Genomic DNA, 56945 nt, shown 5'->3' on the forward strand with positions numbered 1-56945 from the left:
GCTCGAGGAAAGCGCAGGGCACTTCGCCCCATTTCGGGTCGGGCTTGGCGACAACAGCGGCGAACAGCACGGCCGGGTGCTTGTAGAGGATATCCTCGACCTCGACCGAGGAGACGTTCTCGCCGCCGGAGATGATGATGTCCTTCGAGCGGTCCTTGATGATGACGTAGCCGTGCTCGTCGAGCACGCCGAGATCGCCGGTGTGAAACCAGCCGCCGGCGAAGGCTTCCTGCGTCGCCTTCTCGTTCTTCAGGTAGCCCTTCATCACGATGTTACCGCGAAACATGACCTCGCCGATGGTCTCGCCGTCGTGCGGCACCTCGCGCATGGTCTCGGGATCGAGCACCGTGACGTCTTCCTGTAGCGGGTAGGCCACGCCCTGACGCCGCTTCAACTGCGCGCGGGCATCGGCCGACAGTTCGTCCCAGCCCGGCTGCTCGGCGCAGACCGAGGCGGGGCCGTAGACTTCGGTCAGCCCATAGACATGGGTCAGCTTGATGCCGATGCGCTCGGCGCCCTCGAGCACGGCAACCGGCGGCGCTGCGCCCGCGATCAGGCCGACGACGGGCTTCGCCTTGCCGCCCTTCGGTGCATCGGGCGCGTTGATCAGCGTGTTGTAGACGATCGGCGCGCCGCACATGTGGGTGACGCCGTGCTGCGGGATCAATTCGAAGATCTTGGCGGGGTCGACCTTGCGCAGGCAGACGTTGACGCCGGCGGTCGCCGCGATGGTCCAAGGGAAGCACCAACCGTTGCAGTGAAACATCGGCAGCGTCCAGAGATAGACCGGATGCTGGCCGAGATTGCCGGCGAGGATGTTGCTGACGGCGTTGAGGTAGGCGCCGCGGTGATGGGTAACGACGCCCTTCGGATTGCCCGTCGTGCCGGACGTGTAGCTCAGCGCGATCGCATCCCATTCGTCGGCCGGCGGCCGCTCGGCGAATGCCGGATCGCCGGAGGCGACCGCCGCCTCATACTCGATCTCGCCGATCCGCTTGCCGCCGGCGAAGGCGGCATCGTCAACGTCGATCACGAACGGCTTTGCGCCCTTCATCAGGGTCAGGGCTTCCGCGATCACGCCGGAGAATTCGGGATCGACCAGGATGATCCTGGCACCGCCATGATCGAGCTGGAACGCAATCGATTCCGCATCGAGGCGGATATTGAGCGCGTTCAGCACCGCGCCGGCCATCGGCACCGCGAAATGCAACTCGTTCATCGCCGGGATGTTCGGCAGCATCGCCGCGACCGTGTCGCCATGGCCGATGCCATGACCGACTAGATAGGACGCAAAGCGCTTGCAGCGATCGAAGGTCTGTTTCCAGGTGAAGCTGCGGCCCTCATAGACCGCGCTGATGTGGTCGGGATAGACCGCGGCCGAGCGCGCCAGGAAGCTCAGCGGCGTCAGCGGCACGTAGTTGGCGGGCGTCTTGTCGAGCCCGATCGAGTACTGGTTTTGAGCTGCACTCATGGCTCTATCCCATCCGCAAGCTGCCTTAAAGGAAACCGATCGATATCCAGGGGAAGATGGCGACAATGATCAGGCCGATCAACAGCGCCAGCATGTAACCCCAGATCGGCCGGATACCCTCGGCCGGATCGACGCGCCCGATGGCGCAGGCGGCATAATAGCCGACGCCGAACGGCGGCGCGAACAATCCGATGCCCATCGCCAGGATGATGATCATGGCGTAATGCACCTCGTGGACGCCGACCTGGCGCGCGATCGGAAACAGCAGCGGCCCGAACAGCACGATGGCCGGAATGCCTTCGAGCACGCTGCCGAGGATCACGAAGGCCAGGATCGAGACCGCGATGAAGGTTGCCGAACCACCGGGCAGCCCGGCCATCGACGCGGCCAGCGCGCGCGAGAAGCCGGACTGGGTCAGGCCCCAGGCCATGCCGGTCGCGGTACCGATGATGAAAAGGATGGCGCCCGACAGGCACGCCGTGTCGATCAGCATCGGCACCAGCCGCCGCCAGTTGAACTTGCGGTAGATCAACAGGCCGATGACGAAGGCGTAGACGATGCCGATGGTCGAGACTTCGGTGGCCGTGGCGATGCCTTCGACCACGGCGTAGCGGATCACGAAGGGCAGGGCCAATGCGGGCAGGGCGAACACCAGCGCCTTGCCGATCTCGCTGCCGGTGGCGCGCTGGACGTGGCTGAGGTCTTCGCCGCGGTAGCGCCACCACACCAGCCCCGACAGCGTGATCGCCAGCACGACGCCCGGCAACAGGCCGCCGGTGAACAGCGCCGAGATCGACACACCGGTGACCGAGCCGATCGTGATCAGCACGAGGCTCGGCGGAATGGTCTCGGTCTGGGCGCCGGTGGCGGCGAGCAGGGCGACCAGATCGCCCGGCTTGGCGCCGCGCTCCTTCATTTCCGGGAACAGCACGGGCGCAACGGCGGCCATGTCGGCGGCCTTCGATCCGGAGATGCCCGAGACCAGGTACATGGCGCCGACCAGCACGTAATGCAGGCCGCCGCGGACATGCCCGAGCAGGCTCGCCAGGAACGCCACCATCGCGCGCGCCATGCCGGTCATCTCGATCAGCAGCCCCAGGAACACGAACAGCGGAACCGACAGCAGGATCAGGTGGCTCATGCCCTCGTCCATCCGGCCGACCAGCACCATCAGCGGCGTCCGCGTCGTCAGCGCCAGATAGCCGAAGATCGCCATGCCGAAGGCAAAGCCGATCGGCACGCCTGCGAACACGCAGAAGCCGACTACGCCGACGAAGAAGATGATCAGATTGAGGTTGCCGAGCGGCCGCAGCATCGGCTGCGCCAGCCAGAATACGCCGATCAGCGCGACGACCGTCAGCGCCGCCAGCAGGAAGGTCTTGAAATCGCCGACCCGCGCCAGCCGCAGCAGCGCGAACAGCCCCATCAGGCAGATGCCGACCGGCAGCGCCGCCGCGCGCCAGGTGTTGGAAATCTGCAGCGCCGGCGTCGTGATGAAGCTCTCTTCGTAGGCGTATTCGTAGGCTGGCCGCACGATCAGGATCAGGAAGGCCAGCGCGGCGCAGGTCGCGACCACGTCGAGATAGGCCCACAGCCTCGGCCCGGCGCTTGCGACCAGTGCCGTCATCCGCATGTGCTCGCCGCGGCGGAACGCGACCGCCGATCCCAGCATCGCAAGCCACAGGAACAGGATCGACGCCAACTCGTCGGACCAGATCAGCGGCGCGTGCAGAACGTAACGCGACACCACGCCGGCGAACAGGATCACGACCTCGGCAACGACAAGGATCGCCGCCGGGACTTCGACCAGCCATCCGAGCGCAGCCTCGATGGAACCGAGAACGGAGCGGCGGCGAGGGGGCTGTGACGCCGCCTCGCCGGCCACGGCCGGCGTCATCTCGACATGAGCCATGGCAATCCTCCTGGCACGCCTCCCGCTTGATCGATCAGGACAGTTTGCCGACGGACTTCTCGAGCAGATCCCAGGCCTTCTCGCCGTACTTGCCCTTCCACTCGGCGTAGAAGCCGGCGGCGCGCAGCTTGTCGCGGAACGGCCCGACCTCGGGCTGGTTGAACACGAGGCCCTTGCCGGTGAGTTCCTGCTTCACGGTCGCGTTGAGCTTCTCGGTGTCCTCGCGCTCCTTGACCGCCGCCGCGTTGACGTTCCTGGCGACGATGGTCTTGATATCGTCCGGCAGCGCCGCCCAAGCCCGGCGGTTCATCAGGAACCAGAAGCCGTCCCACATGTGGTTGGTCATCGAGCAGTACTTCTGCACCTCGTACAGCTTCGCCGCCGAGATCAGCGCCAGCGGGTTTTCCTGGCCTTCGACGATCTTGGTCTGCAGCGCCGAATAGACCTCGCTGAAATTGATCGAGGCGGGCGATGCATCGAACGCCTTGAACATCGAGGTCCACAGCGGCGACACCGGCACGCGGATCTTGAAGCCCTTGAGATCGTCGGGGCCGTTGATCGGCTTGGTCGACGACGTGGTCTGGCGGAAGCCGTTGTCCCAGATCTTGTCCATGACCTCGAGGCCGGCCTTGTTGATCTCGCCGCGCACATAGGCGCCGAGTTCGCCATCCATGGCCTTCCAGACCGTGGGATAGTCCGGGAATGCGAAGCCGATGCCGTTGATCGAGGCCGCCGGCACCAGGGTCGCCAGGATCAGGCCGGACAGCGTGAAGAACTCGACGCCGCCGGAGCGCACCTGGCTCAGCATGTCCGTATCGGAACCGAGCTGGCTGTTCGGAAACACCTGCAGATCAAACCGGCCGTTGGTCTCGGTCTTGATCGCCGCAGCCATCTCCCGGGCGCGCGCCACGAACGGATGCGACTCCGGCAGGTTGTTGGCGAACTTGTACGAGAACTCGGCCGACTGGGCGCGCGCGACATACGGCGCGCCAATTCCGCCCAGAACGGCGGAAGCGGCGGAAACCTTCAGCAGCGTGCGTCGTGAAAAGCTCATTGGGTTTGCTCCCTCGAGAGGCTTGTTGTTGTTCTGAGATGCCATCCTATACGGACCTGATGCCGCGGGGTCACCAGCGATCTCTGCACAGCTGGCGCTTATTGCAGCGTCCGTACGCCACGGCAATATCGGCTTTCTGACGAGATGCGTGGGCGTGGATCGCTGTGCTGCCTGGACCAGCAGAAACAATGACCGGGACAAGCCCGGACCGAAGCCAAGCTGCGGGCCGGTGCGAAGAGTTCCCACTAAATATCTGATCTAATTGTAGATATAAATATTCCATAATATACCTTATGCGAATTACGGATATGGAAGCCGATCCGGTTTGGCGACCCAGCCGTGGCTTCCCCTATACGGTTCGCATTTCATCCGTCGCGTTCGGGCGCAGCCATCATCGGCTCTGCGATCTCTAAGGTCGCCCCCAGTATGTCCGGCTGACCATCCGCGACGCGCCGGTGTCCGTCATGGCCGCAGGTGAAGACGCTGCCGAAGATGGCGAAGGCGGCGCAATCGAAAGACCTGCGGAAGGTTTTCGCCAAGCATCTGCGCGAACAGCCGGATCGCGCTGACCGGATACGCGCGCGCCTTCGGTCCGGAAAGCGCGTCATATTTTCTTGTCCGCATCGTGCGTGATTGCGATCCCTGCGACGGACGGCCGCCTGCTCCAATGCGAGCGCATCCTCAGCCTGCCGTTGCCTAGGCCGGCAGCACGATCACTTTCGTTTTGAGCGGCGTTCGCGAATAGAGGTCGATCATGTCCTGACTGAGGAGGCCGGTGCAGCCGCTCGTAATGCCGTTCCCGATCGTTTCGGGGTCACTGGTGCTATAGATCGTGTAAAGCGTGTACGCCCCGTTTTGATAGAGGTAGAGCACGCGGGCACCGAGTGGATTATCGAGACCTCCCGGCATGCCGCGAGCATATTTGCCCGCCTCCGGCTGGCGCGCGATCATCTCCTTGGGTGGCGTCCAGGTAGGCCATTCGGCTTTGCGCCCGACATAAGCCTCCCCACTCCACCGGAATCCATCGCGGCCGACATTGGCGCCATAGCGCGTCGCGTTGCCCTCACCTTCGATGCGGTAAACATAGTACTTGCTGGGATCGATGATGATCGTACCGGGCGCCTCGTCGCTGTCGTAGCGCACTGTCTTGCGAAAATATTGCGGTTTGACCTTGCTAACATCGACCCCAGGGATCGGGAATTTCTCGTTGGGCACGGGCCCGTAGACTTTCTCAGCCTCGGCCAGGCTCATGTAGTCCGAGGCACAACCGGCCAGGCCCAGTGCGGCAAGACCGGCAGCGGAGCCGAATAGAAACGCCCGGCGGTTGAGACGCGGCGAACGAGGCCCAGACAGATCGCCCTTACCCATCGCGTCGGCAATACCACGGTCCATGATCATGATTTCGGGTTTTCCGTGCTTTTCCAAAGGCGCGACAACCCTATGTCGGGGAAAGACCCCGTTACGACACTCCTATGGAGGATTTCGCGCTTTTTTATGAAAGGAAACTTTCAAGAAAAAGCTAAGGAATTCCGTTCTGTGTGTCGGTCTTGTGCGGGGATTCACCACCCCCCGCTTTGCCTGATAGTCTGCCCCCGACTCCACGACACCAGTTCGAGACTTGGAGACCAATGGTCCGACGTACCGGCAGCGCCGATCTTCCGCTCCATGGTGGACGCGTGCCGCCGTGGCTGGCGGAGCGCATGGCGACGCTGGGCGCGATCATCACGCAGGCCGTGGTCCATCATTACGGCCGCGACGCGTTCCTGCAGCGGCTCTCGCATCCGTTCTGGTTCCAGTCGTTCGGCGCCGTGATGGGCATGGACTGGCATTCGTCGGGTATCACCACGAGCGTCATCGGCGCACTCAAGCGCGGGCTGGCGCCGGTACAGGACGAGCTCGGCATCTATGTGTGCGGCGGCCGCGGCAGGCATTCGCGGCGCACGCCGGACGAGCTTAAGGCGCTGGGCGAGCGGACCGGCTTCGACGGCGTTGCCCTCACCCGCGCCAGTCGTCTGGTCGCCAAGGTCGACAGCGCGGCGGTGCAGGACGGTTTCGAGCTCTATCTGCATGGCTTCTTCGTCACCGCGGACGGCAAATGGACCGTGGTCCAGCAAGGCATGAACGATCACAAGCGGCAGGCGCGACGCTATCACTGGCATTCCGAGGCGCTACGCAGCTTCGTCGACGAGCCGCACAGCGCGATCGACGGTCCGTCGCAGGGCGAGATCGTCAATCTCACCGACCACCGTGCCGACGCCTCGCGCCAGGCACAGCTCGATCTGCTTGCCGCGCTCGGTCCCGATGGCATCGCGCATGAATATGCCGAGCTGACCGAGAAGGTGGCGGCGCAGGGCGATCTGTTGCACCTGATCATGCCCGCGCATCACGACGTGCGCTCGAGCGATGTCTTCATCCGCCGCCTGCACGGCACCCTCGCCGCCGCGGCGGAGCGCGGGCCGCTGGATTTCCCCGAACTGCTGCTGACGCCCGGTGTCGGTGCCCGCACCGTGGAGTCGCTCGCGATGGTCGCCGAGGTCGTTCACGGCACGCCGTACCGTTTCCGCGATCCGGCGCGTTTCTCGCTCGCGCATGGCGGCAAGGACCGCCATCCGTTTCCGGTGCCAATCAAGGTCTATGACGAGACCATCGGCGTGCTGAAATCGGCGGTACGGCAGGCGAAGCTCGGCCGCGATGAGGAACTGCAGGCGCTGAGGCGGCTGGACGACCAGGCCCGCAGGCTCGAGCTGACCGCAACCGGGCCGTCCTTCGATGCCTACGTTGCCAACGAGCGCGCACGTTCGCCTGACCTCGACGGCCGCTCAGTGTTCGGCCGGGAGGCCGACCTCGCCGGCCGCGACCGCATCACCAAACGCTAGGCTAGGCACACCCGTCAGCGTCCTCTGGAGCGTGGCTTGCGCCGGCCGAGGAAGGCCGCGACGCCTTCCTTGTGGTCGTCGGTCAGGCTCGCCAGCGCGAACTGGTCGAGATCCATGTGGCTGGCGAGATCGTCGAGCGCATGCGCCAGCCGGTTGACCGTCAGCTTGGTCATCGCGACCGAAATCGGCGGCTGGGCGGCGACCTTGGCCGCGAGCGCCATCGCAGCGTCATACGATTTGCCCGGATCAGTCACCTGCTCCACCAAGCCCCATTCGTAGGCCTCCTCGGCGGAGATCCGGTCGTCGGCCAGGATCACGGCCTGCTTGGTGCGCGCCGGCCCCATCAGATGCAGCATGCGCGGCACGCTCTGCCAGCTCATGTTCATGCCGAGCGCGATCTCCGGCACGCGCAGATGCGCATCGCGCGCAATGACGCGGAAATCCAGCGCGACCGCGAGCGCCACGCCGCCGCCGACGCAAAAGCCCTCGATCGCGCCGATCGTGACCTGCTCCATCTCCTGCCAGGCGCGCGTCAGCCGCGGCCCGAGCTTCAGGTGACGGCGCAACGTGCCCATATCCATGGTTTGCCGCGAGCGTCCTTCGGCATCCTTGAGGTCAAAGCCGGCGCTGAACGATTTGGCGCCGCCGGTCAGCACCACCACCGAGGTTTCGCCATCGTCCTCGAAACTGCGCGCCGCATCGGTCAATTGCCGCAGCGCCTCCGGCGACAGCGCGTTGATACCGTCGCCGCGGTCGAACCGCACCACCGCGATGCGGCCCTCCGGTCCGAGGCCCTTTTCGATCGTCACATCGTCAACCACGCATACCTCCCAGCTCGCATTGTTGTGTACTGCTTGCCTCGACATAGCACGGCGATTTCGCCTATTCTGTAGGCATGAGCGAACATGATCATCACCTCCACGATCACGACCATTCCGAACTGTCGGAGACCGAGCTGCGCGTCCGCGCGCTGGAATCGATCCTGACCGAAAAGGGCTACGTCGAGGCTGCCGCGCTCGACGCCATCGTGCAGGCCTATGAGACCAAGATCGGCCCGCATAACGGCGCCAGGGTCGTCGCCAAGGCCTGGACCGATCCCGCCTTCAAGAAGGCCCTGCTCGAGGACGCTTCCAAGGCAGTCGGCACCCTCGGCCATGTCAGCCGGGTCGGCGATCATCTGGTCGCGATCGAGAACACGCCCGGCCGTCACAACATGGTCGTCTGCACTTTGTGCTCCTGTTACCCTTGGGAGATGCTCGGCCTCCCGCCGGTCTGGTACAAGGCCTCGCCGTACCGCTCGCGCGCGGTCAAGGATCCGCGCGGCGTGCTCGCCGATTTCGGCGTCAGCCTGCCGAAGGAGACGGACATTCGGGTCTGGGACTCGACGGCTGAAACACGCTTCCTGGTGCTACCGATGCGGCCTGCAGGCACCGAGGGCTGGAGCGAAGAGCAGCTTGCCGACCTCGTGACGCGCGATTCCATGATCGGAACCGGCTTCCCGAAAACCCCGGGAGCACCGTCGTGAACGGCGTCCACGACATGGGCGGCATGGACGGGTTCGGCAAGGTCGAGCCCGAACCGAACGAGCCGATGTTCCATCAGGAATGGGAATCGCGGGTGCTCGCCATGGTCCGCGCGATGGGCGCCGCCGGCGCCTTCAACATCGATGCATCCCGCTTCTATCGCGAGACCCTGCCCCCGCAGGTCTATCTGTCGAGTTCCTATTACCGGAAATGGCTGCTCGGGCTGGAAGCCCTTCTGCTCGACAAGGGCTATATCTCCAACGACGACGTCGCCGCCGGACATTCCGTCGTGCCGGCGAAATCGCTCAAGCACGGCAAGTTCTCGATGGCCGACGTCGAGCGCATCATGGTGCGCGGCAAGTTCGGCCGCACCGCACCGGCGCCGGCGAAATTCAAGGCCGGCGATCGGGTGCGGGCGAAGAACATCCATCCGGCCACGCACACGCGGCTGCCGCGCTACGTGCGCGGTCACGTCGGCGTGGTCGAGCGCGATCATGGCTGTCACGTGTTTCCCGATACGGTCGCCAACGATGCCGGCGAGCATCCGCAATGGCTGTACACCGTCGTGTTCGATGGACGCGAATTGTGGGGACCGGACTCCGATCCGACCATCAAGGTCTCGATCGACGCGTTCGAGCCGTATCTGGAGGCGGTCTGATGGATACCGGCGCCGCCGCGCGCGCGACCAGCGCCGTGTCCAGCATTCCCCGCGATCAGGATGGCCCGGTGTTCCGCGCGCCGTGGGAGGCGCAGGCCTTCGCCATGGCGTTGACGCTGCACGACCGCGGCGTGTTCACCTGGCCCGAATGGGCCGCGGCGCTTGCCGATCAGATCAAGCGCGCGCAGGCGGCCGGCGATCCCGACACCGGCGAGACCTATTACCAGCATTGGCTGGCGACACTCGAGCACCTCGTCGCCGCCAAGGGCGTCACGACACCAGAGACGCTGCACCGCTACCGCGACGCCTGGGACCACGCCGCCGATCGCACTCCGCACGGCCAGCCGATCGTGCTGACGGCTAAGGATTTTGGGTAGCGGCGCCCGTCGTCCTGGCGAAAGCCAGGAGGTGGATTCACACTCGAAGTGCAACACTTGATCGGCAAAGGACTCCGCAGGCGTGCGGTAGTCAAGGCATTTGCGTGGGGTGTTGTTGTAGGTGGCGATGAACTGGCGGAATCTGGCGGTCGAGAGGGTTACGAGATCCGTTTTGCGAGGGATGAAGCGGCGCATCCTGCCGATGGCGTTCTCGATACCACCCTTCTGCCAGGGCGCGTGGGGATCGCAGAAGAAGGTCTCGATCGAGAGGCGATGTAGCGCCAGGTGACCGGCAAACTCGGTGCCGTTGTCGAAGGTGACGGTCTGGCGCAGCTCTTGTGGAAGGGCAGCGAAGAAGCGGACGAGATGGCGTGCGACACCGCGCGCAACCTTGCTGGCAAGGCGGATGCCGAGCAGCAGGCGAGAGGTGCGCTCATGCACGGTCAGCACGGCCTGACCGTACTTCGAGAACATCATCAAATCGGCCTCCCAATGCCCGGCGACGCTACGGTCGGCAACCTCAAGGGGCCGATTTGCCAGGGAAACACGGCCTTCGATGAAGCTTGCGGGGCTGCCGCCTCGCTTGCCGCGGAGGCCGCGCTTGCTCTTGGCGCGCGGCAGGTAGCGTCGCCAGCTGAAGTCCGAGGTGCGCCTGAGTTGGCCATAGATGAAGCGGTAGATGGTCTCGTGGGAGATCACCTTGTGCCCGCACTCGCGGGCCAGCCGGCCGGCGATCTGCTCCGGCGACCAACCTCGGCGAAGGCGTTGCAACACCGCGCGGCGCAGGACGGGCTCCCGTTCGAGGCGTCCGCCCGTCCAGCGCCGCGCTCGCATCTGTTGCTGGGCATAATTTGGCTTGTAGCCAGCCTGAACGCTCCGATTACGGCTCAGTTCCCGAGAGATTGTTGATGGCGAGCGATCCAGAGCTGCCGCGATTTGCCGGACCGAGCTGCCATTGGCCGATAGACAGGCAATCTCGCATCGGTCGTCCAGAGAGAGCTGCTTGTAAGTCCGCCCCATGGCAACACCTCCTCAAGGAAGTGTTGCACTTCGTTTGTGAACTCAGGGGACCCATAGCCACCGAATTTGCCTGTGAACGGGATCGCAGCCCCAGCGTCGCACAACAATTGAGGCTTGGGGTAATGAGTCCTGGCTTTCGCCAGGACGACGATGAGGATGGGTTCGCGATTCAAGGCGCCAGACCACGCGCACCCGCGCCTGCACAATTTCTGAATAATAGAAGGCTACCGCTGATTTGCCCGACGTGTCAAGTTGCTGTGTCGAACGCCGGCAGCCGCCGACTCCTTTGCATGGGGTTGTTTTCGATATTTTGGCAGCGCGCCCCTGCGGACGGCTATGCGCCCACCGTTACCGGCCACCCTGCGCGACATACTCCCGCCAGCCCTTGGCCCGCAGGCTGCAGGCCGGGCATTCGCCGCAGCCATAGCCCCAATCGTGCTGCGCGCCGCGTTCGCCGAGATAGCAGGTGTGCGAGTGCTCGCGGATCAGATCGACCAGCCCTGCCCCGCCGAGCTCGTGCGCAAGCCGCCAGGTCGCCGCCTTGTCGAGCCACATCAGCGGCGTGTGCAGCTCGAAGTCCCTCGCCATGCCGAGGCTGAGCGCGGATTGCAGCGCCTTGATGGTCTCGTCGCGGCAATCCGGATAGCCGGAATAGTCGGTCTCGCACATGCCGCCGATGATGTGGCGGATGCCGCGCCGATAGGCCAGTGCGCCCGCGAAGGTGAGGAACACGAGGTTGCGGCCGGGCACGAAGGTGTTGGGCAGCCCGTCCGCGCCCATTTCGATGGCGACGTCGCGGGTCAACGCGGTATCTGATATCTCCGACAGCGTCGGGATCGCCAGTGTGTGGCTGTCGCCGAGCCTTGCAGCCCAGTCCGGCCGGATTTGCTTGATCCCGGCAAGCAGGCGGTCGCGGCAATCGAGCTCGATCGCGTGACGCTGGCCGTAGGTGAAGCCGAGCATTTCGACGCGCGCGAAGCGGTCCAACGCCCAGGCAAGGCAGGTGGTGGAATCCTGGCCGCCGGAAAACAGCACCAGCGCGGTGTCGGAATTGTTGTGATCGGTCATAAGTGGCGATTTAGCACCTGACGGCGCCGCGGCCAATCCGTGGACAGCGCCGCGTTTCCGGCGTGTTTTGCTGGGATCGGGAGGGGTGTTTTGGCATAAAGCCAGGACCTCCCTGATGCCGGTGTCCCATGACCCCTTCCCGCGACATTTCCCGCCTGATCGAGATCATGGCCGCGCTGCGCACGCCGGTGACCGGCTGCCCATGGGACCTCGTGCAGAATTTCGAGACCATCGCGCCTTACACGATCGAAGAGGCCTATGAGGTCGCCGACGCGATCGCGCGCAGCGATTTCGAAGATTTGCGCGACGAGCTCGGCGACCTGCTGCTCCAGGTGGTCTATCACGCAAGGATGGCCGAAGAGCAGAACGCCTTTGCGTTCGGAGACGTGGTCGAGGCGATCACGAGGAAGATGATCCGCCGTCATCCGCACGTCTTTGCCGACAAGGACGGCAATATCCAGCCCGCCGGCGTCAAGAGCGCCTGGGAGCGCATCAAGGCCGAGGAGAAGGCCGAGCGTGCCGCACGGCGGCCGCCGGAAGAGACCGCGCACACATCCCTGCTGGCCAGCGTGAAGGCCGGCCTCCCTGCCCTGACCCGCGCGATGGAGTTGCAGCGCAAGGCGTCTACCGTCGGCTTCGACTGGAACGACCCGCGCGCCGTGCTCGCCAAGATCCGCGAGGAGGCCGACGAGATCGAGGCGGCGCTCGACCGCAACGACAAGGCCGAGATCGCCGAGGAAACGGGCGACCTGATGTTCGCGCTGGTCAACCTCGCCCGCCACGTCGACGCCGATCCGGAAACCGCGCTGCGCGCGACCAACGCAAAGTTCGAGCGGCGGTTTGCCTATATCGAGCAGGCGCTGGCCGCGAAGGGCCGCTCGCTCAACGGCGCGACGCTGGAAGAGATGGACGCGCTGTGGAACGAAGCGAAGAGCGCCGTCGTCCCGGCGAAAGCCGGGACCCATACCGCGTGATCTAACGGTTCATCGAGTCTGCCAATCCCACGCAAACGCGGAACTGCGACTGCGCTCAACAACGAGCTTCGGTGGTGATGGGTCCCGGCTTTCGCCGGGACGACAGTGAGTTTGTGGATGTGGCGCAGCGACCGCCGGCGGGCACAGCCGGCGAACGCTCACGCTGACCATGGACTGAAGATTCCGATCCGCTGTCCGGTGAAGCTGCCGACCCAGATCTGCTCGCCAACCAGCATGGCTCCCGTCGCGCCGCCAAAGCCCTTGGCCGCCGCGCCGACCTCGTCGATCGCGATCAAGGGTTCGATCGCGAGGCTGACCGGATCGAGCCGGACGACCTTGAACGCCAGCGGGCAGCGATCGCCGCGCGCTTCGCAGCCGAATAGAACCTCCGGCCGCGTGGATTGTCCCGCGAGCAGCAGCCGCCCGTCCGCAGTCCAGCGCAGATTGTCGGGCAGGAAATCCGTCTCGACGCTTGCGACCGCTACGCCGTCGCGGTCGAGCCGCCAGACGCGACGCGCGGCCCATTCGCAGGCGATGACGAAACCATCGCGCGACACCGCGATGCCGTTGGCACCGGACATCGGCTGATCGCCGAACCGGCTCCAGCCATTGGCCGGCGACCAGCGCCACACCTGCCCGGTCGGCTCGGCGCGCGCAAACCGCGACACGAACTCGCCGTCGGTCGGATCGAACATGCTGGTCATGACGAAGCCGCCATCCGGCAGATGCGCCACCGCGTTCGCCGACGTCCGCGGCGGCTGCACCAGGCGCTCGCCCGTTGCAATGAAGGGCCCCTCCTCGCCGAGCTCGAGCACCAGGCGGTCGATGGCTTCGCTGCCGCCGTGATCGGCCACCAGCAGCTCGAACGTCTCATCGGCCAGACGCCGCGCCGCGATTCCGTGCGGGTCGAAGACATCAGGTCCGAGCCGCGACTGCTGCGCGGCAGGTGCCCAACGCAGCTCCGTCGCGTGTGACGGCCGCGCCGTATCGACCTTGAACAGGCCGCCACTATGGTCCGCACATCGCATGCAGCTGACGATGACCCAGGACGTTCCCGGGAGTTCGACCAGGTCCTCCGGATGCCATACGCCGTCGACAAATCCGCTCAGTTGGTAGCTCGCATGATCCGTATGGATGTGTTGTGCCATCGTTCGCGCCTCGGTGAGTTCAACTGAACCGAGGATAGAAAGTCGGTGGCCGCCGATCATCGGGCGGAAACTCGCGACATCGGCGACCGGAATTCGCTAATCTGCCACCATGGAAGACCCGCCGTCACTCGTCACCTTCGTCACCGTCGCCGAAACGCTGAGCTTTGCAGCTGCCGCGAGAAAGCTCGGCCTGTCGCCATCAGCGACCGGAAAGGCGATCGCCACACTGGAGGCCCAACTCGGCGTGCGCCTGTTCACGCGAACGACGCGGCGCGTCAGCCTGACGCCCGAAGGCGAATTGCTGCTCGGCCGCGCACGACGGCTGCAGGACGACTGGCGCGAGACCACGGAGCTGCTGTCGGCATCGGCGGGCGAACCACAAGGCCTGCTGCGCATCAGTCTGCCTGCCGCCGGCTATCGCTTCCTCGCGCCGCATCTGGCGGCCTTCGCGCAAGCGCATCCGAAGATCCGGCTCGATCTGGATTTCGACGACCGCATCAGGGATCTGGTGACGGAGGGTTTTGATCTTGCGATCCGCAGCGGCGTGCAGCCTGATTCCGGCCTGATGTCGCGCAGGCTCCCGCCGTTCCGGCTCTCGGTCTACGCCGCGCCGTCTTATCTCGCCGAATGCGGCGAACCGGCCGATCAGGCGGCGCTGTCGGCGCATCGCCTAATCCGCTTCCGCCATCCCGACACCGACGTGCTGCAGGCGTGGCAGCTGGCCAGCGGCGCACAGGCCGCGATCGAGGAAGCAACGCCTCACGTGATCTGCTCGAACATCGAAGCGGTCCGTGCGGCAGCGGTTGCAGGCCTGGGACTCGCCTGGGCGCCCGACTTCCTGATGCGCGACGCGGTCGAGACCGGTCAGCTGCGGATCGTGCTGCCGCAGGAGACGATCGAAGCCGCGTTCTGGCTGCTGTGGCCCTCAGGCAGATACGGTTCGACGCGGCTGCGCGCGTTCATCGATTTTGCTGCAAGCCGTCTATTTGCCACCTGACACGGCCTACAGCAGCGTTCCGTGCAGGATGACCGCCGCTACGCCGAAATAGATCACGAGGCCGGTGACGTCGACCAGCGTCGCGACGAACGGCGCGGACGCGCTCGCTGGATCGAAGCCGATGCGCTTGAGGATGAACGGCAGCATCGATCCGGAAAGCGAGCCGAAGGTGACGATGCCGACCAGCGCGGCGCCGACGGTGATGGCCACCAGCATCCAATGCGGGCCGTAGTCGAACAGGCCAAGCGTCTGCCAGAGCGTGATCCTGATAATGCCGATCACGCCGAGGATGGAGCCGAGCACGATACCGGTCGGCAGCTCGCGCAAGGCGACGCGCCACCAGTCGCGCAGCCGCACCTCGTGCAGCGCCAGCGAGCGGATCAAGAGTGAGGTGGCCTGCGAGCCGGAATTGCCGCCGGAGCTCATGATCAACGGGATGAACAGCGTCAGGACGATCGCCTTCTCGAGTTCGCTCTGGTACGACTGCATCGCGGTCGCGGTCAGCATTTCCGAAAGGAACAGCGCGCACAGCCAGCCGCCGCGCTTCTTGATCATTTCGAGGAAGCCGATCCGCAGATAAGGCTCGTCGATCGCTTCCATGCCGCCGAACTTCTGGGCGTCCTCGGTCGATTCCTCGACGATGGCGTCGATGACGTCGTCCACCGTGACGATGCCGAGGATATGGCCGGGGCCGTCGACGACGGCGACCGCAAGCAGATCGTAGCGCGAGATCAGCCGCGCCGCTTCCATGCGGTCGGCCTCGGGCGCGATCATCAGCGGCTTCCGCGCCGGCGCCGCGGTGAGCACATTGGCATGCGGGTCGGCCGAGATCAGGCGGCGCAGCGGCACGGCCTGGATCAGGGTCTTCTTGACCGGGTCGGTCACGAAGATCGAGTAGACGGTCTCGCGGGTGCGCTCGACCATCCGGATGTGATGCAGGACCTCGGCGATGGTCCAGTTCGAGGGCACGCTGACGAATTCGGTCGTCATGATGCTGCCGGCGCTGCGCTCGGGATAGGCCAGCAGCCCGGAGATGACGTTGCGTGTATCCGGATTGAGGCCGTTCAGCAGCGTGGTGCGCAGCGGCTCGACCAGTTCCTTGAAGATGTCGGCGGCGCGGTCGTCGGAGACGCCTGATAGCAGCGACACCGCGGTGTCCTTGGGCAGTTCGGCCAGGATCTCGCAGGTGTTGTCGAGCCCGGGCAGGTCGAGCACCTCGATCGCCTTCTCCGCCGGCAGCGATTGCAGCAGCTTCGCCGCATCCGCCGGCTCCCGCGCATTGAGCGCATCGACGATCTCGGGCGCCCGCACATGGGCAAGATCCCCGTTCGGGCCGGCGAGCGTGTCGTGGGTGATGGTGTCGCTGGTGTCCTGCATCTATCGGCCTCGGCTTTGCGTCCAGCAGCGCAATGAACCAAGGCGGCGCAGATTTCAAACAGAAAGTGCGGCGGCACGTCGCAGGCGCGCCGGAGCGAGCCCGCGTCACGGCGCCGTCACATTTCGGGAGATTGCGAGTTGCCGTGCCGGAAGGCCGCTCAGGTCCGGCTGAACAGTTTCGCAGCGTCTTCCACTGCCTGGCGCGCGGCGGCGAGATCCGGCGTCTCGTTGTCGTCGTTGAAGCCGAAATAGTCGCTTTCGCCGAGCGGCTGGACGACGATGCCGTCGCGCCGGCCGAGGACGCTGAGGTTACGGTAGAAGACGCCGTAATTGACATCCGGCTGGGGAATGAGCCAGGCGATCTGGCCGCGCACCGGAACGATGCTCTCGTCCCGAAACAACGCACGGGCGCCGTAGCCGGTGCAGTTGACAATGACGGTCTCGCGGATCTTCGAAAGATCGGACGGCGTGTGCAGCTCGATCGGCACGAACAGCCCGCCGGCGCGTTGAAACTCCGCCTCGAGCTGACGGTAGAGATCCGTGACGTTGTAGGTGAGCGAGGCGCTCTTCCAGGCGTATGGCGCGGGAAACGGATTTGATCCGGCGGCCAGCAGGTCCCATCGCGGCGTCAGCGATCTGATCCGGCCGCGCAATTCGAGGAATTTCTTCTGGCCGTCGCTCGCGGCATGCTGACGTCTGTGCGGACGGCCGTCGGCGTCAGGCGCATCGTCGGAAAGCAAATAGCGATCGGTCCATTCGATCGGATTGCCGGCAAGGCCGAGATAGCTTTGATGGGTGGCAAAGGTCGTGAGCGCCATCCGCTCCCAGCGGTCGGCAAAGTCAGGCGCGACGTCTGCTTCCATCGCGATCCGCGAATCCGGCGACCAGTCCCCGGTCGCACGCGCCGAGCGCACCTGCGGGAAGCGCTCCTTGGCGTAGATCGTGACGGTCGCGCCCATCCGCTGGGCGGTGATCGCCGTCGTCAGGCCGATCGCGCCGGCGCCGAGGACGGCGATGTTGCGCGCGCTTAATTGCAAAGCGAGCGGCACGGCCTCCTGCGCGGCGCCCCAGGACAGCGACCAGCCGCTGCCGCCGTGTCCGTAATTGTGGACGACATATTTGCTGTCGATCCATTCTGCCTCGATGCGCGGACCGGCAGCGCGGAACGGACGGAGGCATACGGTGACACGAAACATGCGATCCGGATGCGCAAGGACCGGCCGGAGCGCGGGCGCGTCGACGAAAGCAGCGTTGTCGGCGGCCCCACGCGTTGAAATGCCCGCGACCGCGGCGCTCGCCAGGCCGCCGCCGAGAAATGCTCGACGATTGAACATCGATCCCACTTCGATCCCCCTTGCCGCCGCGGACTTCCGGGACGTTACGTCCCGTGCGGAAGAGCATCGAATCGTGACATGACGATGTCGCGCTTGGTCTCGTCGACCCGCACCGTCATGTCGAAGCGCTCGCCATTGAGCTCCTTGTTCAGGACCTCGGCATTGCGATGCAGCCAGCTGATGCCGGCGCCGTCGGAGGCATCGATCGAGAGATTGAGCGTGATGCGCTTGGCCGCGAGGCGATCCTCGATCGCGGTCAGGAGCTCTTCGATCCCCTCGCCTGTGACGGCCGAGACCAGGAAGCACGGCCGCTCCGGCGGCCGGCGCGCGGCGATGTTGCGCAGATTGTCCCGCTCCTCCGGATCGAAGCGGTCGATCTTGTTCCAGACCTCGATGATGCGCTGGCCGCCGTCGGCGTCGGGATCGATGCCGAGCTGGTGCAGCACCGCCTCGACGTCGCGTTCCTGCGCCTCCGCATCCTCGTGGGAGATGTCGCGAACGTGCAGGATGATGTCGGCTTCCAGCACCTCCTCCAGCGTGGCGCGGAACGCAGCCACGAGCTGGGTCGGCAAATTGGAGATGAAGCCGACCGTGTCCGACAGCATCGCCTTGCCGCCATGCCGCAGGTTGAGCGCGCGCAGAGTCGGGTCGAGCGTCGCAAACAGCATGTCGGCGGCCTGCACGTCGGCGCGCGTCAGGCGATTGAACAGGGTCGATTTGCCGGCATTGGTGTAGCCGACCAGCGCGACGACGCGGTACGGCACGCGCTGGCGTCCGGCGCGATGCAGCCGCCGTGTTGCCTGCACCTTCTTCAGCTCGTTCTCAAGCCGCGTGATGCGGTCGCCAATCAGGCGGCGGTCGGCCTCGATCTGGGTTTCACCGGGGCCGCCCATGAAGCCGAAGCCACCGCGCTGCCGCTCGAGATGGGTCCACGACCGCACCAGGCGGCTGCGCTGGTAGTTGAGATGGGCGAGCTCGACCTGCAGCGCACCTTCCTTGGTCTTGGCGCGGCGGCCGAAGATTTCCAGGATCAGGCCGGTGCGGTCGAGCACCTTGGTGCTCCAGGCCTTCTCGAGATTGCGCTGCTGGATCGGCGACAGTGCGCAATCCATCACCACGAGCTCGACCTTGTCGCCGGCGACGAGGCCGTTGATCTCCTCGACCTTGCCCTTGCCGAGATAGGTCGCGGGCCGGATCTGGCTGATCGGCGCGACGACGGATTCAACCACGGTGAGGTCGATCGCACCGGCGAGGCCGGCGGCTTCCTCGATTCGCGCTTCGTAGTCGCGGACAGAGGAATCCGTTTGCGCATCGCCGTCGCCGCGGCGCATGCGCAGGTAGGGGCCGATGACGATCACCCGCCCGATGCTCAAGTCCCCCGCCGACCCGGGCCTAGACTTAGTCCGGTCAGCGCCCCCTTCAGGATTGAAGGGTTCCAATCAGTTCACTCTCAAGCCGGTGCGTCCTCACCACCTTCGAACAGCTGAATCGGAGCGCCGGGCATGATGGTCGAGATCGCGTGCTTGTAGACAAGCTGCGAGTGACCGTCGCGCCGCAGCAGCAAGCAGAAATTGTCGAACCATGTGACAATGCCCTGCAGCTTTACCCCGTTGACCAGAAATATCGTCAGTGGCGTTTTTGTTTTACGAACGTGATTAAGGAAGGTGTCTTGTAGATTTTGTGCGCGGTCTGCCGCCATTGTTTTTGTCCCGCAAGCTTGTGCTTCTTTTTATTGAACCGGTTGCGGCTCTCTGACGGAGCCTCCTCCGGCTGCCCGCCTGCCCTGAGATCCCCCTCTGGCAGGCGTAGCGGTAGGATTAGAGGCCACGCGCGGTTTTTAGGCAAGCCGGTTCGCGCAGCAGTCGGTAGGAACACGGTGGCAATTCTAAGAAAGCGCAGGGAAAGAGACGAATATTCTCGCGGAGAGTGGATAAATCCCCCGGTTGTACCGGCCCCGCCCTCGCCTCGCTCAGCGGCCCGCCCGGACCCGAGCCTGGCCCTGCCTCCCCGGCCGGGTGACCGCCGAGGCTTCGCGCCAGGCTACCGGCGAGTGCCGGCTCAGGCGTATTGGGTCAGGCGTTTCGGGGTCAACCGACCCCGAGCGCCTTCAGCTTGCGATGCAGCGCCGAGCGTTCCATGCCGACGAACTCCGCGGTGCGCGAGATGTTGCCGGAGAAGCGGCTGATCTGGGCGATCAGATAATCGCGCTCGAACACTTCGCGCGCCTCGCGCAGCGGCAGGCCCATGATGTGCTCGCCATTGTTGGAGGTCGGCATCGCCGGCACCATGGAGCCGACGTCCTGCGGCAGCATATCGGCAGTGATGATCGCCTCCGGGCCGCCGCCGGCCAGGATCATCACGCGCTCGACGTTGTTGCGGAGCTGGCGGACGTTGCCCGGCCAGACATGCGACTGCAGCACGGCCATCGCGTCCTGTCCGATCTGCCGCTTCGGCAGGCCGGTGGCCGCCGAGATCTGGTCCATGAAATAGTCGATCAGCTCGGGGATGTCCTCGCGGCGCTCCGACAGCGGCGGCACCCGGATCGGCACTACCGAAAGCCGATGATAGAGATCTTCGCGGAAGCGGCCCGCCGCGATCTCTTCCTCGAGGTTGCGCGCGGTCGAGGAGATGATGCGGACGTCGACATGGACCTTGCCGGTGCCACCCTGGCGCTGGAAGGTCTGATCGACCAGCACGCGCAAAATCTTGTTCTGGGTCTCGCGCGGCATATCCGCGATCTCGTCGATGAACAGCGTGCCGCCATGCGCCTCCTCGAGCGCGCCGGCCTTGCGCTGCTGCTCGCCGTTCGATCCCTCGATGCCGAACAGCTCGATCTCCATGCGTTCCGGCGTGATCGCGGCCGCATTGATCACCACGAACGGCCCCTCGGCGCGCCCTGACGCATGGTGCAGCATGCGCGCGGCAAGCTCCTTGCCGGCGCCGGAAGGACCGACGATCAGGATGCGGCTGTTGGCTTTGGCGGCGCGGTCGATGGTCTGGCGCAGCTGATTCATGCAGGCCGAGCGGCCGGTCAGGACGCTCGCCGCGGGCGCCAGTTGCTTGAGCTCCTTCACCTCACGCTTGAGCCGCGAGGTCTCCAGCGCCCGCGTCGCGACCAGGATCAGCCGGTCCGACTTGAACGGCTTCTCGATGAAGTCATAGGCGCCGCGCTTGATCGCGGCGACGGCGGTTTCGATGTTGCCGTGGCCGGAGATCATCACGACCGGCAGATCGGCATTGTCCTTCTTGATCTGCTCGAGCAGTTGCAGGCCGTCGAGCTTGGAGCCCTGCAGCCAGATGTCGAGGAAGACCAGGTTCGGGCGGCGGTTGGCGATCTCGGCAAGCGCCGAATCGCTGTCGCGCGCGGTGCGCGTGGAAAACCCCTCATCGTCCAGGATACCCGCAACGAGGTCGCGAATGTCTGCTTCGTCGTCGACAATCAGAATGTCACTTGCCATGGGTTACACCTGCGTTGTCAGTCGCCCGTCGCGGCTTTGATTCTTGGCTGTTGGCTTCTTGGCTCTTGCGCATTTGGCTCTTGGTTATTGGGTTCTTGCTTGTTGGGTTCTTGGATCGGCTCTTGAATTTTTGGTTCATTGTTGGTCGCCTGTGCCGGGCCGTTGGGCGGCTCTTGCGGCGGATTTTTTTCACCGTCCGGGTCGGATGATTTCACGTCCGGCTTTTGTTCCTTGCTCTCGGGCTTGTTCTCCGGCTTGGCCGCCTGGCCCGTGACGGAAAAGCGCAGACGCATCCAGGCACCGCGCTGGCCCTCGCGGAAATCGGAGGCGTCCTTGAGCTCGATGCGGCCGCCATGGTCCTCCAGAACGCGGCCGACGATCGCCAGTCCAAGCCCGGTGCCCTTCGCCCGCGTCGTGACATAAGGCTCGAGCAGCCGCGCACGGGCGACCTTGGGCAGGCCGATGCCGTTGTCGACGACATCGATCAGGATGTCGTCGCCCTCGCGCTGCGCGACGACGTCGATGCGGCCCTTGCCGAGCTCCTCGCGCGGGACCTGCTCGATCGCCTCGGTCGCGTTCTTGATGATGTTGGTCAGCGCCTGTGAGATCAGCCTGCGGTCGAACTGTGCCGGCAGCGGCGACTGCTTGATTTCGGCCTCGATGTCGAGATCAGGATGCGCGACCTTCATCAGGAACACCGCCTGCTTGACCACGTCGGCGACGTCCTCGCCCTCGATCACGGGCTTGGGCATCCGCGCAAAGCGCGAGAACTCGTCGACCATGCGCCTGATGTCGTCGACCTGGCGCACGATGGTATCGGTGCACTGCTCGAAGATCGACTTGTCCTTCTCCTCAGTGATGGTCTTGCCGAACTTGCGGCGGATCCGCTCGGCCGAGAGCTGGATCGGGGTCAGCGGGTTCTTGATCTCGTGGGCGATGCGGCGGGCGACGTCGCCCCAGGCCGAGGTGCGCTGCGCCGACACCAATTCGGTGATGTCATCGAGCGTGATGATGTAGCTGTCGCGCGACTGGCTGGTCTGCTCGGCCGAGACGCGAACCGACAGATTGCGCTCATTGCCGTCGCGCAGGATCGTGACCTGCCCCTGAACCAGGCGCTGAGTGCCTTCGCGCGCCGTCTTCATCATCTCGTCGAGCTCGGGCAGCACGTCCGAGAGCGGATGGCCGAGCGTCTCCGACTCGGCATGCCCGATCAGCTTCTCCGCCGACCGATTAAGGACGCCGATAGTGCCTGAGGCGTCGACCCCGATGATCCCGGCGCTGGCCGACGACAGCACCGCTTCGATGAAGCGGCGTCGGCTGTCGATGGTCTCGCTGGCATCGACCAGCTCGTTGCGCTGGGTGCGCAGCTCCTGGGTCATCTTGTTGAAGATTTCGCCGAGCAGCGCGAGGTCGCTTGCCGACTTGTGGACCGGCACCTGGACATTGAGGTTGCCGGTCGAGACCTCGCTCGCCGCACCCATCAGCTGGCGGATCGGCGACACCAGCCCGTTGGCGAAGTTGAGGCCGATCAGCACCGAGGCCATCAGGATGGTCAGCGCGATCACCGCGAACATCAGCGCGAACGCCACCTGGATGCCGAGCCTTCGGGTCTCGAGCTGCGCGTATTCGGCGGCGCTGGTCTGGGTCTGCTTGAGCTGGGCGACGACGGCCGGATCGAGCAGACGCGCCACGTACAGGAACATGTCGTCATAGGCCCGCAGGCGGACCACGGAGGCGACGTAGTTTTCGGGGAAGACCGAGATCTTCGGCTCGGTTTCGTTGATGTCCTTGAGGATGTCCGGCGGCGGCGCCTCGTAGTTCAGGCGAACGCCGGTTTCGGCGCTGGCGACGATCTTGCCGTCCTTGTCCATCAGCACCGCGACCGGCAGGTTGCGGGACTCGGCGCCGGCCGTCATCAGCTGCAGGAACGTCATGCGATCCTGGTCGTAGAGCGGCCGCGCATGGGCGAGATCGTTGGCCATCGCCAGCGTGTCGCCGTTGATGAGCTGCGCATGCTCCTGCATGTAGGCGCTGGCAATCGTCAGCGAGTTCTGGATCACCTGCTTGGTGGGGCCAGAGAACAGCCGGTCGAGGCCACGCTCGATGGTGACGTTGGCGACGATCGACACCAGCACGGCGGGCAGCACCGCGATCACCGAGAACAGGCCGACGATCTGGACATGCAGCCGTGCCGCCGCCCGTCCCCGCCGCCTCGCCTGCACCATCTGCCAGACTTCCCGGACGATGATGCCGACCAGCAGCAGGATCGTGGCGGCATTGATCATAAGGAAGGAGCGCACGACCTCGGAGGTCGGCTCGATCGGGGTCAGGCCGGTCAGCACCACGAAGGTGAGGAAGCCGGACAGCAGCGCGATCGCCACGGCGAACGGCGCCAGCCAGCGCCGCAATGGGAAGCCCCGCGCCTCTACATTGGGCTCGGCCGGGGGCGCGTGTAACGTTGAAGCGGTGGTGTCTGCGCTGGTCATACCGGCAATTGAGCTGAAAGCGATCGCCCGCGGGAATTGCGAACTGATGCAATCATATCACAATGTTGCCGAATTGCGACATTTCCGCGGCGCAAACCGCGGTGCGGCGCCGTGTCCCTCAAAACCATTTGTGACTACTCAATAACGGTAGCGAGGCTTGAAGCCGGGCTTGCGCCCCGCCCCGTCGGTCCTAGCCGCCGCTCCGGTAGACCTGGATATCGAGGTCGCGGATCTTCTTGCGCAGCGTGTTGCGGTTCAATCCGAGCAGGTCGGCGGCCCGGATCTGGTTGCCGCGGGTCGCCGCCAGTGCGGCGGTCAGGAGCGGGATCTCGATCTCCTTGAGGATGCGGTGGTAGAGACCCGGCGGCGGCACGCCGTTCGGGAAGCCGGAGAAGTGCGAGGACAGATAGGCCTCCACGGCTCCGCCGAGATTGTCGACGCCGACGGTCGCGGTGCTGCCGGAGGTGACGGCCGGCGGCGCCAACTCGCCGTCGATCACAGAGGCGGTGATGACGTCCTGCGGATAGAGCGCGGCGAGCCGCCGGGCGAGGTTTTCCAGTTCGCGGACGTTGCCCGGCCAGCGGTGCTGCTTCAGCCGCTCCAGCGCCTGGGTGTCGAGCTTCTTCGGCGGCAGGCCGTCCTTCTCGGCGAGCGAGAAGAAGTGCCGGATCAAATCGGGCAGATCCTCGATGCGCTCGCGCAGTGGCGGCAGCCGCAGCGGCACCACGTTGAGGCGGAAGAACAGATCCTCGCGGAACAGGCCCTGCTGGATCAGGATGCGCAGATCCTTGTTGGAGGCCGCGACGATGCGCACGTCGGTCTTGATCGGGGTGCGGCCGCCGACCGTGGTGTATTCGCCCTGCTGCAGCACGCGGAGCAAACGGGTCTGCGCCTCCATCGGCATGTCGCCGATCTCGTCGAGAAACAGCGTGCCGCCCTCGGCCTGCTCGAAGCGGCCGGAGGCGCGGGTGTTGGCGCCGGTGAACGCGCCGCGCTCATGGCCGAACAACTCGGATTCGATCAGGTCGCGCGGAATCGCCGCCATGTTGACCGCGACGAACGGGCCGTTGCGGCGCCGGCCATAGTCGTGCAGCGCGCGGGCGACCAGCTCCTTGCCGGTGCCTGACTCGCCCGAGATCATCACGGTGAGGTCGGTCTGCATCAGCCGCGCCAGCACGCGGTAGATCTCCTGCATCGCCGGCGAGCGGCCGACCAGCGGGATCGAGTCGAACTCGCCGTCATCGGCGGGACTGGAGACCCGCTCCTTCGGCTCGGCCAGCGCGCGGCCGACGATGGTGATCAGCTCCTTCAGGTCGAACGGCTTCGGCAGATATTCGTAGGCGCCGCGCTCGGAGGCGCGGATCGCGGTCATGAAGGTGTTCTGCGCGCTCATCACGATGACCGGCAAATTCGGCCGCATCTTCTTGATCCGCGGCAGCAGATCGAACGCGTTCTCGTCGGGCATCACGACGTCGGTGATGACGAGATCGCCCTCGCCCTGGCTGACCCAGCGCCACAGCGTGGCGGCGTTGCCGGTCAGGCGCACCTCATAGCCGGCGCGCGACAGCGCCTGGTTCAGGACGGTCCGGATGGCGGTGTCGTCGTCAGCGACAAGTATGCTACCTGCAGGCATTGGTGTTCCTCATCGTGTATCCTGAGAGGCAGGCGAGGACGTACCCGGAACGTCATCGCGGTTGCTTTGGTCGTGTTGCTTGGCGGCGGTGTACATCGGCATCAGCACGCGGAAGGTGGTTTTGCGCGGCTGCGACTCGCATTCGATGATGCCGCCGTGATCGCCGACGATCTTGGCAACCAGCGCGAGGCCAAGCCCGCTGCCGGTCTGCTTGGTTGTGACGAAGGGATCGAACAGGTTCGGCAGCAGGTCCTCCGGCACGCCTGAACCGTTGTCCTTGACGCAGAACTCGAGCGGCAGCGAGACCCGCGATTTCTTGCCGGGCACCGACAGCCGCACGCCCGGCCGGAACGCCGTGGTGAGGTGGATCTCCGCATCGGTGCCGAGATCGGCGACCGCTTCGGCCGCGTTCTTCACGAGGTTGAGGAACACCTGGATCAGCTGGTCCTGATTGGCCAGCACCGGCGGCAGCGACGGATCATAGTCCTCAATGAAGCGGACGTTGCGGGCAAAGCCCGATTGCGCCAGCCGCTTCACATGATCGAGCACGGAATGGATATTGACCGGGCCACGCGCCACCGGACGGTCGTCGCCGAACACTTCCATGCGGTCGACCAGCGTCACGATACGGTCGGCCTCGTCGCAGATCAGCCGCGTCAGCAGCCGGTCCTCGGAGGACGCCTGCTGCTCGAGGAGTTGCGCCGCGCCGCGGATGCCGGACAGCGGGTTCTTGATCTCATGGGCGAGCATCGCGGCCAGCGCGATCACCGAGCGCGCCGCGCTGCGATGGGTGAGCTGGCGGTCCATCTTGTCGGCGATGGTGCGCTCCTGCAGCATCACCACGATATGGCCGGGCCGCTCGGTCAGCGGCGCGACGTGCAGGTCGACCTGACGATCGCCGCCGATCCGCGGCGTGCCGAGATCGACCTTGTATTCGTTGACCGGCGAGCCGCTCGCCCGCACCTGCTCGATCAGCGCGAGCAGCGGGCTGCCGAACGGCACCAGCTCCTTCAGCGACTGCCGGCGCAAGAACTGCGTCGAGATCTCGAAGAAGGATTCGGCGGCGATGTTGGCATCGACGATCCGTCCGTCGGGGGCGACCAGCAGCACCGGATTGGGCAGCGCGTTGAGGATGGCCTCGCCGTCGGTGGGCACGGGCCGGCGAAATTCCATGGCTGACGTCATGCGGCAGCACTCCAGGCAAAATCGTCGTAGGCGTCCTCGAGCGCGCGATGCACGCTGGACGGCTCCTCTGAAGTCAGGATCGCCTGCCGCCACGTCTTCAATGTTGCCGCCGGCGCGCAGCTATAGGCCGCAGCAGTCTCCAGCGCCCAGCCGAGATGCTTGCGCGCATGCCTGAGCCCGATGCGTAGACCATAATGGCTGCAGACCTCGTCATACAGCGCGCGAACATGCTTGAGCTGCTCGGCGAGCGACGGCGCAGCCTCGGCGATCCCGGTCTCGAGCCGGCGGCCGATCTGGCCGGGCAGCCAAGGCTGGCCCTGCGCGCCGCGGCCGATCATGACGGCGTCGGCGCCGGACATCTCCAGCGCGTCGAGCGCCTTGTCGAACGAGGTGATGTCGCCGTTGACCACGACCGGAATCGTGACGGCATCCTTGACCGCGCGCACCGCGTTCCAGTTGGCCTCGCCCTTGTAGAACTGGCAGCGGGTGCGGCCATGCACGGTGATCATCTGCACGCCCGATGCCTCGGCGCGGCGCGCCAGTTCGGGCGCATTGAACGAGCGGTCGTCCCAGCCGAGCCGCATCTTCAGCGTCACCGGCACCTTGACCGCCGCCAGCGTCGCCTCGATCAGCGTCACCGCGTGGTCGAGGTCGCGCATCAAGGCCGAGCCGGACTGGCCGCCGGTCACGTGGCGCGCCGGGCAGCCCATGTTGATATCGATGATGTCGGCGCCGGCGCCCTCGGCGATCCGCGCGCCTTCCGCCATCCAGTGGGTCTGGCAGCCGGCAAGCTGGACCACATGCGGCCCGATCCCGGCTGCCTCACAACGAAGCTTCGACATCGGCTTACCGTTCACCAGATCGTCGCTGGCGGTCATCTCGGAGACCACCAGTCCGGCGCCCAAACCAGCGGCGAGTCGCCGGAAGGGCGCGTCGGTGATGCCTGACATGGGCGCGAGGAGAACCCGGTTGGCGACAGCAATATCGCCTATCTTCAATGGGTTACGAGGAGTACTTTGCACGCCGGTCACAGCCGTCTCGTCGTTCTGTCAGCTACGCCATTGCAGCTGACGTCGTCCATTCTGCGCACAATTCTTGTGCAGTCAAGGCTCATGCCTACGGTTTAGACATTCCTACCACCTGTGCAAGTGCACTGCAACAAAATCTGCTTTTCCCACAGTCATCGGCAAACGCTCTGTTTTTGCGCAGCGGTCATGCTAAGGGCTGTGCGCCGCGGTCCCTGCCGCTCCCCTCATCCCCGATTTGTTTGTCACTGGTTCAACATGCCGAAGCCTGAGCGTACCGCAGCCATCCTTGTCGCAGCCGGCCGTGGACTGCGCGCCGGCCCAGGTGGACCGAAGCAGTACCGGACGATCGGCGGGCAGACGGTGATCTACCGCGCCATGGAGGCGTTCTCCGGGCACCCCGACGTGTTTGCGGTGCAGCCGGTGGTCAATCCCGATGATGCCGCGCTGTTCGACGAAGCGGTCGCAGGCCTCCGCCATCAACCGCCGACGCCGGGCGGCGCGACCCGGCAGGCCTCCGTCCATGCCGGGCTCGAGGCGCTCGCCAGCGCGAAGCCCGACATTGTGCTGATCCACGATGCCGCGCGTCCCTTCGTCACGTCGGCAGTGATCTCGCGCGCGATCGCCGCGGCCGGTCGGACTGGCGCTGCGATCCCCGTCATTCCCGTCACCGATACGATCAAGGTCACCGGCGATACCGGCGATGTCGAGGCGACGCCCGAGCGCGCCCGCTTGCGGATCGCGCAGACGCCGCAGGCATTTCGTTTCGACGTAATATTGGAGGCGCATCGTCGTGCCGCGCGCGAGGGCCGCAGCGATTTCACCGACGATGCCGCGCTTGCCGAATGGGCGGGATTGACCGTTGCGACGTTTGAAGGCGATGCTGCCAACATGAAACTCACCACACCCGAAGATTTCGTGCGCGAGGAAGCGCGGCTTGCGAGCCAGCTCGGCGACATCAGGACCGGCACCGGTTACGACGTACACGCCTTTGGCGACGGCGACCATGTCATGATCTGCGGCGTCCGCGTGCCGCACACAAAGGGATTCCTGGCCCATTCCGACGGCGATGTCGGGCTGCATGCGCTGGTCGACGCGATCCTCGGCGCGCTGGCCGACGGCGACATCGGCTCGCACTTCCCGCCGAGCGACGCCAAGTGGAAGGGCGCCTCCTCCGACCAGTTCCTGAAATATGCCGTCGAGCGCGTCACCGCCCGCGGCGGGCGGATCGCCAATCTCGAGGTGACGCTGATCTGCGAGCGGCCGAAGATCGGCCCGCTGCGCGACACCATGCGGGCGAAGATCGCGGAGATCTCCGGCGTCCACATCTCGCGCGTGGCGGTCAAGGCCACCACCAGCGAGCGGCTCGGCTTCACCGGCCGCGAGGAAGGCATCGCGGCGACCGCGAGCGCCACGGTTCGCCTCCCCTGGGATGAAACCGGCTGGAGTGCCTGACATGGGCGGCAGCGACGCTCGTGCCCTCTCCCGCGCGCTGCTCGACCTGTGCCGGATGCGCAAGCTGACCATCGCGACCGCCGAATCCTGTACCGGCGGCCTGGTTGCCGGCGCGCTCACTGATATTCCCGGATCGTCCGACGTGATCGACCGCGGCTTCGTCACCTATTCGAACGAGGCCAAGCGGGCGATGCTCGGCGTCAAGGCGGCGACGCTCGAGACGTTCGGCGCGGTGAGCAAGGAAACCGCGACCGCGATGGCGATCGGCGCGCTGGAAAAGGCCGGCGTCGACCTTGCGGTCTCGATCACCGGGATCGCTGGCCCCGGCGGCGCGACGCCGGGCAAGCCGGTCGGCCTGGTGCACTTCGCCGTCGCCGCGCGTGACGGTCGCATCGTTCATCGTGAGCAACGATTTGGCGCGATCGGCCGCAGCACAGTGCGGCAGCGTTCCGTGGTCGAGGCGCTGCGCATGCTGATGGAGCTCGCGCGCCCGCCGCAGGCCGCAAAGCCGCGGCGCGAGGCCGCCAGCCGGTTGCGGCCGCGCGTGGCGCGGTCGCCGCGAAACCACGCCGCGAAACGCCGAAGGCCGCCACGCGGATAGGCCTACGCAAGTCTAGTCGCGCGAAGGCCAGCCTCACACTAGCCTCAAGTCAACTGCGACCCAGTGCCGCCTATCTCAGGTGGAACTGCGACGTCGCTTCGCCGTTTTCCATTATTCCCGCTCTGCCGTTTGAATCGTTTTTCCAAACAGCAAAATCCCACAACAAGGAGAAAATGATGAAGTTGGGAACTTTGGTCGTGGCCGCAATTACCTCTGGCGCCATGACGCTGTCGACTATTGCGCCCTCGTTCGCCGCACCGCTCGCGCCCGCCCGGTTGCAGGACCAGCCGATCTCCGTCGAGCACGTGCAGTATCGTCACTGGCATGGCGGCCCGCGTTACGGCTACCGCGGTGGCTATTACGGTCATCGCCATGGCGGTGGTGGAAACGGCGCTGCGATCATCGGCGGGCTTGCCGCCGGTGCGATCATCGGCGGCGCCATCGCGGCGAGCCAGGCCAAGGCCAACAACGACGCCTATTGCTCGCAGCGTTTCCGCTCCTACGACCCGGCTTCGGGCACCTACATCGCAAAGGGCGGTGTACGGCGTTCGTGCCCTTAAAGTCAGCGAACGCGCCTCCGCACTATCCGTCATGCCCGGCCTTGTGCCGGGCATTTGCGTTCCGGGGAAACGACCGCCTCGTCAGCGGACGAGACGGCATCACTAGGTCGAGAGCTGGGGCTTGCCGTAGACCTGGTCGGCACGCTTCTCGAATGCGGCGGCAAAGCGCGAGAACGCGGCGTCGAACATCGAGCCCATCAGCATCGCCAGCATCCGGCTCTTGAATTCGTAGTTCAGGAAGAAGCCGACATCGCATTCGGTCTCCGACTTCGGCTCAAAGCTCCAGCGGTTCTCCAGATTGCTGAACGGACCACGCAGGTACTCGACCAAAATCTTCAGGTTGGGCCGGTCGAGCGTCACCCTGCTGGTGAAGGTCTCGCGCACCAGCTTGAAGGAGACGGTCATGTCGGCGACCACGACCTCTGTGCCGTCGTCTTTGGGCGTCCGCTGGCGGATCTTGAGCGCCTGGCACAGCGGCACGAATTCGGGATAGCGCTCGACGTCCGCGACCAGGTCGAACATTTGAGGTGCGGTGTGGCGGACCCGCCGCTTGCTTGAGAATCGTGGCATCAGTGGATACTCGCACGGTTTTGCTGGCGTGCGAGACGCTGCAGATAATCGTCCGCCTGAGCCCGATCGGTGAAGTAGACCAGCGATTGATCGGCGCGCAAGCCCGAAAAATATTCGATCAGCTTCGGTCGCTGCTGCTGGCGATAGGTCCAGACATAACGGAAGAATTCGAGGTCGATCTTCTCCGGGCAGCCTTCCGCCATCTCGGGGCGAACCTGGCCATAGCTGCCCGCAATCCGCCCCAGGATTCCGAGCATGCAGGTCAGTCGCGGCAGGTCGAACCAGATGATCGTGTCGGAAAGCTCCCGGCGCAATTCACCTGCGCCGTTCCTCATGAAGTTCCCATCCATGATCCAGCGCGGCCCTCGCGTGACCTCGATCATGCGGCGCTCGAATTCATCCTTGTCGGACTCGACCCAGCCCGGCTTCCAGAACAGCGCGTCGATCGACACAGTCGGGATGCCCGTTATGGCAGACAGCCGTCGCGCAAAGGTCGACTTGCCGGACCCCGACGATCCCATCACCAGCACGCGTTGCATTGGTCCCGTCCAAGATTCGGTCAAGGCTCGATCAGGCAACGGCGCGCGGTGACGCCGGCCTCCTGCCGTTTCAAAATCTAGCGGCCGCGAGCCGTGCGTGCCGCCTGCAGCTTGGCAAAATCCTCGCCGGCATGATGCGACGAGCGCGTCAGCGGACTCGCCGACACCATTAGAAATCCCTTGGTATAGGCGACACGCTCGTAGCCGGCGAATTCATCCGGCGTCACGTAGCGCATCACGGCGTGATGCTTGCGCGTCGGCTGCAAATACTGGCCGATGGTCAGGAAATCGACCTCGGCCGAGCGCAGATCGTCCATCACCTGCAGCACCTCGTGCCGCTCCTCGCCGAGACCGACCATGATGCCTGACTTGGTGAAGATGGTCGGGTCCATTTCCTTGACCCGCTGCAGCAGCCGGATCGAATGGAAGTAGCGCGCCCCGGGACGGACCGTCAGATAGCCCGACGGCACCGTTTCCAGATTGTGGTTGAAGACATCGGGCTTGGCCGCGACCACGCGCTCGAGCGCGCCGTCCTTGCGCAGGAAGTCCGGCGTCAGGATCTCGATCGTGGTGGTCGGGCAGCGCGCGCGGATGGCGCGGATCACTTGCGCAAAATGCTCGGCACCGCCGTCAGCGAGATCGTCGCGATCGACCGAGGTGATCACGACGTGGGCCAGTCCCAGCTTGGAGACCGCCTCGGCGACGTGTTCGGGCTCATGGGCATCGAGCGCGCTGGGCATGCCGGTCTTGACGTTGCAGAACGCACAGGCGCGGGTGCAGGTGTCGCCCATGATCATGAAGGTGGCGTGCTTCTTGTCCCAGCACTCACCGATGTTGGGGCAGCCCGCCTCCTCGCACACCGTGACGAGGCCGTTCTCCTTCACGATCTTGCGCGTGTCCGCATAGCCGCGCGTGTTCGGTGCGCGGACCCGGATCCAGTCCGGCTTCGGCGGCGACACGGCATCCGGCCGGTTCACCTTTTCGGGGTGGCGCGGGCGGAGCTGAGTGGTGGAGATGGTGTCGACGATGGTGACCATTTGTGCCTGCAAGTCGCGAGAGGCCATAGCTAGTCCGTGTTGGCACGGCTCGCAACCCGGCCTATGCAACCCTAGCAGATCAGCCAATATATTGGCAGTGTCGAGGTCCGTTCCGCCCCGATTCCCACCTCAAAATGGCTCAAAAACCCCGCTCGACCCGTGCGACCGCGCCGCGCCTCGGCAAAGCTCTGAAACGCTCGTTCTTCGATCGCAGCGTCCTCGAGGTCGCGCCCGACCTGATCGGCGCGACCTTCCTGGTCGGCGGCGTCGGCGGCATCATCACGGAGGTCGAGGCTTACCATCACACCGAACCGGCGGCCCACTCGTTCAACGGACCGACCCCGCGCAACCAGGTGATGTTCGGCCCACCGGGCTTCTCCTATGTCTACCGATCCTACGGCATCCATTGGTGCGTCAACTTCGTCTGCGAGGCGCCGGGCTCTGCCAGCGCCGTCCTGATCCGCGCGCTCGAGCCGACCCATGGGCTTGCCGCGATGCGCCGGCGGCGCGGGCTGGAGGATGAGCGCGCACTGTGCTCGGGGCCCGGCAAGCTCTGCGAGGCGCTCGGCATCACGATCGCGCACAGCGAACTGCCGCTCGACCGGCCGCCGATCGCGCTCCACGCGCGGCTGGAGCCGCCCGACATCGTCACCGGATTGCGGATCGGCATCACCAAGGCCGTCGACCTGCCCTGGCGCTATGGGCTGAAAGGATCGAAGTTCCTCAGCAAGCGGTTCTGAGCGTCACAGCGTTATCAGCTATGACGCCTTCTTCAGCAGCTCGATCGCCTCGAGGATCTTGGCGCGGCGCTCCGTTGCTGCCGCGCGCTTTTCCTTCTCTTCCTCGACGAGCTCTTCCGGCGCGTTGGCGACGAACTTCTCGTTGGAGAGTTTTGCATCGACCCGCTTGATGTCGGCGTCGGCCTTGCCGAGCTCTTTCTCCAGACGCGCCCGTTCGGCCGCAAGATCGATCACGCCCTTCAGCGGCAGCGCGACGACTTCGCCGCGCACGAGCAGCTGCATGGCGCCTTCCGGCGCGGCGTTAGCGAAGGAAATCTCCGACAATCGCGCGAGGCGCTTGATGGTGTCGTTCCAGCGCTGGGCGCGGTCGCGCGTCTCGTCGGAGGTGGTCACGATCACCAGCGGCGTCAGCGTCGACGGCGGGATGTTCATCTCCGCCTTCACCGATCGCATTGTGGTGACGAGATCGACCACCCAGCCGATCTCGGCCTCGGCCGCGGGATCGCTGAACTCGTCCGCATCGAGCGCGGCAATCACCGGCGGAATGATCGGATCGACGACGGGACCTGCGGTCGCGATCGCCGCCAGTTGCTCCCCGGTCACGCCCTGCTTGCGCGGCCAGGGCGCCAGCACCAGGAGGCCGTCGCGCTTTGCGGTCACGGCCCACAGCTCTTCGGTGATGAAGGGCATGAACGGATGCAGCAGCTTGAGGATCTCGTCGCGGGTCCAGGCAATCATGGCGCGGGTCTCGGCCTTGGCCGCGCCCTCCTCGCCCATCAGCACCGGCTTTGCGAGTTCGAGATACCAGTCGCAGAACACGTTCCAGACGAAGCGGTAGATCGCGCCGGCCGCGTCGTTGAAGCGATGATCCTCGATCGTCTCGGTCACCTCGCGGGTGACGCGCGAGGTCTCGTGCGCGATCCAGCGGTTCAACGTCTCCTTGGCGCCCTTCGAATCGAAACCATCCGGCTTCACGCACTCGTTCATCTCGGCGAAGCGGCAGGCGTTCCAGAACTTGGTCGCGAAGTTGCGGTTGGTCTCGACCAGATGTGGCGACAGGCGGATGTCGTGGCCCTGCGCCGCCTCACGGGTCAGCGCAAAGCGCAGCGCGTCGGCGCCGAAATCGTCGATCACGCCGAGCGGGTCGATGACGTTGCCCTTCGACTTCGACATCTTCGCGCCCTTCTCGTCACGGACGAGACGGTGGATGTAGACGGTCGAGAACGGCGCCTGCTTCATGAAGTGGAGGCCCATCATCATCATGCGGGCGACCCAGAAGAAGATGATGTCGAAGCCCGTGACCAGCGTGTTGGTCGGGTAATAGCGCGCGACCTCCGGGGTGTCGTCCGGCCAGCCCAGCGTCGAGAACGGCCACAGCGCCGACGAGAACCAGGTGTCGAGCACGTCCTCGTCGCGCGTGATGAAGCCCTCGCGCTTGGCGGGATCGACCGCCATGTCGTGGCCCTGCTCCGGCGTGATGACTTCCTGCTCGACGTAGTAGCCGAGCGCGTTGCCGACCGCCTCTTCCTCGGTCTCGGCAACGAACACCTTGCCGTCCGGTCCGTACCAGGCCGGGATCTGATGACCCCACCAGAGCTGGCGCGAGATGCACCAGGGCTGGATGTTCTCCATCCACTCGAAATAGGTCTTTTCCCAGTTCTTCGGCACGAACGTCGTCTCGCCCGAGCGCACCGCCGCCATCGCGGGCTGCGCCAGCGTCTTGGCATCGACATACCATTGGTCGGTGAGATACGGCTCGATCACGACGTTGGAGCGGTCGCCATGCGGCACCATGTGGGTGTTGGGCTCGATCCGTTCGAGGAAGCCGAACTCCTCCAGCCGCGCCACGATCTTCTTGCGCGCCGCGAAGCGCTCGATGCCGTGAAACTCCGCGGCGAACTCGTCGGCGCCCGTCGGCAAGCCGCGCAGATAGTCCTCGTTGCCGGTGAGGCTGAGGCAGCCTTCCTGGTCGAGTACGCTGATCTGCGGCAGGCCGTGGCGTTTGCCGATCTCGAAATCGTTGAAGTCGTGCGCCGGCGTCACCTTGACGGCACCCGAGCCCTTCTCCGGATCGGAATAGTCGTCGGCGACGATCGGAATCCTGCGGCCGACCAGCGGCAGGATGACATGCTGGCCGACAAGGTCGGTGTAGCGCTCATCGTCCGGATGCACCGCGACCGCGGTGTCGCCGAGCATCGTCTCCGGACGCGTGGTCGCGACCACGATGAACGATTTGGGGTCCTCGGGATTGAACGTCCGCCCCTCGATCGGATAGCGCAGGTACCAGAGATGGCCCTTGACCTCGACCTGCTGCACTTCGAGATCGGAGATCGCGGTGAGCAGCTTCGGGTCCCAATTGACCAGGCGCTTGTCCTTGTAGATCAGGCCCTGGCGGTGCAGCTCGACGAACACCTTGACGACGGCGCGCGACAGGCCCTCGTCCATGGTGAAGCGCTCGCGCGACCAGTCGCAGGAGGCGCCGAGGCGCTTGAGCTGGTTGACGATGGTGCCGCCGCTCTCGGCCTTCCACTGCCAGACCCGCTCGAGGAACTTGGCGCGGCCCATGTCGCGACGGCCCGGCTCCTGCCGCTCCATCAGCTGACGCTCGACCACCATCTGGGTGGCGATGCCGGCATGATCGGTGCCGGGCTGCCACAGCACGTCGCGGCCGCGCATCCGCTCGAAGCGGCACAGGATGTCCTGCAGCGTGTTGTTGAGCGCGTGGCCCATGTGCAGCGAGCCGGTCACGTTCGGCGGCGGGATCACGATGGTGAAAGGCGCGGCGTCCTTGCGCTCGGGCCGGCCGGCCTTGAACGCACCGCTCTCCTCCCAGATCTGGGCCATCCGGAGCTCGATATCGGCGGGCTGGTAGTTTTTCTCGATCATGACAATGCGCTGTGGACCATGGGGAAAGGGTAGAAAGCCGCCCGAACGCACCAAGTCAACCGGACCGGCACGTCAAAACGGCATTGGGAGCGTTTTCGAGCGAAGTGGATACCGGTTCGCGTGAAAACGCGTCAAAACGGGGAACTGGCGTTTCGGGTCTGATCCTATCAGAACCGAAACTCTGGGGCATTTGGGGGCTGAATGAGGCTGCCAAGCCCCTGCGGAAGGAGCTGACGCCCGCGGCGGACTAGCGCCCGCGGGAGACCCGCTCGATCTCGGCCTTGACGATCCGCTCGACCAGCCCCGGCAGATTGTCGTCCAGCCAGGACTTGAGCATCGGCCGCAGCATCTCCTTGACCAGATCTTCCAGCGTCCGTGCATTGTTGCTCAGCACGGTGTTGGCCAGCGAATTGAAGGCGGATTCGACCGCCCGCATCGTGGTTCCCGAGATGATCTGCTGCATCGGCGCAGTTTCGATTGCCGGCGGTTCTCGCTCTCGAACCGGTTCTCGCATTGGCTCCGGCGCCCGTGTGCGGGCTTCCGTGAACTCGACGTCATCCTGCGGCTCGACCTTGCGGAACGACGGCGTGGCCGCCGGTTCCGGCAGCGCCATGTCGTCGGTGAGCTCGAATACATCGGCTTCGGGCTGGGCTTCGGGCTGCGGCGACGGCCTGATCTCGGCCGCAGGCGTCGCCTCGTCGAGGCTGGCGAGCAGCGAGTCGATGTCGTCCTGACTGTTGCTGGCCGGCGCTGGCGCCGGCGGCGGTGATTTCGGTGCCGACGCGGCGGGCTTCGCGGCCGGGGGTGCTGCGGGCGGCGGGCTCTTCATCGCAGGCTTGGCGGCTGGTGGCGGCGGCTCGACTTTCGGCGGCGGCGGCGGTGCAGCAGCAGCAGCAGCAGGTTTCTCGGCCGCGGCCGGCTTCGCCTCGTCGTCGGCAATGATGCGACGGATCGACGCCAGAATCTCCTCCATCGAGGGCTCTTGGACCTTCGCAGGTTGCGTCATCTCCGACTCCACATCGAAACTTATTTTACATCAAGCCCGAGAGGATTCGCCGGTTCCGATGAAGCAGGCGGAGATTTTCATTGCTCCCGCCCGACTTGTCCCCAGATCAAGCCCGCCCGAGGCTTTGTGCAAGCTTCGGGTCGCCCAATGCAGCGTGATCACAGGTGGCGTCGCACCTGCCATCACGCAACGCCGGCGCCGCGAATCGCGTTGCTGCCCAACAAAACGGTATGTCAGGCCAATTATCGATTGCAAGCAAACGCGCCAGTCTGTGGTCCTGATTAACTCAGAACCACAAACATGGCGCGACAAGCGACGTTGATGTGAAGGTGTTTAGCGGCCGTCGGGCGTGCGCACGCCGGCCCAGTTGTCGCGCACTTGCTGGTAATGCACGGTGGGATCATAGACGTTGGTCGAAAGGCCCATCACCTGCGGTGACAGCCGGCCGATCGCGCTCAGCACGTTGTAGGATGCAACGACGCGGTCGTGTTGCGCGGTGACGAGTGCGTTGCGCGCATTGACCAGCGCTTGCTGCGCGTTGAGCACGTCGAGCGTCGTGCGCTGACCGGCCTTGGCCTCTTCGCGCACGCCGTTCAGCGCGATTTCGGACGCGGTCACCTGCGCCTGCGCCGACGCGACCTGCGACTTACCGGCGACCAGCTGGCCCCATGCAGTGACGACGTTGGCACGCGCCTGATCCCTGGTCTGTTCCAGGACCAGACGCTGCTGCGCCAGCGATTCCTTCGACTGCCGGATCAGCGAATACTCAGCGCCGCCCTGATAGATCGGGACCGACACCTGAACCTGCGCCGCCGCATTGAACAGCCGGTTCACCGACAATTGCTGCTGGTAGCCTTCGGTCACCGACGCCTGCAACCCGACCGTCGGTAGCAGCGCGCCTTCGGCAACCTTGGTCTGCAGGAAGTTGACGTCGACGCCGTACATCGCGGCCGTGACGTTGGGATTTTGGGTCAGGCTGAGCTCGACGGCCGCCGCGAGCGTCGTCGGCAAGAACCGATCGACCGGCGAGCCGGGCGCAAGATTCTGCGGTTCGTTGCCGATGATGCGGCGGAAGTTCGACCGCGTCGTCGTCAGGTTCGATTCCGCGGTGAGCTGCTGGGTCTTGCCGGCCGCAAGCTGCGCCTCGGACTGCGCGACGTCCGTCCGCGTCACCTCACCTACGTTGAAGCGATCCTGGGTCTGCTTCAGCGTCTGCTCGAGCACACGCGTGTTGCTGCGCTGGACCTCGACGATCGCAGCGTCGCGCAGATAATCCATGTAGATGGTGGCGGCGCTCAGGATGACGGTCTGCTCGAGCACGCGCAGACCTTCGCGTGCCGACGACACCTGGCTTTCGGCCGCGCGCACCCTGTGCGGGGTCTGCGCGTTGTACAGCGACTGGTTCACCGTCAGGCCCGCGCTGGCCGGATTCTGGGTTCCGTTGATCGCGCTCTTGATACCCGTCGGCTGCTGGTCGGTGTACTGATATCCGCCGCTCACGGTCAGCGCGGCTTTCGGACGGTAGCCCGAGAGCGCTTGCGGAACGTTTTCGTCCGTCGCCCTCACCAGCGCGCGCTGCGAATTCAGCTGGGGGTTGTTCTGGTAGGACCGCACCAGCGCGGCCTCGATAGTATCGGCGAGCGCGGGCACGGGGCCCAGCTCCGCCAAGAGAAGGACGGCAGTCGCAGCCGCGGTGATAGCTTTCACCCCACGCATCCCCGGTAATCCAATCATTGTAGTCGCCGTCTCCACACGCAAGTCAGTTCCGGCGGTCGCTTCAGACGAAGTGAGTCCCGCCTCACCTTAGTCCGCAGCTAAGGGCAACGGAACCACCCCGCAACGGAACACGGCGGAAACTCTTCACATGGGGCAAACGGGCCACACTTCTGATTCGGAACGGGATTTTATCAGGTGGCGCAGCGCGGTAGCGGTCAGAACACGAAGGCGGGAACCCGTTCCAGTCCGGGCAGTACGGGGGCCGTGGCGTCGAACAGCTCGCGATGTCCGAAATCCCCGTGGGTGTGAGTCACGAGGGTGGCGCGCGGCGGCGGCGTCAGGCCGAACACCCCGACCAGCCGGCCCCCCTCCTTGAGCTGGCCGAACAGCCGGGTCGGGATGACCTCGGTCGCGCCGTTGAGAACGATGACGTCGTACGGCGCGCCGGCGGCATCGCCGTCGGCCACCGCCGCGGTCTTGACGGTCACATTCTGGATGCCGAGCTGGGCGAACGCGGCAGAGGCCTTGCCGGCAAGCGCCGGATCGCTCTCGGTTGCGCTGACCTCTCCGGCAAAGTGCGCCACGATGGCGGCGGCGTAGCCGGTCGCACAGCCGACGACCAGGACGCGGTCGGTCGCCTTGATCTCGGCGGCTTGCAGCATCCTGGCGAGCAGCGCCGGCGTGATCAGGCAGCGCTTGGCCGCATCGCCCTCGGTCACGTCGAGATCGAGGTCGAGATAGGCCAGTGCCTGCTTGCTGGCCGGCACGAACACCTCGCGCGGCACGGTCAGCATGGCTTCGAGAATACGATCATCGGTCACGTCGCTCGGACGCACCTGACCATCCACCATGTACTGGCGCGCGGTCGAAAAACCGGTCATTGGCGGGACCCTGCAAGTCGCGGCATTGCCGCTGGAGAAGCTAGAACAGGGCCATCTTTTGGAACAAGCTTCGCCAAAACGCAACACGCCGTTGGCGCGCAAGACGCATCCAAAAAGGCGCTTCGTGGTGCGCCCTATTCGATCGTGACGGCAAGCCGGCCGATCAGGCGCGCCACCTCATCGAGGTGCTCGGAATCATGCTCCTCGACGGCCCTCGCGAGCCGGCGAACGCATTCATCGTCACTGATGCAGGGAGCATCGTTCGGAACAAGCGTCGGCTGCGGCATCGACAGGTCGATCAGGGTAATGGCCATCAGAATCACCTCTCAAGACCCGGCAGGACGAAGTCTCCGCGGTTATTGAGTCGATTTGACGACGATTTTTGTCTGCCCGTTACGGACCACAGGCTTGTGAACGACGATGAAGGGTATTGATGGGGCCAAAACTGGCTCCCCGGGCTGGATTCGAACCAGCGACCATTCGATTAACAGTCGAATGCTCTACCGCTGAGCTACCGAGGAATGGGCGAACAAAGCGTTCGCGAGCGGGCAGCGTATAACAAAGCCTTTCGGCCTTGCAAAGAACCAAATGGGCCTCCGGCGAAACTTTAGCGCGGGACGGTAAACCTCTGCGGTGCAAGGCTTTGCCGGCGTTCCATGGCGACGCAGGCCTGTCCCGGCTGTCCCGCTTTCGGCGCCATGGGCGCCCGCAAACGCCGCCGGCGCGGCCATTCCGCCGCGCCGTTGATTCTTCCGCGGGCCCGGCCCGCCCCTGACGTCACTCCGCGATGAACGAGGTGGTCTTGGTACCGGCGTCGTAGCGCAACCTCAGAACATTGAGCTTACAGAGATTGACGTTCTTCCACAGCACCGATTCATTGTAGTTGGCCCAGTCGACCTTGATGTTCCAGACGCAGCCTTCGTCGTCGTCGTTGCCGAACTCGACATAAGCGGTGTCCTGATTCTTCAATGTGCCCTCGAGCTCATTCTCCCATTCATCGAGGCCGTCATCGGGCCCGTTGAAGCCGAGAAATTTGATGGCGTATCCGGTCTCGTTGACCACCGAAACGTTGCGGTTATCGGCGGCCGACGCGGGCGAGGCGATCAGCGCCAGTCCCATCGCAAGCAGTGCCGGCAAAATAGACTTCATTGAAAATCTCCTGGCAGTCGGCCGCGCATCGGTGTGCGGCGTCACCTCCTTAGCGATCGTGCCGCACGGGTACAAATCGTGCACAGAATGCGAAGCGCATCGCTCACAAAACGCTCTATCGCGTAGCGATGGCGACAATGAACAGCGCCGTCGCCGCAAGCGAGGCGATGGTCCGTACGTGGTTCCAGAAGGTCCAATCGGTGAGATAGCGCGCCCAGACCGGTGCGGCCGCTGCGCTCGCCGGATCTGTGGCCGCAAGCTGATCGTTCAGCGGCACGTTGAAGACGGCCGTGACGACGAACATCCCGACGACATAGACGATGCCGCCGCAGATCATCGCAAGCGCACCCGGCTCCTGCCATCGCAGCCCGCCGAGCAAAACCAGCACGGCGCAAGACAGCGTGGTGCCGAGGAAGACCGGCATGAACAGCGAGCGCACGATGTCGACATCGATCGCGTTCATCGCCGAGATGCCGGCGGCCTGATCGATACGGCCGAGCGCGGTCATGACGAACGCCGAGAACGCGAAATAGACGCCGGCAAGCAGGCCGCAGCCGAGTGCGGAAAACCACAGCAAGCCCGAGGTCAGGACAGTGCGCATCGTTTCATCTCCAAATGCGATAAATACTCGTATTTGTAAAATGAGATAAATTCTCGTATTTGAAGCGTCAACCCCGATTGCGGAGGCGAGAGATGGCGAGACGAAAGGCCGCGCCTGAGGCGGCAGCAAAGGCAGCGGCAAGGGCCGCGTCCGGGGTGGAAGCGCCCCTGCCCGGGCTGGCGCGGCTTGCTCCGACGCAACAGCGCAGCCGCGAGCGGTTCGAGCGCATCCTCGCCTGCGCGACCGAGATCATGGCGGAGAAAGGCAGCGAGGCCTTCCGCATGAGCGACATCGTCGAACGCAGCGGCGTCGCATTCGGCTCGCTCTATCAATATTTTCCCGACAAGGCCGCGATCATCGGCACGCTGGCGGAACGACACAACGCCGTCGGGCGCGATTGCGTCAGGCGCGACCTGGCCGCGGTCTCGTCCGCGCGCGACCTGCACCCGGCGCTATGCCGGATCGTCGACAGTTACTACGAGATGTTCGTGCGCGAGCCCGTGATGCGTGACATCTGGCAGGCGACGCAGGCCGACCGCGCCCTGCAAAAGCTCGATGCGGACGACATGGCCGTGCTCTCCGGCCTTTTGTCCGACGCGGTCAGGCGGGTTGCGCCCAGCATGCCGGCCGCCTCCGTCACGGCCTTCTCAGGACTGACGATGACGCTGATCGCAGCCGCCGTGCGTCACGCGATCACGCTGCCGCCGCGGAAAGCGCGGCAGGTGCTGACGCAATTCAAGACCATGCTGCCGGGAGACCTCGCCGGGCTCGCATGACCACGATCGCGCCGACACCGGGAATTTCCCCGGCTTGTCTCCGCTGTCACGTCTCCCTAAAATTTCTGCGATATTTGACGGCTATCAATATTGCCGGGAAGTCCGGGAAGAGTTTTTCGCAAGATGTGATTTGTCTCACACGAGGTGCGGCCTTGCCGACCTAGGTTCCCCGCGGGGGTCAGCAGCGTTTTATTAACCAAAGCGGGCGCCATCGTTCTTTTCATAAAATTCGAACGATTGGCTCAATCCGGACCGAAGACAGTTTTGCGACCATGGCGCTCTCGAACCTCGGAGAGCGCGATGAGCGAAGTCGAATTTGATCTGCTGCTGGACGCCGTGCGAACGGCGATCGCGCCTATTGCTCAGGAGGATTTCGTGGCCCAGCCGTCGCCCCGCATTCAGCCGCCGCCGCGCGCCGCCAATGACAACCAGGTGCCGTGGCCGCTGATTCCGTTTCCTGAAGGCTGGGTACGCCGCGAGCTAAGGCGGCTTCTCACGTATTGGCTGCAAGCCATTGATGAGATGAGTGGAGGCCACGACCAGAATTGAACTGGTGTACACGGTTTTGCAGACCGTTGCGTAACCACTCCGCCACGTGGCCCCTTGCGGCGCACTTCATATACGCCCTCTCTGCGATAGGCAACCAACCAAGCCGGACAGCTAACGCCGGGGCTTCCGGAAGTCCCGCTTCTTCGGTTTTGGCGCCAATTCCGGCATTTCGACCTGCACTTCGCGGAATCTCGCCAGCATCCGCTCGAAACTATCAGTTAACGCTGTGGCGATATCCGGCCGCTTTTCCAGCCCGGCCAGCAAGATCGCGGCCGCCTCGATGGTGGACAGGCCATCGCGCCGCGGTTCCCGGCGCAGTTTGCCGTACAGCGAGGGCCGTTTCGGTCCGAGAATCACCCGCTGGCACTTCAGCATCCAGGCGTTGCGCCACCACAGCGCCTTGGCTTGGCTCCAGGTGCCGTCGAGCAGCACGATGCCTTCGATGTCGGAGAGGATCCCGCGCTGGTGCGGCTCCAGCTCACCCTTGCGGTTGATCGCGACGATCTCGGCGTCGGTTTCGAGATCCTCGACCTTGGCCGAGCCGAGATAGAGCACCGCCCAGCGCGAGGGATCGGGCACCGGCCGGCCGAGTGCCTTGGCGAGGCTCGGCCAGGACAGACCGATCCGCACCACTGCGTTCTCGAAATGCCGCGCCAACAGTCGCGCGGTGCCGAGCGCCCTGTCCTGCTCCTGCGGATGGATCAGGATCAGGAGCCGGATCCGGCTCTTGATCGGCGTGACGCTGTCGCAGATGCACAGCGGCATCGGCTTGCCGCAATGCGGGCATTCTTCCACCGTGTCCGGTGCAGCAACAGGATTCGACATTTCAAAGGCTATACGCTGTGGGTGGCCAATCCGGCAACATCAACGCAAGGCCCAATTGGCAATACCGAAGACAGCACTAGCGATACCACTCGCGATACCGAGCCATCTCAGCTTCTCTCGCCCCGGCAGATCCTTGAACCGGTCGATCAGGAGATAGATCACCGGCGTGGTGTAGAGCGTCAGGATCTGCGACACGAACAGGCCGCCGATGATAGTGATGCCGAGCGGCCGCCGCAGCTCGGTGCCCGGGCCGGTCGCGATCACCAGCGGAATGCCGGCGAACAGCGCTGCCATGGTCGTCATCAGGATGGGACGGAAGCGCGCCCGGCAGGCCTCGAAGATCGCATCCCTCGATGACAGGCCCTGATGCCGCTCGGCCTCGAGCGCGAAGTCGACCATCATGATGCCGTTCTTCTTGACGATGCCGATCAAGAGGATGATGCCGACAAAGGCGATCACGGTCAGCGGCGTATTGGTGACCTGCAACGCCAGCAAGGCGCCGAGGCCGGCCGACGGCAAGGTCGAGATGATCGTGATCGGATGCGCCAGGCTCTCATAGAGCACGCCGAGCACGATATACATCGCAACCAGCGCGCCGAGGATCAAAAGCGGCTGCCGCCCGCTGGTCTTGTTGAAGTCGCCGGCATTGCCGTCGAAGCTGCCGCGAATGCCCTCGGGCATGTGCAGTTCGTTGACCGCCTGCTGGATGTTGGTGGTCGCGACCTCCAGCGGCACGTCCGGCAGCAGGTTGAACGACACCGTGGTCGAGGGGAAGCCGCCGGAGTGATAGACCGCGAGCGCCGACAGTCCGCGCTGGTAGTGCACGAGCGCCGACAGCGGCACCTGCACGTCATTGGCGCCGGCGACGTAGATGCGCTCGAGGTTCGACGGGTCGCTCTGGAATTTGGGGTCGATCTCGAGCACCACCACGTACTGGTTGCGCTGGGTGTAGATGTACGAGATCTGCCGCTGCGAGAACGCGTTGTTGAGCGCATTGTCGATGTCCTGCACCCGGACGCCGAGACTCGAGGCCATCTTGCGGTCGATCACGAGGTTGAGCTGCAAGCCGCCGGGATCGCGGTCGGAGGAGACGTCCGTGATGCCTTCCACCGTCTCCATGCGCTTGGCAACGAGCGGCGCCCATTTCTGCAACAGATCGAGATCGGTCGAAGCCAGCGTGTACTGGTAGTCGGAATCGCTCTGCCGGCCGCCGGTGCGGATGTCCTGGGCGGCGAACATGAACAGGCGAATGCCCGGCACCATGAACAGGTTGCGGCGCAGCCGGTCGATCACCTGCGCGGTCGACAGGCCTCCCCGTTCCTCCGGCGGCTTCAAGCTAATGAACATGGTGCCGCGATTGGAGGTGGCGCCACCCGGGCCGCCGCCGGAGCCGACCGACGAGCCGATGCCGGCGACCGCGGGGTCGGCCATCACGATGTCGGCGAGCCGCTGCTGCAAGCCGAGCATCGATTGGAACGAGATGTCGGCGGACGCGCGGGTCGCCCCGATCACGAAGCCGCTGTCGTCGGTCGGGAAATAGGCCTTCGGCGTCTTGACGTACAGCACCACCGTCAGCGCGACAGTGGCGAAGAACACCACGAGGGTCAGGAAGGGATAGCCGAGCACGATGCGCAGGGTCGACGCATAGAATGCCACGACCCGCGACAGCGTGCCCTCGATGACGCGATCGTACCAGGTGGCGCGGTCGGAGGTCGCCTCCTTGATGTAGTGCGCGCAGATCATCGGCGTGATGGTCACCGACACCAGGGTCGACACGATGATGGCGAACGTCAGGGTCAGCGAGAACTCGCGCAGCAGCCGGCCGACGATCCCGTCCATGAAGATCAGCGGCGTGAAGGCCGCTATCAGCGATAGCGAGATCGACAGCACCGTGAAGCCGATCTGCTTGGCGCCTTCGACCGCGGCCGGATATGGCGCCATGCCCTGCTCGAGATTGCGGTACATGTTCTCGATCATCACGATGGCGTCGTCGACCACGAAGCCGACGGAGATCGCGAGCGCCATCAGCGACAGATTGTCGATCGAGAAGCCGGCGAGCCACATCCCGGCGCAGGTGCCGGCCAACGCCAGCGGCACCGAGACGCCGGCGGCGATCGTCGGTACGATCCTGCGCAGGAACACGAACACCACGACCATCACAAGCATGGCGGTCGCCAGCAGCGTGAACTGCATGTCCTCGACGCTGGCGCGGATCGTTCCGGTGCGATCGACCAGGGTCGAAATCTCGACCCCGGCCGGGATCCACTGCTTCAGTTCCGGCAGCATCCTGCGAACGCCGTCGACGGTATCGATGACGTTGGCGTCGCCCTGCTTGGTGATCTGGATCAGCACCGCCGGCTGCTTGTTGAACCAGGCGATCGAGCGCGAGTTGCGAACGGAATCCTCGACCTCGGCAACATCGGAGAGACGGACGAAATTGCCGTTCGAGCTCTTGATGACGATGTCGCGGAACTCGGCCGCGGTGCGCATCTGCTTGTTGATCGAAAGCGTCTCGCTCAGCCGGTCGCCGTTGAAGATGCCGACCGGACCCAGCGGATTGGCATTGATGATCGCAAGCCGGACATCATCGGTCGCGATCCCGGCATTGGCCAGCGACACCGGATTGAGTGCGATGCGCACTGCCGGCTGGTCGGCGCCGCTGACGGTCACCTCGCCCACTCCCGACACCTGCGAGATGCGCTGCGCCAGCACGGTGTCGGCGACGTCGTACATCGCGCTGGTCGAGATCGTCTTCGAGGTCAGCGCCAGCACGAACACGGGCGCTGCGGCCGGATTGGCCTTGCGGAATTTCGGCAACGACGGCAGGTCGCTCGGCAGATCGGCGAGCGAGGCGTTGATCGCGGCCTGCACGTCGCGCGCGGCGCGGTCGATGTTGCGGCCGATCGAGAACTGCACCTGGATGCTGGTGGTGCCGAGCGAACTCGTCGAGGTGATCTGGTCGACGCCCGAAATGGTGCCGAGCTTGCGTTCCAGCGGCGCCGCGACGGTCGCGGCCATCACCGAGGGATCGGCGCCGGGCCGCGACGCCGACACCCGGATGGTCGGGAAGTCGACATTCGGAACCGACGACACCGGCAGAAATTCGTAGGCGACGATCCCGACCAGGAACAGCCCGATCGCCAGCAAGGTGGTGCCCACCGGCCGGCGGATGAAGGGCTCGGAGATCGAGATCACTGCATGCCCTCGGTGGCGCCCGCGATCGGCGGGCCGCTGGGACCCGGTTCCGGCACGGCCCGCTCGATCCGGCGGTTGAGCCGGTCGAGCGCGAGATAGATCACCGGCGTGGTGTAGAGCGTCAGCAGCTGGCTCAGCAGCAGGCCGCCGATGATCGAGATGCCGAGCGGAAAGCGCAGCTCGGCGCCGGTGCCGCTTTCGATCGCGAGCGGCAGCGCGCCGAACAGCGCCGCCAGCGTCGTCATCATGATCGGCCGGAACCGCAACAGGCAGGCCTGCACGATGGCGTCATAGGACGACATGCCCTGGTGCCGCTCGGCCTCCAGCGCGAAGTCGATCATCATGATCGCGTTCTTCTTGACGATGCCCATCAAGAGGATGATGCCGATCAGGCCGATCACCGAGAGGTCCTGCCCGCACAGCATCAAGGCGAGGATGGCGCCGACGCCGGCCGAGGGCAGCGTCGACAGGATCGTGATCGGATGGATGTAGCTCTCGTAGAGCACGCCGAGCACGATGTAGATCGTGATGATCGCGGCCAGGATCAGCCAGGGCTGCCCGGCCAGCGAGCGCGCGAATTCGGCGGCGTCGCCGGAATAGATGCCGACGATGCTGCCGGGCATTCCGATCCTCGTCTCGATCGCCTTCACCGCCTCGACCGCGTCGCCGAGCGCCTCGCCCGGCGCCAGGTTGAAGCTGAGCGAGACCGACGGGAATTGCGCCTGGTGCGAGATCGCGAGCGGCGCCGTGGTGCGGACCAGCGTCGCCACCGCCGACAGCGGCACCTGCGCCCCGTTGGCGCCAGGCAGATAGAGCTTGTCGAGGATTGAGGGGTCGCGCTGATACATCGGCAGCGCCTCGAGCACGACGCGGTACTGGTTGGCCTGACCGTAGATCGTCGAGATCTGCCGCTGCGCGAAGGCGTCGTTCAGCGTGTCGGTGACGCCCTGCAGACTGACGCCGAGTTGACCGGCGCGCTGCCGGTTGATGTCGAGCGCCGCGCGCAGGCCGCCATCCTGCGCCTCCGAGGAAACATCGCGGAAGATCGGATCGCGCCGCATCTCGGCGACCAGCTTCTGCGACCATTGCGAGACCTCGGCGGCATCGGTCGCGGTCAGCGTGTACTGGTACTGCGAACGGCTCGACTGGGTCGAGATCTGCACGTCCTGCACCGGCTGGAAGTAGACCGTCATGCCGGGGACCATCGCGATCTTCTGCTTCAGCCGCTCGATCACCTTGACGACACCGTCGCGCCGCTGGTCGAGCGGCTTCAGCGTCATCACCAGGCGGCCGACATTGGTGGTCGGATTGACCGAGCCGGCGCCGATCACCGAGACCACGCCGACCACGTCGGGGTCGGCCTTGATGAGGTCGGAGACCGCGCTCTGGCGGCGTTGCATCTCGGCAAACGAGACGTCGGGGCCGGCCTCGGTCACCGCCGTGATCGAGGACGTGTCCTGCAGCGGCAGAAAACCCTTCGGCGCCAGCACATACATGATGAGCGTCAGGGCGATGGTCGCGAACGTCACCAGCAGCGTCGCGCGCTGGCGCCGCAGCACCCAGAGCAGCGTGCGATGGTAGACCTCCACCATGCGGTCGATGAAGCGGCTGACCGCGGCAAGGCCCGGAACCGCCATCTCCTCATGGATGTTCTTGAGCAGCCGCGAGCACATCATCGGCGTCAAGGTCAGCGAGACGATCGCCGAGGTCACGACCGCGATCGTCAGGGTCAGCGCGAATTCGCGGAACATGCGGCCGACCAGGCCAGACATGAATAGCAGCGGAATGAACACCGCGATCAGCGACACCGTCAGCGAGATCACGGTGAAGCCGATTTCGCTGGCGCCCTTCAGCGAGGCCTCCATAACAGTCTCGCCGTTCTCCATGTGGCGGACGATGTTCTCGATCATCACGATGGCGTCGTCGACCACGAAACCGGTCCCGATGGTCAAAGCCATCAGCGACAGATTGTCGAGGCTGAAGCCCGCGAAATACATGACGCCGAAGCTCGTGATCAGCGACAGCGGCAGGGCGACGCCTGCGATCAAGGTCGCGCGCAGCGACCGCAGGAACAACAGCACCACCAGCGTCACCAGCACGACGCTCAGGATCAGCGTGAACTGCACGTCGTGGACCGAGGCGCGGATCGTCACGGTACGGTCGGAGACCACGGTCAGCTTGACGCCGGCCGGGACGGACCGTTGCAGCCGCGGGATTTCGCCGCGGATCTGCTGGACGACGTCGATGACGTTGGCGCCCGGCTGGCGCTGGATATCGATGATGACGGCCGGCGTCCCCTGGTACCAGCCGCCGGTGCGATCGTTTTCGAGCCCGTCGACGATCTGTGCAACGTCGCCGATCGTGACCGGCGAGCCGTTGCGATAGGCGATGATGATCGGCCGGTAGGCGTCGGCGGCGGCGATCTGGTCGTTGGCGGCGATGGTGTAGGATTGCTGGGCGCCGTCGAGCGAGCCCTTCGGCCCCGACACATTGGCGCCGGCGATCGCGTTGCGCAGATCCTCCATCGCGATGCCATAGGCCGCAAGCCGCGCCAGGTCAGCCTGCACGCGCACCGCGGGCTTCAATCCGCCGAGGATCGAGACCCGGCCGACGCCGGAAATCTGGCTCAGCCGTTGTCCGAGGATGGTATCGGCGAGATCGCTCATCGCCCGCAGCGAGATCGTGTCCGAAGTCAGCGCCAGGGTCATGACCGGCGCGTCAGCCGGGTTCACCTTGGCATAGACCGGTGGATAAGGCAGCGTCTTCGGCAGGATGCCGGCTGCGGCATTGATCGCTGCCTGGACGTCCTGGGTGGCGCCGTCGATGTCGCGGTTGAGGTCGAACTGCAGCGAGATCTGGCTGACGCCGAACGAACTGGTCGAGTTCATCGACGACAGCGACGGAATCTGGCCGAGCTGCCGCTCCAGCGGCGCCGTGATCAGCGAGGCCACCACATCGGGGCTCGCGCCCGGCAGTTGCGTCGACACCTGCACGGTCGGGAAGTCGACCTGCGGCAGCGCCGAGACCGGCAGCGCCCAATAGCCCAACGCGCCGCCGATCATCAGGGCGATGCCGAGCAGCGAGGTGGCGATCGGCCGGCGGATGAACGGTTCGGAGACGCTCATGGTTGCGTGCTCGCTGTTGGGTCGGACATTACGAGGTCAGGATGTCGGTCATGGCTGCGCCTTCGGCGCGCCGCCCGACTGTTCGCCCCCTGCCGCCGGCGTGGGCGCCGGTCCGGTCTGCCCCTTCTGATCGCCATCGCTGTGCTCGCGCCGGCCGCGATGCTCGCCGCCCTGCCCGTCCTGCCTGGCGTCCTTGCTCTGCTCCTTGCCCTGGTCCTTGCTTGGGCCCTCGCCTTGCGCCCCGCGCTTGCCGTCCGGATTGCGGCTGCGCTTGCGCGGCGCCAGATCGGCGGCCGGCAGCCCGTCGTCCTTGCCGACGACGACCTTGGAGCCATCGGCGAGATTGGCAAAGCCCGTCGTCACGACGCGGTCCGACGTGGTCAGGCCGCTGGCGATGACGGCTTCATGCTCGTTCTGCTGCGTGACCGTGACCGGCTTGGCGGTGACGGTGTTGTCCGCGCCGATGACGTAACTGAACGTACCGGCGGGACCGCGCTGCACCGCCGAGGTCGGCACCACGATCGCCTGCGGCAAGGTCTCGGCCTTGAGCCGGACATTGACGAACTGCCCGGGCCAGAGCTGGTAGCTGGCATTCGGAAGTTCGGCCTTCAGCTTCAGCGTGCCGGTGGTCGGATCGACCTGGTTGTCGATGCCGGTGAGCTTGCCGGTATCGATCACGGTGACACCATCATTGCCGAACACATCGACCGCGAGCTGGCCCTTCGCCGCCGCGGCGTTGACCCGCATGATCTGCTGCTGCGGCAGGCTGAACCACACCGCGATCGGCTGCAGCTGGGTCAGGATCACGAGCCCGGTGGTGTCGGAGGCGTGGATGATGTTGCCCTGGTCGACCTGACGCAGGCCGGCGCGGCCGGAGATCGGCGCGACGATCTTGGTGTAGCCGAGCGTGGCGCGCGCATTGTCGACCTGGGCCTGGTCGGCCTTGATGATGGCTTCCTGCTGCGCGACCAGCGCACGCTGCGTATCGGCCTGCTGCTTGGAGCCCGCGTTGGTGGCGGCGAGCTGCTCATAGCGGGCGAGGTCGATCTTCTGATTGGCGAGCAGCGCTTCGTCCTTGGCTTTCGTGGCCACCATCTGGTCGTATTGCGCCTGATAAATCGCGGAATCGATCTCGCCCAGCACATCGTCCTTCTTGACGTCCTGGCCCTCGACGAAATTGACCTTGAGCAACTTGCCGTCGACCTGCGAGCGCACCGTGACGGTGTTGAGCGCCTTCACCGACCCGACGCCGTCGAGATAGACCGGCACGTCATGCACCTGCGGTGTGGCCGCAAGCACCGGCACCGGCAGATCGGGCCGCGCGCCCGCGCCGCGCCCGCCGCCGCCATTTTGCTTGGGCTGGAAAGCAAGCCAGCCGAGATAGCCGAGCCCGCCGAGAATCACGAGCGTGATGAGCAGCGACACCATGCGCCCAAGCACGCGCGAGACCAGGCTCCGCTTGCGCGGCGCAGTACTTTTCTCGTCATCCGTCGAGTCAGGCTTAAAGAGCATCGACCGGTCTTTCCATCTTCGGTTCCCAGCCGCCCCCCAAAGCCTGATACAGGCTCACGATCGCTAATAGCCGGGCCAGCTGGGCCTGGGAATAAGCGTCTTCCGCCTGGAACAGGGTCAGCTGCGTGTTTAGCACAGTTACGATGTCGGCGGTGCCGGCCTTGAGTTGCTGCTCGGCCAGATCGAAGGCGCGTCGCGACGACGACAGCACGTCGCGCTGCAGCTGCAGCCGCCGCGAGGTCTCGCGGATCGCGACCAGCGCGTTGTCGACATCGGTGAACGACTGCACGACCGTCTTGCGATAGGTCTGCAGCAGCTCATCCTGCCGCGCCTTCGCGTTCTCGAAATTGCCGAGGATCCGGCCGCCGTCGAAGATTGGTTGGGTCATGCCGCCGACCAGGTTGAAGAAGGCCGCATGCGGCTGGAACAGCGAGACCAGCGCCTGGCTCTGGTAGCCGCCCGTCCCGGTCAGCTGGATGCTGGGGAAGAACTGCGCTCGTGCGCTGCCGACATTGGCGGTGGCGGATGCGAGTTGCGCCTCCTGCCTGCGGATGTCGGGACGCTGGGTCAGCAGTTCGGATGGCAGGCCCGGCGTGACGCGCGGGATCGCAACGGAGTTGAGCGAGCCGCCGGCGACGCGCACGCTCTCCGGCGGACGCGACACCAGCACCGCGAGCGCGTTGACGTTCTGGTCGAGCGTCTGCCGCAGCGGCGGCACCAGCGCGCGCTGATTCGCGACCACGCTTTCCTGCTGCGCGACGTCGAGATCGGAGCCGGTGCCGGCCTTGAAGCGGTCCCGGATCGCATTGAGGATGCGCTCGGCGCTGGCGATGTTGCGCTGTGCGGTTCGCAGCCGGTCCTGGGTGGCAAGCACCGTGAAATAGGCGTTGGCGACGCTGGCGAGCGTCGTCAGCGCCACCACCTCGCGGTCGAACCGGTTGGCGACTGCGGTCTCCTCCGCCGCCTGCGCGGCGTCGCGATTCTGGCCCCAGAAGTCGAGCTGGTAGCTGGCGCTGAGCGAGCCGCTGTAGTTCACCACCTCGCGCCCGCCATTGGTCAGGCCGCTGGCGCTGGAGCCCGAGGTGCGTGAATAGGTCTCGGAGCCGTTGAGATTGAGGGTCGGCAGCAGCGCCGCGCCCGCCTGTCGCGCCAGCGCGTCGGCTTGCCGGAAGCGCGCCACGGCCGCGGCGATGTCGAGGTTGACGGTCTGCGCCTCCTCCATCAGCTGCGTCAGCTCCTTGGAGCGGAAGCCCCGCCACCAGTCGAGCGTCGGAAGCGCGTCGCCCGGCCGGCTAAGGCGCGCCGCCTTGTAGCCCTGCGGCACGTCGAGCGCGGGATCGGGGATGTCCTGGGTCAGGATGCAGCCGGCTGAACCCGCGATCAGGCCGAGAGCGACGAGCGATCGTCCCGCGAGCCGTCGCATGCGGACAGCGAGGCCGAACCGGCCTCCGGGCACCATCACGGACGCGGGCTGGGTCACACCCGTTCTCCGCCGAAGCCAGACTTCGCCCGTGGCGTACGAATGACGCGATCAGCAATGGTCTGGGTGACGTGCACGGGGTGAATCTTCCAATGGAACCTGACTGTCCCATCCTATCCTTGGGACAATAGGGCGGACAGCCCCGTCACGATCGCGCGACGTCGCATCCACTGCGATTCGCCGCCACCCGGGCGGGCGACTTTTCCCCATTTTTGCAGCGTTTCCTCGCACCCGAACCAGTATCCGGACGTTCGGATTCTAACAAAGATTTCATGGGGATTTCTCCGCCCTGTTGCTCCGAATCCGCAGCTTGCCGTCCCCGACCGGCGCCGGGATGATCCAGACGCATCGATCAGTCGTTACCTCATTGAGAGCTGCGCCTTGCGACAGCGGCGTTCAACCTTCGGGCCCCGACATGACCTACCTCTACGCCTACCTGTCGACACTCATCGTCTTTTTGCTCTGCGACATGGCCTGGCTCGGGACCATGGCGAGCCGATTGTATCGCCCGACACTCGGCGACATCCTGTCGACGGAGGTCAACCTGCCTCCGGCGATCGCCTTCTATCTGATCTACCCGATCGGGCTCGTGGTGTTCGCGGTGCTCCCGGCCATAAGGTCCGAAAGCCTGGCCCAGGCGGCGCTCAGCGGCGCACTCTTCGGCTTCTTCAGTTACATGACGTATGATTTGACCAATCAGGCGACTGTGCGGAACTGGACCTTGCAGCTCACACTGCTTGACATGACCTGGGGAACGCTGCTTGGCGCCATGTCCGCCACAGCGGCCTGCCTCATCACCGCAAGGCTAGCTGCCTGAAGTCCGCTTCGGAAATGGAAAGAACGGCCGGGTCCGCGCCTGCACGTCACGAAATTGCTGGCCGCGCGAGCGCAGCATGTGCTGTTCGAGCGGCGGCACGCCGGACACATGGACCAGAATCCAATACATGCTGGCCGGCGCCAGCAACGTGATCCAGCCGGGCGGATACGAGGCGTCGATCGCGATCAACGGATACGCCAGCCAGCAAAGCCACTCGAAGAAATAGTTCGGATGGCGCGACCACTTCCATAATCCCGCCTCGCAAATCCGATGTCGATTGGCGGGATTCGAGCGGAATTTGCTGAGCTGCGCGTCGGACAATGCCTCCCCGATCAGGCCGGTCAACAGCAGCGCTGCACCGAGCAAGTCCGCAAGCCCAAGTGCGGGTCGCGGGTTATGCGCCGCGAGCGCAACGGAGATCGTCAGGATGAGCCCAACCGCCGCCTGGGCCTGGAGCTGCAGGAACATCCGCCGGTCGGCCGTGTCGCCCCATTGATCGATCAGGTCGCGATAGCGCGGATCATCGCCGGCTTTCCAGGTCCGCGACAGAAGATGACTGCCGAGCCGCAGCGACCAGATCGCGACCAGCAGCGCGACCATGGTCTGCCGCGCGGTCGGCACGCCAGCTTCCGGGACCGGGACGAGGCTGGCCACGCAAGCAACCAAACCGGTGCCGAATGTCCAGCAGACATCGATCCATCCGGTGGCTCCGGTCCGTCGCTGGATCTGCCAGGCGGCCGTCATGACCGCAGACAGCGCAAGGGCCATGATTGCGACTTGAGATATCAGCTGGAGCAGGCTCACGGAGCATCTCCCAGGAGCGGCCGTCACATGCGGATCAACGGCTGCAACAAACGGCCGATCATTCCGTTGAGCTTCAAATCTCCCTGCATTGCGACCAGGCAGATGCAGTCCTCCGTCGAGTTGATCTTGACGTCATGATCCACCGACCCGTCGCCAAAGTCGAAGTCTCCGGGTCCGAAATGGCCCCCGGCGTGAACGAAGCTTCCTGACAGCACGCAGGTCATTTCAAACCCTGTGTGGGTATGTTCGATCATCCTCGTTCCCGGGCTGGATTTCAGGAGAAAGACGCGCGTCGCACTCGGCTCGGGCAGCCGGATCGGCCGCAAATGCACCTTTGGTGCGATCCATCTCCACGGACTATCGGGATAGCTGTCCAGAAAGTCCGGCAAACCCGGTACGTCGCGGAATGCCTGCCCCCGGCGCCGCTCCGGGATGGAGGTCCGCGAGGTCTCGTCCAGCCTGCGCTCTATCGCCTCGAGCGCTCCGTCCGACATCGCGGTCGGCGGCAATCCGGTCAGCATGGCGCCGCCGACATGCTCCATCGCGCGTACCACTGCACGGCACTTCGCACAGCCGACCAGATGGGTGGCAACACCAATATGCTGGCCAAGGTCGACCGTGCCGGCTGCGAACATCGCCAACAGCTCGTCCGGGGGATGATGATGGACAGTCATGAGAAGTCATCCAGCAAGCTGCGCAGCCGGACCATCGCCAGCCGCAAGCGTGATTTGACGGTGCCGAGCGGGATATCGAGCGCCCTTGCGATCTCCGCATGGGCGATTTCGTGAAAGAAAGACAGCTCGATCACCCGCATCTGCTCTTCCGGCAGCACAGACAGCGCATCGCGCACCCGCGCCCCGATTTCAGATGCCGCCACCCCAGCGTCGGGCAACGGCCCCTCATCGCGCTGAAACTCGAGTTCCGTCTCGGACGTATCGTTCGTTGGGGTTCGTTTCTGACGACGGAGCGCGTCGATGCGGAGATTTCGCGCGATCGTAAAGATCCAGGCTGCGGCACCAGCGCTGCCGGGATCAAACAGGCTGGCCTTTGACCACACGGCGAACAAGGCCTCCTGCGCCAGTTCGTCGGCAAGCTGCTCGCTTGCACCGGAGCGCTGCATGAACGTCTTGATGCGCGGCGCAAAATCTCGAAACAACGCCGCGAAGGCCTCGCGATCCCTGCGGACAGCAACGGCTTCGATCAGCCGGGCCCATCTGGCGGCATCCGACGTCTCATTGTCGGGAGTTTCACTCAGCATGCCGCGCGGGCACTCCCTATCACTGACGGCTCTGCGACCGCAGTACCGGATCGCGCCGGGCCTGACCAGACCGATGACCCCGGAAACATGTCGAGCGGCGGCTTGCATGCATCAGGAACGCCACCCGGCCGCGGTTGGATCACTGCCGGTGATCCAACACGCAACATCCGTCGTTTCATTCCAAGACGCCGACCGCGCAATCGGCCGGCGCAGCGTGCCGCTGAGGGATTGTAGTTGAGCAGCGACGGCAGATTGAACATAGCCGTGATCGGAACCGGCATTTCCGGCCTCTCGGCCGCCTGGCTGCTCAGCCAGCGGCACGACGTGACCGTCTACGAGAAGTCGGATCGGATCGGCGGGCATTCCAACACCGTGATAGCGTCCATCGGTGACGAGCGCGTTGCCGTGGATACCGGCTTCATCGTGTTCAACCGGAGCACCTACCCTAATCTCGCTGCGCTGTTCCAGCATCTCGACGTGGCCACGCAAGCGTCGGAGATGTCGCTGTCGGTTTCGCTCGACCGCGGCAATCTGGAATATTCCGGGACCGGCCTCTCCGGTCTGCTGGCGCAGCCCGGCAACCTCCTGCGCCCGCGTTTCTGGTCGATGCTGCGCGACGTCGTGCGGTTCTACGATCGCGCGACCCGCGACGCCGCTCGGCTGAGCGACGAGTCGATCAGCCTCGGCGACTATCTCGTGCAAGGTGGTTATGGCGCAGCGTTCCGCGACGACCACCTGCTACCGATGGCAAGCGCCATCTGGTCGGCACCCCCGGATGAAATTCTCGCCTTTCCCGCGGCAACATTCATTCGCTTCCACCACAATCACGGGCTGCTCCAATTGACGGGGCGGCCGCCATGGGAAACCGTGATCGGCGGCAGTCAGGTCTATGTGCAGCGGCTGGTCCAGCCGTTCGCGGACCGGATCAGGCTCGACTGCGGCGTGGTCGGGATACGCCGATCGTCCGGCCGCGTCATGGTCACGGATGTCCACGGCGAAACACAGCCGTACGATCACGTCGTGCTGGCAACGCACGCAAATCAGGCATTGTCGACGATCGACGATCCGACGCCCGATGAAGCCGAACTGCTCGGCGCGTTCCGCTATAACCGCAACCTGGCCGTGCTCCACTCCGATCCCGGATTCATGCCGCGGCGCCGACCGGCCTGGTCGAGCTGGAATTATGTCGGCTCGCGCGACAAGGCCGCCGCGCCGGTCGGCGTCACCTATTGGATGAACCGGCTCCAGGGCATTCCCCAGCATTTGCGGCTCTTCGTCACGCTCAAT

At 65.1% G+C, this 56945-nt stretch carries 50 protein-coding genes, 2 tRNA genes and 1 pseudogene (2 of these 53 only partly in view); 15 read left to right on the forward strand and 38 right to left on the reverse strand.

The genetic code is table 11. The features are described from left to right. The 4 genes from ACVIGA_RS42205 to ACVIGA_RS42220 all read right to left on the reverse strand — a co-directional run. Positions 1-1471 carry the 5' portion of an acyl-CoA synthetase gene (locus ACVIGA_RS42205; RefSeq protein WP_456670654.1) on the reverse strand. Its footprint begins 179 nt before the window's first position, so 1471 of the gene's 1650 nt are visible here — the first part of the coding sequence; it begins with the start codon at positions 1469-1471; the stop codon falls past the left edge of the window. Between the two features lie 25 nt (positions 1472-1496). Beyond that, positions 1497-3383 carry a TRAP transporter large permease gene (locus ACVIGA_RS42210; RefSeq protein ID WP_456670655.1) on the reverse strand — a complete coding sequence of 629 codons (1887 nt, stop codon included), beginning with the start codon at positions 3381-3383 and terminating at the stop codon, positions 1497-1499. A 34-nt stretch (positions 3384-3417) separates the two neighbouring features. Further along, positions 3418-4437 (reverse strand): TRAP transporter substrate-binding protein, encoded by a 1020-nt coding sequence (locus ACVIGA_RS42215; protein ID WP_456670656.1) that lies wholly within the window; start codon positions 4435-4437, stop codon positions 3418-3420. 365 nt (positions 4438-4802) lie between these two features. Further along, positions 4803-4976, reverse strand: a complete 174-nt coding sequence (locus ACVIGA_RS42220) for a hypothetical protein (protein ID WP_456671022.1) — start codon at positions 4974-4976, stop codon at positions 4803-4805. On the opposite strand from ACVIGA_RS42220, the gene ACVIGA_RS42225 reads away from it, so the two are divergent. Further along, on the forward strand, positions 4930-5070 hold the full coding sequence (locus tag ACVIGA_RS42225) for a hypothetical protein (RefSeq protein ID WP_456671008.1): 141 nt from the start codon (positions 4930-4932) through the stop codon (positions 5068-5070). The genes ACVIGA_RS42220 and ACVIGA_RS42225 overlap by 47 nt on opposite strands. Before the next feature lie 63 nt (positions 5071-5133). On the opposite strand, the gene ACVIGA_RS42230 is transcribed toward ACVIGA_RS42225, so the two are convergent. Continuing rightward, on the reverse strand, positions 5134-5835 hold the full coding sequence (locus ACVIGA_RS42230; protein ID WP_456671009.1) for a L,D-transpeptidase: 702 nt from the start codon (positions 5833-5835) through the stop codon (positions 5134-5136). Positions 5836-6065: 230 nt separating this feature from the next. Between ACVIGA_RS42230 and ACVIGA_RS42235 the strand changes: the two genes are divergently transcribed. Then, positions 6066-7313, forward strand: coding sequence for a DUF763 domain-containing protein (locus ACVIGA_RS42235; RefSeq protein ID WP_456670657.1), 1248 nt, complete (start codon positions 6066-6068; stop codon positions 7311-7313). A 14-nt stretch (positions 7314-7327) separates the two neighbouring features. Here ACVIGA_RS42235 and ACVIGA_RS42240 read toward each other — a convergent pair whose 3' ends face one another. Beyond that, on the reverse strand, positions 7328-8134 hold the full coding sequence (locus ACVIGA_RS42240; protein ID WP_456670658.1) for an enoyl-CoA hydratase/isomerase family protein: 807 nt from the start codon (positions 8132-8134) through the stop codon (positions 7328-7330). Positions 8135-8208: 74 nt separating this feature from the next. On the opposite strand from ACVIGA_RS42240, the gene nthA reads away from it, so the two are divergent. Genes nthA through ACVIGA_RS42255 form a run of 3 tightly spaced genes read left to right on the forward strand, consistent with a single transcriptional unit; the run spans position 8209 to position 9871 of the window. Next, on the forward strand, positions 8209-8838 hold the full coding sequence (gene nthA, locus ACVIGA_RS42245) for a nitrile hydratase subunit alpha (RefSeq protein ID WP_456670659.1): 630 nt from the start codon (positions 8209-8211) through the stop codon (positions 8836-8838). Beyond that, positions 8835-9494 (forward strand): nitrile hydratase subunit beta, encoded by a 660-nt coding sequence (gene nthB, locus ACVIGA_RS42250; RefSeq protein WP_456670660.1) that lies wholly within the window; start codon positions 8835-8837, stop codon positions 9492-9494. The genes nthA and nthB overlap by 4 nt, the downstream gene beginning before the upstream one ends. Then, positions 9494-9871 carry a nitrile hydratase accessory protein gene (locus ACVIGA_RS42255; protein ID WP_456670661.1) on the forward strand — a complete coding sequence of 126 codons (378 nt, stop codon included), beginning with the start codon at positions 9494-9496 and terminating at the stop codon, positions 9869-9871. The genes nthB and ACVIGA_RS42255 overlap by 1 nt, the downstream gene beginning before the upstream one ends. Before the next feature lie 30 nt (positions 9872-9901). On the opposite strand, the pseudogene ACVIGA_RS42260 reads toward ACVIGA_RS42255, so the two are convergent. Further along, a pseudogene (locus tag ACVIGA_RS42260) lies at positions 9902-10891 on the reverse strand (IS30 family transposase); the annotation flags it as partial. A gap of 348 nt (positions 10892-11239) precedes the next feature. Continuing rightward, a complete protein-coding gene (queC, locus tag ACVIGA_RS42265; RefSeq protein ID WP_456670662.1) occupies positions 11240-11959 on the reverse strand; it encodes a 7-cyano-7-deazaguanine synthase QueC in 720 nt (239 codons plus the stop codon). A 128-nt stretch (positions 11960-12087) separates the two neighbouring features. Between queC and mazG the strand changes: the two genes are divergently transcribed. Next, entirely contained in the window at positions 12088-12933 is an 846-nt protein-coding gene (gene mazG / locus ACVIGA_RS42270) for a nucleoside triphosphate pyrophosphohydrolase (RefSeq protein WP_456670663.1), read from the forward strand. Between the two features lie 158 nt (positions 12934-13091). Here the strand turns inward: mazG and ACVIGA_RS42275 are convergent, their stop codons facing one another. After that, a complete protein-coding gene (locus ACVIGA_RS42275) occupies positions 13092-14081 on the reverse strand; it encodes a hypothetical protein (protein ID WP_456670664.1) in 990 nt (329 codons plus the stop codon). Positions 14082-14190: 109 nt separating this feature from the next. On the opposite strand from ACVIGA_RS42275, the gene ACVIGA_RS42280 reads away from it, so the two are divergent. After that, a complete protein-coding gene (locus tag ACVIGA_RS42280; RefSeq protein WP_456670665.1) occupies positions 14191-15078 on the forward strand; it encodes a LysR family transcriptional regulator in 888 nt (295 codons plus the stop codon). A 6-nt stretch (positions 15079-15084) separates the two neighbouring features. Here ACVIGA_RS42280 and mgtE read toward each other — a convergent pair whose 3' ends face one another. The 9 genes from mgtE to dusB form a co-directional block, all read right to left on the reverse strand. Next, positions 15085-16455, reverse strand: coding sequence for a magnesium transporter (gene mgtE / locus ACVIGA_RS42285; protein ID WP_456670666.1), 1371 nt, complete (start codon positions 16453-16455; stop codon positions 15085-15087). Between the two features lie 158 nt (positions 16456-16613). After that, entirely contained in the window at positions 16614-17789 is a 1176-nt protein-coding gene (locus ACVIGA_RS42290) for an FAD-dependent oxidoreductase (RefSeq protein ID WP_456670667.1), read from the reverse strand. Between the two features lie 44 nt (positions 17790-17833). Continuing rightward, positions 17834-19228, reverse strand: coding sequence for a GTPase HflX (gene hflX, locus ACVIGA_RS42295; protein ID WP_456670668.1), 1395 nt, complete (start codon positions 19226-19228; stop codon positions 17834-17836). An 11-nt stretch (positions 19229-19239) separates the two neighbouring features. Then, complete coding sequence (hfq, locus tag ACVIGA_RS42300; protein WP_006020546.1) at positions 19240-19488, reverse strand: RNA chaperone Hfq; 249 nt, start codon at positions 19486-19488, stop codon at positions 19240-19242. 388 nt (positions 19489-19876) lie between these two features. Then, entirely contained in the window at positions 19877-21247 is a 1371-nt protein-coding gene (gene ntrX / locus ACVIGA_RS42305; protein ID WP_223966450.1) for a nitrogen assimilation response regulator NtrX, read from the reverse strand. A 17-nt stretch (positions 21248-21264) separates the two neighbouring features. Further along, complete coding sequence (locus ACVIGA_RS42310) at positions 21265-23733, reverse strand: ATP-binding protein (RefSeq protein WP_456670669.1); 2469 nt, start codon at positions 23731-23733, stop codon at positions 21265-21267. A 190-nt stretch (positions 23734-23923) separates the two neighbouring features. Next, positions 23924-25366, reverse strand: coding sequence for a nitrogen regulation protein NR(I) (ntrC, locus tag ACVIGA_RS42315; protein WP_029084144.1), 1443 nt, complete (start codon positions 25364-25366; stop codon positions 23924-23926). Between the two features lie 9 nt (positions 25367-25375). Beyond that, positions 25376-26551: a two-component system sensor histidine kinase NtrB gene (locus tag ACVIGA_RS42320; protein WP_223966447.1), complete on the reverse strand. Its 1176-nt coding sequence runs from the start codon at positions 26549-26551 to the stop codon at positions 25376-25378. After that, the gene (gene dusB, locus ACVIGA_RS42325; protein WP_456670670.1) at positions 26548-27549 is read right to left on the reverse strand and encodes a tRNA dihydrouridine synthase DusB; all 1002 of its coding nucleotides are present in this window, start codon (positions 27547-27549) and stop codon (positions 26548-26550) included. The genes ACVIGA_RS42320 and dusB overlap by 4 nt, the downstream gene beginning before the upstream one ends. Before the next feature lie 285 nt (positions 27550-27834). On the opposite strand from dusB, the gene ACVIGA_RS42330 reads away from it, so the two are divergent. The 3 genes from ACVIGA_RS42330 to ACVIGA_RS42340 all read left to right on the forward strand — a co-directional run bounded on the left by ACVIGA_RS42330 (position 27835) and on the right by ACVIGA_RS42340 (position 30192). After that, positions 27835-29031 (forward strand): bifunctional 2-C-methyl-D-erythritol 4-phosphate cytidylyltransferase/2-C-methyl-D-erythritol 2,4-cyclodiphosphate synthase, encoded by a 1197-nt coding sequence (locus ACVIGA_RS42330; protein WP_456670671.1) that lies wholly within the window; start codon positions 27835-27837, stop codon positions 29029-29031. A 1-nt stretch (position 29032) separates the two neighbouring features. Further along, positions 29033-29632, forward strand: a complete 600-nt coding sequence (locus tag ACVIGA_RS42335) for a CinA family protein (RefSeq protein WP_223966444.1) — start codon at positions 29033-29035, stop codon at positions 29630-29632. A 173-nt stretch (positions 29633-29805) separates the two neighbouring features. Next, the gene (locus ACVIGA_RS42340; protein ID WP_456670672.1) at positions 29806-30192 is read left to right on the forward strand and encodes a BA14K family protein; all 387 of its coding nucleotides are present in this window, start codon (positions 29806-29808) and stop codon (positions 30190-30192) included. A gap of 102 nt (positions 30193-30294) precedes the next feature. Here the strand turns inward: ACVIGA_RS42340 and ACVIGA_RS42345 are convergent, their stop codons facing one another. From ACVIGA_RS42345 to lipA, 3 genes are all read right to left on the reverse strand, one after another. After that, positions 30295-30762 carry a type II toxin-antitoxin system RatA family toxin gene (locus tag ACVIGA_RS42345; RefSeq protein WP_097671889.1) on the reverse strand — a complete coding sequence of 156 codons (468 nt, stop codon included), beginning with the start codon at positions 30760-30762 and terminating at the stop codon, positions 30295-30297. Beyond that, the gene (locus ACVIGA_RS42350; protein ID WP_456670673.1) at positions 30762-31301 is read right to left on the reverse strand and encodes a DNA topology modulation protein; all 540 of its coding nucleotides are present in this window, start codon (positions 31299-31301) and stop codon (positions 30762-30764) included. The genes ACVIGA_RS42345 and ACVIGA_RS42350 overlap by 1 nt, the downstream gene beginning before the upstream one ends. A 77-nt stretch (positions 31302-31378) precedes the next feature. Continuing rightward, the gene (lipA, locus tag ACVIGA_RS42355; RefSeq protein WP_223966438.1) at positions 31379-32338 is read right to left on the reverse strand and encodes a lipoyl synthase; all 960 of its coding nucleotides are present in this window, start codon (positions 32336-32338) and stop codon (positions 31379-31381) included. Between the two features lie 134 nt (positions 32339-32472). On the opposite strand from lipA, the gene ACVIGA_RS42360 reads away from it, so the two are divergent. Next, positions 32473-33078 carry a DNA-3-methyladenine glycosylase gene (locus tag ACVIGA_RS42360; RefSeq protein WP_223966437.1) on the forward strand — a complete coding sequence of 202 codons (606 nt, stop codon included), beginning with the start codon at positions 32473-32475 and terminating at the stop codon, positions 33076-33078. An 18-nt stretch (positions 33079-33096) separates the two neighbouring features. Here ACVIGA_RS42360 and ACVIGA_RS42365 read toward each other — a convergent pair whose 3' ends face one another. The 8 genes from ACVIGA_RS42365 to ACVIGA_RS42400 form a co-directional block, all read right to left on the reverse strand. Next, the gene (locus ACVIGA_RS42365) at positions 33097-35964 is read right to left on the reverse strand and encodes a valine--tRNA ligase (RefSeq protein WP_456670674.1); all 2868 of its coding nucleotides are present in this window, start codon (positions 35962-35964) and stop codon (positions 33097-33099) included. 247 nt (positions 35965-36211) lie between these two features. Further along, positions 36212-36970, reverse strand: coding sequence for a DUF2497 domain-containing protein (locus ACVIGA_RS42370; RefSeq protein WP_456670675.1), 759 nt, complete (start codon positions 36968-36970; stop codon positions 36212-36214). Positions 36971-37303: 333 nt separating this feature from the next. After that, the gene (locus ACVIGA_RS42375) at positions 37304-38686 is read right to left on the reverse strand and encodes a TolC family outer membrane protein (protein ID WP_456670676.1); all 1383 of its coding nucleotides are present in this window, start codon (positions 38684-38686) and stop codon (positions 37304-37306) included. A gap of 215 nt (positions 38687-38901) precedes the next feature. After that, positions 38902-39567 carry a protein-L-isoaspartate O-methyltransferase family protein gene (locus ACVIGA_RS42380; protein ID WP_456670677.1) on the reverse strand — a complete coding sequence of 222 codons (666 nt, stop codon included), beginning with the start codon at positions 39565-39567 and terminating at the stop codon, positions 38902-38904. A 134-nt stretch (positions 39568-39701) separates the two neighbouring features. After that, on the reverse strand, positions 39702-39881 hold the full coding sequence (locus tag ACVIGA_RS42385) for a hypothetical protein (protein WP_223966426.1): 180 nt from the start codon (positions 39879-39881) through the stop codon (positions 39702-39704). 132 nt (positions 39882-40013) lie between these two features. Beyond that, positions 40014-40088, reverse strand: a tRNA-Asn gene (locus tag ACVIGA_RS42390). Between the two features lie 256 nt (positions 40089-40344). Beyond that, entirely contained in the window at positions 40345-40716 is a 372-nt protein-coding gene (locus tag ACVIGA_RS42395) for a hypothetical protein (protein ID WP_456670678.1), read from the reverse strand. Positions 40717-40831: 115 nt separating this feature from the next. Then, complete coding sequence (locus ACVIGA_RS42400; RefSeq protein WP_456670679.1) at positions 40832-41317, reverse strand: anthrone oxygenase family protein; 486 nt, start codon at positions 41315-41317, stop codon at positions 40832-40834. A 92-nt stretch (positions 41318-41409) separates the two neighbouring features. On the opposite strand from ACVIGA_RS42400, the gene ACVIGA_RS42405 reads away from it, so the two are divergent. Both ACVIGA_RS42405 and ACVIGA_RS42410 read left to right on the forward strand, forming a co-directional pair. Continuing rightward, on the forward strand, positions 41410-42093 hold the full coding sequence (locus ACVIGA_RS42405) for a TetR family transcriptional regulator (protein WP_456670680.1): 684 nt from the start codon (positions 41410-41412) through the stop codon (positions 42091-42093). 300 nt (positions 42094-42393) lie between these two features. Continuing rightward, positions 42394-42642, forward strand: coding sequence for a hypothetical protein (locus tag ACVIGA_RS42410; protein WP_456670681.1), 249 nt, complete (start codon positions 42394-42396; stop codon positions 42640-42642). Here the strand turns inward: ACVIGA_RS42410 and ACVIGA_RS42415 are convergent. The 6 genes from ACVIGA_RS42415 to ACVIGA_RS42440 form a co-directional block, all read right to left on the reverse strand. After that, positions 42621-42694, reverse strand: a tRNA-Cys gene (locus ACVIGA_RS42415). The two genes, ACVIGA_RS42410 and ACVIGA_RS42415, sit on opposite strands and share 22 nt — an antisense overlap. Before the next feature lie 59 nt (positions 42695-42753). Next, positions 42754-43467 (reverse strand): tRNA-uridine aminocarboxypropyltransferase, encoded by a 714-nt coding sequence (locus ACVIGA_RS42420; protein ID WP_456670682.1) that lies wholly within the window; start codon positions 43465-43467, stop codon positions 42754-42756. Between the two features lie 39 nt (positions 43468-43506). Further along, positions 43507-46662 (reverse strand): efflux RND transporter permease subunit, encoded by a 3156-nt coding sequence (locus ACVIGA_RS42425; RefSeq protein ID WP_456670683.1) that lies wholly within the window; start codon positions 46660-46662, stop codon positions 43507-43509. Beyond that, positions 46659-49787, reverse strand: coding sequence for an efflux RND transporter permease subunit (locus tag ACVIGA_RS42430; RefSeq protein ID WP_456670684.1), 3129 nt, complete (start codon positions 49785-49787; stop codon positions 46659-46661). The genes ACVIGA_RS42425 and ACVIGA_RS42430 overlap by 4 nt, the downstream gene beginning before the upstream one ends. 48 nt (positions 49788-49835) lie before the next feature. Continuing rightward, positions 49836-51299, reverse strand: coding sequence for an efflux RND transporter periplasmic adaptor subunit (locus ACVIGA_RS42435; protein WP_456670685.1), 1464 nt, complete (start codon positions 51297-51299; stop codon positions 49836-49838). Next, entirely contained in the window at positions 51289-52758 is a 1470-nt protein-coding gene (locus ACVIGA_RS42440) for an efflux transporter outer membrane subunit (RefSeq protein WP_456671010.1), read from the reverse strand. Before ACVIGA_RS42440 ends, ACVIGA_RS42435 begins: the two co-directional genes overlap by 11 nt. Before the next feature lie 436 nt (positions 52759-53194). On the opposite strand from ACVIGA_RS42440, the gene ACVIGA_RS42445 reads away from it, so the two are divergent. After that, a complete protein-coding gene (locus ACVIGA_RS42445) occupies positions 53195-53596 on the forward strand; it encodes a DUF2177 family protein (RefSeq protein WP_456670686.1) in 402 nt (133 codons plus the stop codon). Here ACVIGA_RS42445 and ACVIGA_RS42450 read toward each other — a convergent pair. Genes ACVIGA_RS42450 through ACVIGA_RS42460 form a run of 3 tightly spaced genes read right to left on the reverse strand, consistent with a single transcriptional unit; the run spans position 53585 to position 55658 of the window. Continuing rightward, a complete protein-coding gene (locus ACVIGA_RS42450; protein ID WP_456670687.1) occupies positions 53585-54400 on the reverse strand; it encodes a DUF1295 domain-containing protein in 816 nt (271 codons plus the stop codon). The two genes, ACVIGA_RS42445 and ACVIGA_RS42450, sit on opposite strands and share 12 nt — an antisense overlap. Before the next feature lie 23 nt (positions 54401-54423). Continuing rightward, positions 54424-55074 carry a ChrR family anti-sigma-E factor gene (locus tag ACVIGA_RS42455; protein WP_456670688.1) on the reverse strand — a complete coding sequence of 217 codons (651 nt, stop codon included), beginning with the start codon at positions 55072-55074 and terminating at the stop codon, positions 54424-54426. After that, on the reverse strand, positions 55071-55658 hold the full coding sequence (locus ACVIGA_RS42460; protein ID WP_456670689.1) for a sigma-70 family RNA polymerase sigma factor: 588 nt from the start codon (positions 55656-55658) through the stop codon (positions 55071-55073). Before ACVIGA_RS42460 ends, ACVIGA_RS42455 begins: the two co-directional genes overlap by 4 nt. Before the next feature lie 252 nt (positions 55659-55910). On the opposite strand from ACVIGA_RS42460, the gene ACVIGA_RS42465 reads away from it, so the two are divergent. Next, positions 55911-56945 carry the 5' portion of an NAD(P)/FAD-dependent oxidoreductase gene (locus tag ACVIGA_RS42465; protein WP_456670690.1) on the forward strand. 300 nt of this gene lie beyond the right edge of the window, so the window shows 1035 of its 1335 coding nt (coding positions 1-1035); its start codon is at positions 55911-55913; the stop codon falls past the right edge of the window.

The sequence above is a fragment of the Bradyrhizobium sp. USDA 3240 genome (assembly GCF_054063295.1).

Coding starts and splice junctions, on each gene's coding strand:
- ACVIGA_RS42210 (WP_456670655.1), bottom strand. CDS start 3,383: ATGGCTCATGTCGAGATGACGCCGGCCGTGGCCGGCGAGGCGGCGTCA.
- ACVIGA_RS42215 (WP_456670656.1), bottom strand. CDS start 4,437: ATGAGCTTTTCACGACGCACGCTGCTGAAGGTTTCCGCCGCTTCCGCC.
- ACVIGA_RS42225 (WP_456671008.1), top strand. CDS start 4,930: ATGGCGAAGGCGGCGCAATCGAAAGACCTGCGGAAGGTTTTCGCCAAG.
- ACVIGA_RS42230 (WP_456671009.1), bottom strand. CDS start 5,835: ATGATCATGGACCGTGGTATTGCCGACGCGATGGGTAAGGGCGATCTG.
- ACVIGA_RS42235 (WP_456670657.1), top strand. CDS start 6,066: ATGGTCCGACGTACCGGCAGCGCCGATCTTCCGCTCCATGGTGGACGC.
- nthA (WP_456670659.1), top strand. CDS start 8,209: ATGAGCGAACATGATCATCACCTCCACGATCACGACCATTCCGAACTG.
- ACVIGA_RS42255 (WP_456670661.1), top strand. CDS start 9,494: ATGGATACCGGCGCCGCCGCGCGCGCGACCAGCGCCGTGTCCAGCATT.
- queC (WP_456670662.1), bottom strand. CDS start 11,959: ATGACCGATCACAACAATTCCGACACCGCGCTGGTGCTGTTTTCCGGC.
- mazG (WP_456670663.1), top strand. CDS start 12,088: ATGACCCCTTCCCGCGACATTTCCCGCCTGATCGAGATCATGGCCGCG.
- ACVIGA_RS42275 (WP_456670664.1), bottom strand. CDS start 14,081: ATGGCACAACACATCCATACGGATCATGCGAGCTACCAACTGAGCGGA.
- ACVIGA_RS42280 (WP_456670665.1), top strand. CDS start 14,191: ATGGAAGACCCGCCGTCACTCGTCACCTTCGTCACCGTCGCCGAAACG.
- mgtE (WP_456670666.1), bottom strand. CDS start 16,455: ATGCAGGACACCAGCGACACCATCACCCACGACACGCTCGCCGGCCCG.
- ACVIGA_RS42290 (WP_456670667.1), bottom strand. CDS start 17,789: ATGTTCAATCGTCGAGCATTTCTCGGCGGCGGCCTGGCGAGCGCCGCG.
- hfq (WP_006020546.1), bottom strand. CDS start 19,488: ATGGCGGCAGACCGCGCACAAAATCTACAAGACACCTTCCTTAATCAC.
- ntrX (WP_223966450.1), bottom strand. CDS start 21,247: ATGGCAAGTGACATTCTGATTGTCGACGACGAAGCAGACATTCGCGAC.
- ACVIGA_RS42310 (WP_456670669.1), bottom strand. CDS start 23,733: ATGACCAGCGCAGACACCACCGCTTCAACGTTACACGCGCCCCCGGCC.
- ntrC (WP_029084144.1), bottom strand. CDS start 25,366: ATGCCTGCAGGTAGCATACTTGTCGCTGACGACGACACCGCCATCCGG.
- ACVIGA_RS42320 (WP_223966447.1), bottom strand. CDS start 26,551: ATGACGTCAGCCATGGAATTTCGCCGGCCCGTGCCCACCGACGGCGAG.
- ACVIGA_RS42330 (WP_456670671.1), top strand. CDS start 27,835: ATGCCGAAGCCTGAGCGTACCGCAGCCATCCTTGTCGCAGCCGGCCGT.
- ACVIGA_RS42335 (WP_223966444.1), top strand. CDS start 29,033: ATGGGCGGCAGCGACGCTCGTGCCCTCTCCCGCGCGCTGCTCGACCTG.
- ACVIGA_RS42340 (WP_456670672.1), top strand. CDS start 29,806: ATGATGAAGTTGGGAACTTTGGTCGTGGCCGCAATTACCTCTGGCGCC.
- ACVIGA_RS42345 (WP_097671889.1), bottom strand. CDS start 30,762: ATGCCACGATTCTCAAGCAAGCGGCGGGTCCGCCACACCGCACCTCAA.
- ACVIGA_RS42350 (WP_456670673.1), bottom strand. CDS start 31,301: ATGCAACGCGTGCTGGTGATGGGATCGTCGGGGTCCGGCAAGTCGACC.
- lipA (WP_223966438.1), bottom strand. CDS start 32,338: ATGGTCACCATCGTCGACACCATCTCCACCACTCAGCTCCGCCCGCGC.
- ACVIGA_RS42360 (WP_223966437.1), top strand. CDS start 32,473: ATGGCTCAAAAACCCCGCTCGACCCGTGCGACCGCGCCGCGCCTCGGC.
- ACVIGA_RS42365 (WP_456670674.1), bottom strand. CDS start 35,964: ATGATCGAGAAAAACTACCAGCCCGCCGATATCGAGCTCCGGATGGCC.
- ACVIGA_RS42370 (WP_456670675.1), bottom strand. CDS start 36,970: ATGACGCAACCTGCGAAGGTCCAAGAGCCCTCGATGGAGGAGATTCTG.
- ACVIGA_RS42375 (WP_456670676.1), bottom strand. CDS start 38,686: ATGCGTGGGGTGAAAGCTATCACCGCGGCTGCGACTGCCGTCCTTCTC.
- ACVIGA_RS42380 (WP_456670677.1), bottom strand. CDS start 39,567: ATGACCGGTTTTTCGACCGCGCGCCAGTACATGGTGGATGGTCAGGTG.
- ACVIGA_RS42385 (WP_223966426.1), bottom strand. CDS start 39,881: ATGGCCATTACCCTGATCGACCTGTCGATGCCGCAGCCGACGCTTGTT.
- ACVIGA_RS42395 (WP_456670678.1), bottom strand. CDS start 40,716: ATGAAGTCTATTTTGCCGGCACTGCTTGCGATGGGACTGGCGCTGATC.
- ACVIGA_RS42400 (WP_456670679.1), bottom strand. CDS start 41,317: ATGCGCACTGTCCTGACCTCGGGCTTGCTGTGGTTTTCCGCACTCGGC.
- ACVIGA_RS42405 (WP_456670680.1), top strand. CDS start 41,410: ATGGCGAGACGAAAGGCCGCGCCTGAGGCGGCAGCAAAGGCAGCGGCA.
- ACVIGA_RS42410 (WP_456670681.1), top strand. CDS start 42,394: ATGAGCGAAGTCGAATTTGATCTGCTGCTGGACGCCGTGCGAACGGCG.
- ACVIGA_RS42420 (WP_456670682.1), bottom strand. CDS start 43,467: ATGTCGAATCCTGTTGCTGCACCGGACACGGTGGAAGAATGCCCGCAT.
- ACVIGA_RS42430 (WP_456670684.1), bottom strand. CDS start 49,787: ATGAGCGTCTCCGAACCGTTCATCCGCCGGCCGATCGCCACCTCGCTG.
- ACVIGA_RS42435 (WP_456670685.1), bottom strand. CDS start 51,299: ATGCTCTTTAAGCCTGACTCGACGGATGACGAGAAAAGTACTGCGCCG.
- ACVIGA_RS42440 (WP_456671010.1), bottom strand. CDS start 52,758: ATGGTGCCCGGAGGCCGGTTCGGCCTCGCTGTCCGCATGCGACGGCTC.
- ACVIGA_RS42445 (WP_456670686.1), top strand. CDS start 53,195: ATGACCTACCTCTACGCCTACCTGTCGACACTCATCGTCTTTTTGCTC.
- ACVIGA_RS42455 (WP_456670688.1), bottom strand. CDS start 55,074: ATGACTGTCCATCATCATCCCCCGGACGAGCTGTTGGCGATGTTCGCA.
- ACVIGA_RS42460 (WP_456670689.1), bottom strand. CDS start 55,658: ATGCTGAGTGAAACTCCCGACAATGAGACGTCGGATGCCGCCAGATGG.